The 57,671-nt window shown below is 41.4% G+C and carries 52 protein-coding genes (2 of these 52 running past the window's edge); 36 read left to right on the top strand and 16 right to left on the bottom strand.

Annotated elements, in window-relative coordinates; genetic code table 11:
* Both ASE74_RS04960 and ASE74_RS04955 read left to right on the top strand, forming a co-directional pair.
* Positions 1–54, top strand: partial view of a nitroreductase family protein gene (locus ASE74_RS04960; RefSeq protein ID WP_055905057.1) — the 3' portion only. 666 nt of this gene lie to the left of the window's left edge; the window shows 54 of its 720 coding nt (coding positions 667–720); the start codon falls outside the window, past its left edge; it ends in the stop codon at positions 52–54.
* 64 nt (positions 55–118) lie between these two features.
* Complete coding sequence (locus ASE74_RS04955; protein ID WP_055905054.1) at positions 119–766, top strand: response regulator transcription factor; 648 nt, start codon at positions 119–121, stop codon at positions 764–766.
* Between the two features lie 340 nt (positions 767–1,106).
* Here the strand turns inward: ASE74_RS04955 and ASE74_RS04950 are convergent, their stop codons facing one another.
* Entirely contained in the window at positions 1,107–1,310 is a 204-nt protein-coding gene (locus ASE74_RS04950) for a hypothetical protein (protein ID WP_055905052.1), read from the bottom strand.
* Positions 1,311–1,587: 277 nt separating this feature from the next.
* Here ASE74_RS04950 and ASE74_RS04945 point away from each other — a divergent pair, with 277 nt between their 5' ends.
* The 7 genes from ASE74_RS04945 (at position 1,588) to ASE74_RS04915 (ending at position 9,388) form a co-directional block, all read left to right on the top strand.
* A complete protein-coding gene (locus tag ASE74_RS04945; RefSeq protein ID WP_082458653.1) occupies positions 1,588–3,174 on the top strand; it encodes a GMC family oxidoreductase in 1,587 nt (528 codons plus the stop codon).
* A gap of 201 nt (positions 3,175–3,375) precedes the next feature.
* Complete coding sequence (locus tag ASE74_RS04940) at positions 3,376–4,290, top strand: oxidoreductase (RefSeq protein WP_055905046.1); 915 nt, start codon at positions 3,376–3,378, stop codon at positions 4,288–4,290.
* 232 nt (positions 4,291–4,522) lie between these two features.
* Positions 4,523–5,887 (top strand): aldehyde dehydrogenase, encoded by a 1,365-nt coding sequence (locus tag ASE74_RS04935; protein ID WP_055905155.1) that lies wholly within the window; start codon positions 4,523–4,525, stop codon positions 5,885–5,887.
* A 111-nt stretch (positions 5,888–5,998) separates the two neighbouring features.
* Positions 5,999–6,220 (top strand): hypothetical protein, encoded by a 222-nt coding sequence (locus ASE74_RS04930; RefSeq protein WP_055905043.1) that lies wholly within the window; start codon positions 5,999–6,001, stop codon positions 6,218–6,220.
* Positions 6,221–6,441: 221 nt separating this feature from the next.
* On the top strand, positions 6,442–7,329 hold the full coding sequence (locus tag ASE74_RS04925; RefSeq protein ID WP_200912264.1) for an alpha/beta hydrolase: 888 nt from the start codon (positions 6,442–6,444) through the stop codon (positions 7,327–7,329).
* Positions 7,330–7,811: 482 nt separating this feature from the next.
* Positions 7,812–8,597 carry a hypothetical protein gene (locus ASE74_RS04920; protein WP_055905039.1) on the top strand — a complete coding sequence of 262 codons (786 nt, stop codon included), beginning with the start codon at positions 7,812–7,814 and terminating at the stop codon, positions 8,595–8,597.
* A gap of 26 nt (positions 8,598–8,623) precedes the next feature.
* Positions 8,624–9,388, top strand: a complete 765-nt coding sequence (locus ASE74_RS04915) for a DUF5602 domain-containing protein (protein ID WP_055905037.1) — start codon at positions 8,624–8,626, stop codon at positions 9,386–9,388.
* 174 nt (positions 9,389–9,562) lie between these two features.
* Here ASE74_RS04915 and ASE74_RS04910 read toward each other — a convergent pair whose 3' ends face one another.
* From ASE74_RS04910 to ASE74_RS04860, 11 genes are all read right to left on the bottom strand, one after another.
* Positions 9,563–10,165 carry a response regulator transcription factor gene (locus ASE74_RS04910; protein ID WP_055905034.1) on the bottom strand — a complete coding sequence of 201 codons (603 nt, stop codon included), beginning with the start codon at positions 10,163–10,165 and terminating at the stop codon, positions 9,563–9,565.
* 47 nt (positions 10,166–10,212) lie between these two features.
* Positions 10,213–13,392: a two-component regulator propeller domain-containing protein gene (locus tag ASE74_RS04905; protein ID WP_235526007.1), complete on the bottom strand. Its 3,180-nt coding sequence runs from the start codon at positions 13,390–13,392 to the stop codon at positions 10,213–10,215.
* A 250-nt stretch (positions 13,393–13,642) separates the two neighbouring features.
* On the bottom strand, positions 13,643–14,479 hold the full coding sequence (locus ASE74_RS04900) for an oxidoreductase (protein WP_055905031.1): 837 nt from the start codon (positions 14,477–14,479) through the stop codon (positions 13,643–13,645).
* Between the two features lie 80 nt (positions 14,480–14,559).
* Positions 14,560–15,561, bottom strand: coding sequence for a bestrophin family protein (locus tag ASE74_RS04895; RefSeq protein ID WP_055905028.1), 1,002 nt, complete (start codon positions 15,559–15,561; stop codon positions 14,560–14,562).
* Between the two features lie 104 nt (positions 15,562–15,665).
* A complete protein-coding gene (locus ASE74_RS04890; RefSeq protein WP_055905025.1) occupies positions 15,666–16,478 on the bottom strand; it encodes an SDR family oxidoreductase in 813 nt (270 codons plus the stop codon).
* A gap of 47 nt (positions 16,479–16,525) precedes the next feature.
* Complete coding sequence (locus ASE74_RS04885; protein ID WP_055905022.1) at positions 16,526–16,918, bottom strand: heme-binding protein; 393 nt, start codon at positions 16,916–16,918, stop codon at positions 16,526–16,528.
* A gap of 215 nt (positions 16,919–17,133) precedes the next feature.
* Complete coding sequence (locus ASE74_RS04880) at positions 17,134–18,060, bottom strand: AraC family transcriptional regulator (RefSeq protein WP_055905019.1); 927 nt, start codon at positions 18,058–18,060, stop codon at positions 17,134–17,136.
* 11 nt (positions 18,061–18,071) lie between these two features.
* Positions 18,072–18,770 carry an SDR family oxidoreductase gene (locus tag ASE74_RS04875; protein WP_055905016.1) on the bottom strand — a complete coding sequence of 233 codons (699 nt, stop codon included), beginning with the start codon at positions 18,768–18,770 and terminating at the stop codon, positions 18,072–18,074.
* 188 nt (positions 18,771–18,958) lie between these two features.
* A complete protein-coding gene (locus tag ASE74_RS04870) occupies positions 18,959–19,477 on the bottom strand; it encodes a nuclear transport factor 2 family protein (protein ID WP_235526006.1) in 519 nt (172 codons plus the stop codon).
* 24 nt (positions 19,478–19,501) lie between these two features.
* A complete protein-coding gene (locus tag ASE74_RS04865) occupies positions 19,502–20,041 on the bottom strand; it encodes a VOC family protein (RefSeq protein ID WP_200912263.1) in 540 nt (179 codons plus the stop codon).
* Positions 20,042–20,193: 152 nt separating this feature from the next.
* On the bottom strand, positions 20,194–21,405 hold the full coding sequence (locus ASE74_RS04860) for an MFS transporter (protein ID WP_055905013.1): 1,212 nt from the start codon (positions 21,403–21,405) through the stop codon (positions 20,194–20,196).
* Between the two features lie 194 nt (positions 21,406–21,599).
* On the opposite strand from ASE74_RS04860, the gene ASE74_RS04855 reads away from it, so the two are divergent.
* Positions 21,600–22,460 (top strand): oxidoreductase, encoded by an 861-nt coding sequence (locus tag ASE74_RS04855; protein WP_055905010.1) that lies wholly within the window; start codon positions 21,600–21,602, stop codon positions 22,458–22,460.
* Positions 22,461–22,659: 199 nt separating this feature from the next.
* Here ASE74_RS04855 and ASE74_RS04850 read toward each other — a convergent pair whose 3' ends face one another.
* The gene (locus tag ASE74_RS04850) at positions 22,660–22,995 is read right to left on the bottom strand and encodes a nuclear transport factor 2 family protein (protein WP_055905007.1); all 336 of its coding nucleotides are present in this window, start codon (positions 22,993–22,995) and stop codon (positions 22,660–22,662) included.
* Between the two features lie 265 nt (positions 22,996–23,260).
* Here ASE74_RS04850 and ASE74_RS04840 point away from each other — a divergent pair, with 265 nt between their 5' ends.
* From ASE74_RS04840 to ASE74_RS04810, 7 genes are all read left to right on the top strand, one after another.
* Positions 23,261–24,097, top strand: coding sequence for an oxidoreductase (locus tag ASE74_RS04840; protein ID WP_055905001.1), 837 nt, complete (start codon positions 23,261–23,263; stop codon positions 24,095–24,097).
* A 96-nt stretch (positions 24,098–24,193) separates the two neighbouring features.
* Entirely contained in the window at positions 24,194–25,114 is a 921-nt protein-coding gene (locus tag ASE74_RS04835; protein WP_055904998.1) for a helix-turn-helix domain-containing protein, read from the top strand.
* Positions 25,115–25,268: 154 nt separating this feature from the next.
* On the top strand, positions 25,269–25,913 hold the full coding sequence (locus ASE74_RS04830; protein ID WP_055904995.1) for an SDR family oxidoreductase: 645 nt from the start codon (positions 25,269–25,271) through the stop codon (positions 25,911–25,913).
* A 186-nt stretch (positions 25,914–26,099) separates the two neighbouring features.
* Positions 26,100–26,327: a hypothetical protein gene (locus ASE74_RS04825; protein WP_055904992.1), complete on the top strand. Its 228-nt coding sequence runs from the start codon at positions 26,100–26,102 to the stop codon at positions 26,325–26,327.
* A gap of 72 nt (positions 26,328–26,399) precedes the next feature.
* Positions 26,400–26,999 carry an SDR family NAD(P)-dependent oxidoreductase gene (locus ASE74_RS04820; protein ID WP_055904989.1) on the top strand — a complete coding sequence of 200 codons (600 nt, stop codon included), beginning with the start codon at positions 26,400–26,402 and terminating at the stop codon, positions 26,997–26,999.
* A gap of 127 nt (positions 27,000–27,126) precedes the next feature.
* The gene (locus tag ASE74_RS04815; protein ID WP_055904986.1) at positions 27,127–27,717 is read left to right on the top strand and encodes a Crp/Fnr family transcriptional regulator; all 591 of its coding nucleotides are present in this window, start codon (positions 27,127–27,129) and stop codon (positions 27,715–27,717) included.
* Positions 27,718–27,794: 77 nt separating this feature from the next.
* Entirely contained in the window at positions 27,795–28,259 is a 465-nt protein-coding gene (locus tag ASE74_RS04810) for a peroxiredoxin (RefSeq protein ID WP_055904983.1), read from the top strand.
* 66 nt (positions 28,260–28,325) lie between these two features.
* Here ASE74_RS04810 and ASE74_RS04805 read toward each other — a convergent pair whose 3' ends face one another.
* Positions 28,326–29,258, bottom strand: a complete 933-nt coding sequence (locus ASE74_RS04805) for a transporter (RefSeq protein WP_082458651.1) — start codon at positions 29,256–29,258, stop codon at positions 28,326–28,328.
* 203 nt (positions 29,259–29,461) lie between these two features.
* On the opposite strand from ASE74_RS04805, the gene ASE74_RS04800 reads away from it, so the two are divergent.
* The 12 genes from ASE74_RS04800 to ASE74_RS04745 all read left to right on the top strand — a co-directional run bounded on the left by ASE74_RS04800 (position 29,462) and on the right by ASE74_RS04745 (position 45,887).
* A complete protein-coding gene (locus ASE74_RS04800; RefSeq protein WP_055904977.1) occupies positions 29,462–30,118 on the top strand; it encodes a putative quinol monooxygenase in 657 nt (218 codons plus the stop codon).
* 10 nt (positions 30,119–30,128) lie between these two features.
* Positions 30,129–30,962 carry an oxidoreductase gene (locus ASE74_RS04795; protein ID WP_055904974.1) on the top strand — a complete coding sequence of 278 codons (834 nt, stop codon included), beginning with the start codon at positions 30,129–30,131 and terminating at the stop codon, positions 30,960–30,962.
* A 30-nt stretch (positions 30,963–30,992) separates the two neighbouring features.
* A complete protein-coding gene (locus tag ASE74_RS04790; RefSeq protein ID WP_055904971.1) occupies positions 30,993–31,904 on the top strand; it encodes a type 1 glutamine amidotransferase domain-containing protein in 912 nt (303 codons plus the stop codon).
* A gap of 282 nt (positions 31,905–32,186) precedes the next feature.
* On the top strand, positions 32,187–33,110 hold the full coding sequence (locus ASE74_RS04785; protein ID WP_055904969.1) for an AraC family transcriptional regulator: 924 nt from the start codon (positions 32,187–32,189) through the stop codon (positions 33,108–33,110).
* Positions 33,111–33,399: 289 nt separating this feature from the next.
* A complete protein-coding gene (locus ASE74_RS04780; RefSeq protein ID WP_055904966.1) occupies positions 33,400–35,580 on the top strand; it encodes a sensor histidine kinase in 2,181 nt (726 codons plus the stop codon).
* Between the two features lies 1 nt (position 35,581).
* Positions 35,582–36,967, top strand: coding sequence for a sigma-54 dependent transcriptional regulator (locus ASE74_RS04775; protein ID WP_055904963.1), 1,386 nt, complete (start codon positions 35,582–35,584; stop codon positions 36,965–36,967).
* Between the two features lie 129 nt (positions 36,968–37,096).
* Positions 37,097–37,624, top strand: coding sequence for a GNAT family N-acetyltransferase (locus ASE74_RS04770; protein WP_235526005.1), 528 nt, complete (start codon positions 37,097–37,099; stop codon positions 37,622–37,624).
* A 175-nt stretch (positions 37,625–37,799) separates the two neighbouring features.
* On the top strand, positions 37,800–41,546 hold the full coding sequence (locus ASE74_RS04765; RefSeq protein WP_082458649.1) for a sigma 54-interacting transcriptional regulator: 3,747 nt from the start codon (positions 37,800–37,802) through the stop codon (positions 41,544–41,546).
* Positions 41,547–41,559: 13 nt separating this feature from the next.
* Positions 41,560–42,513, top strand: a complete 954-nt coding sequence (locus tag ASE74_RS04760) for an SMP-30/gluconolactonase/LRE family protein (RefSeq protein ID WP_055904954.1) — start codon at positions 41,560–41,562, stop codon at positions 42,511–42,513.
* A 378-nt stretch (positions 42,514–42,891) separates the two neighbouring features.
* The gene (locus ASE74_RS04755; protein ID WP_055904951.1) at positions 42,892–43,809 is read left to right on the top strand and encodes an AraC family transcriptional regulator; all 918 of its coding nucleotides are present in this window, start codon (positions 42,892–42,894) and stop codon (positions 43,807–43,809) included.
* 105 nt (positions 43,810–43,914) lie between these two features.
* On the top strand, positions 43,915–44,664 hold the full coding sequence (locus ASE74_RS04750; RefSeq protein ID WP_055904949.1) for an SDR family oxidoreductase: 750 nt from the start codon (positions 43,915–43,917) through the stop codon (positions 44,662–44,664).
* A 74-nt stretch (positions 44,665–44,738) separates the two neighbouring features.
* On the top strand, positions 44,739–45,887 hold the full coding sequence (locus ASE74_RS04745) for an L-dopachrome tautomerase-related protein (RefSeq protein WP_157255347.1): 1,149 nt from the start codon (positions 44,739–44,741) through the stop codon (positions 45,885–45,887).
* A gap of 99 nt (positions 45,888–45,986) precedes the next feature.
* Here the strand turns inward: ASE74_RS04745 and ASE74_RS04740 are convergent, their stop codons facing one another.
* Positions 45,987–46,358 (bottom strand): hypothetical protein, encoded by a 372-nt coding sequence (locus ASE74_RS04740; RefSeq protein WP_055904946.1) that lies wholly within the window; start codon positions 46,356–46,358, stop codon positions 45,987–45,989.
* A gap of 410 nt (positions 46,359–46,768) precedes the next feature.
* On the opposite strand from ASE74_RS04740, the gene ASE74_RS04735 reads away from it, so the two are divergent.
* Positions 46,769–48,385 (top strand): Na+/H+ antiporter, encoded by a 1,617-nt coding sequence (locus ASE74_RS04735; protein WP_055904943.1) that lies wholly within the window; start codon positions 46,769–46,771, stop codon positions 48,383–48,385.
* Positions 48,386–48,678: 293 nt separating this feature from the next.
* Entirely contained in the window at positions 48,679–49,854 is a 1,176-nt protein-coding gene (locus tag ASE74_RS04730; RefSeq protein WP_055904939.1) for an MFS transporter, read from the top strand.
* A gap of 108 nt (positions 49,855–49,962) precedes the next feature.
* Here the strand turns inward: ASE74_RS04730 and ASE74_RS04725 are convergent, their stop codons facing one another.
* The gene (locus ASE74_RS04725; protein ID WP_055904936.1) at positions 49,963–50,430 is read right to left on the bottom strand and encodes an Lrp/AsnC family transcriptional regulator; all 468 of its coding nucleotides are present in this window, start codon (positions 50,428–50,430) and stop codon (positions 49,963–49,965) included.
* 289 nt (positions 50,431–50,719) lie between these two features.
* Here ASE74_RS04725 and ASE74_RS04720 point away from each other — a divergent pair, with 289 nt between their 5' ends.
* The 5 genes from ASE74_RS04720 to ASE74_RS04700 form a co-directional block, all read left to right on the top strand.
* Positions 50,720–51,766 carry a hypothetical protein gene (locus ASE74_RS04720; protein WP_055904933.1) on the top strand — a complete coding sequence of 349 codons (1,047 nt, stop codon included), beginning with the start codon at positions 50,720–50,722 and terminating at the stop codon, positions 51,764–51,766.
* 349 nt (positions 51,767–52,115) lie between these two features.
* Positions 52,116–52,388 carry a helix-turn-helix domain-containing protein gene (locus ASE74_RS04715; RefSeq protein WP_055904930.1) on the top strand — a complete coding sequence of 91 codons (273 nt, stop codon included), beginning with the start codon at positions 52,116–52,118 and terminating at the stop codon, positions 52,386–52,388.
* Positions 52,389–53,299: 911 nt separating this feature from the next.
* A complete protein-coding gene (locus ASE74_RS04710) occupies positions 53,300–54,031 on the top strand; it encodes a hypothetical protein (protein ID WP_055904927.1) in 732 nt (243 codons plus the stop codon).
* Positions 54,032–54,085: 54 nt separating this feature from the next.
* Entirely contained in the window at positions 54,086–56,371 is a 2,286-nt protein-coding gene (locus ASE74_RS24320; RefSeq protein WP_082458648.1) for an Rv1355c family protein, read from the top strand.
* Positions 56,372–56,911: 540 nt separating this feature from the next.
* A protein-coding gene (locus ASE74_RS04700; RefSeq protein WP_055904924.1) for a hypothetical protein crosses the window boundary here: on the top strand, positions 56,912–57,671 show its beginning. Its footprint extends 1,070 nt past the window's final position; only the first 760 of its 1,830 coding nucleotides appear in the window; it begins with the start codon at positions 56,912–56,914; its stop codon lies beyond the right edge, outside the window.

The raw sequence follows: 57,671 nt of genomic DNA, 5'->3' as shown, positions 1-57,671 counted from the left end.
CTCGGTGAAGTTTCTGCTTTCTATGATCAGCCTGAGTTGGATGCTGTTCAATAATTTAAGGCTAAATGCCAAGGAGCAGACAGAGTAAAGAAAGTGTAAGGTATATAAAACAGATAACATGAGCATTAGACTAGCCATATTTGATGATAACAAGAATATTCGCGACAGCATTATCAGGCTGCTATCAACGGATCCCATATTCGAAATTGTTGGAAGTTTTGAAAATGCGATGGATTGCGTGGAGCAGGTTCGCATTTCAAGGCCTGATATTGTATTAATGGATATCGAGATGCCCGGTTTGAATGGGATCGAGGCAATTAGAGTCCTGACAATGGAGTTTCCCCTTGTTCAGGTGCTTATTCAAACAGTTTTTGAGGATGATGAGCGCATCTTTGATGCAATTTCCGTTGGAGCATCCGGATATATTCTAAAAAACCGCTTAAATAGTTCGCTGATAGATTCCATCAAAGACCTGCGGGCCGGCGGGGCACCAATGAGTCCCTCAATCGCCCGGAAAGTGCTTACAAGACTACAATATGATTATCGTAACAAGCGCTCGGTGACAAACGAAGAATACAATCTTACTGCAAGAGAAAAAGAAGTGCTCTCTGCAATTGTAAACGGATTGAGCCATAAAATGATTGGTTATGAATTAAATATAAGCTATGAAACAGTAAGAAGCCATATCAAAAAAATTTATGAAAAACTGCATGTCGCATCCCTTACCGAAGTTGTAGCCAAAGCAATTCATCAGAATATCGTTTAACATAGCCACCAATCCTCAATGGACCATTATTAGGTGATGATCAAGCCCCCAGCAATTTTTGCATGGGGGCATACTTGATTTAGCTTTGGCTTCCCTCTGTTCCCAGCGCCCAATATCTCATCGCCCAATTTTAGTGCTAGCAATCATAAACCGCTGCATCGCCTGTTTCGCATTTTCAGATAGAGTTAGGCTTATGCCCGTCATCAGGCGTTCCAACATTCGGTATAAGTTTAGCAAATCCACTAGGATATTGCTACAACTAGCAATCTGTTATTACCTTCGCCCATTGGAGCTATCGCGTGAGGCGTATTTACCGCAGTGAAATAATCGACACCAGGTTTCATACCACAATTTCCATAGAGGTGTAAATGGTGATCTCACCTTCCAGCGTATAGACATGTTCTGAATATTTGGTGTGTTCATGCATGGGAGTTTCCATCCCTCTTTGCATAGTTCCCTCAACCATGTCATATGTTCCGGCAGTCTTTTGCTCATCTGCATGGATACTTAAATGTGCCCCGAAAAGCCAATGGTTTTTGTTCATACTATTTATTTTCTAGTATTACCCAATATGATAGACCAAGCCAATGTCCTGAGAAACGCTTGGATTTACTCCAACCTAGCGGAATTTTCTAGTGTAAAATGTTGGATTACACCGCTATTAAAAGGGATCCAGCATGTTGCTTTTTCCGATTTATAGATGCTGATGAGTCTTGGATTGAAGACTAGACTGCACCTCCGATAGGGGATGGCCTCACCTTTAAAGGTGATTTTTCGGAGCCTGCAGTGCTGCTACTTTTGGTTTTGTAAAAATGAAACCTATGAATAAAGCGCAAGATTTAAAGCAAAGTGCCCCTACAACTCCGGGCAATAAGAAACTCCAAGGAAAGTACGACTACATTATTATTGGTGGCGGCTCCGCAGGCTGTGCCTTAACCAGACGCCTGCTGGATACTACAGATGCGACTATCCTTCTGCTCGAAAGCGCCTCTGATGGGGTGAACATTAGCTCGATAACCGATGCAAGGCTCTGGCCACAAAATATCGGCTCAATAGTGGACTACGATCTGCGATACGAGTCTTCAAAGAATACCGGAAATAATCTATTAAACCTGCCGCGTGGTAAGGTGCTTGGCGGCTCGGGGAGCATCAATGGAATGGTATGGGCCCGAGGTCATCAGGATGATTATAACGGATGGGCAAATATGGGAAACCAAGGATGGGACTTTCAATCAGTGCTGCCTTTCTTCAAAAAAATTGAGGACTGGGAAGATGGTGAGAGTGACTTCCATGGTGCAGGCGGACCAGTAAGGATTGAGCGGACCAACCCTTCACATATCGTGTCGGAGAGATTGATTAATGCCGCCCAATCTTTCGGTATGCCGTTTCTGAAAGATACTAACGGTCGATCACCTGAAGGGGTGGGGCAGATGGTGGCAAATATCAGCGAAGGTAAACGATGCAGTCCTTTTAATGGTTATCTCGAGCCAGTCCTAAACAACGAAAGGCTTACGGTGCTTACTAATGCCAAGGTAAATAAAATAGAAATTACAGGCGACCGCTGCACCGGCGTAGAATTTAACTGGTTCAAAAACAGAATAATAGTCAAGGCAGGGACAGAAGTGGTTCTGTCCGCCGGGGCTATTGAATCACCAAAGTTGCTAATGCTTTCTGGTATCGGTCCCTGGCAAGAGCTTAAGGCACTTGGCATAAGCCCAAAACTCGATCTAAACGGCGTAGGAAAGAACCTGCATGATCATGTGCTTTTGCAAGGGTTGGTTTTTGAAGCCAAGGTTCCGTTAGGAGCGGTGAATAACAATCTTTCGGGCGCTGTGGCCTATTGGAAAAGTAATCTGAAACTTAGCCGCCCCGACCTCATGCTATTAAGCGGGCAAGTCCCGTTTGTATCACAGGCCATTGCTGCAAAAACTACCTTCCCCCTTAACTGCTTTAGTATTGCACCTGCCCTGATACAGGTTAAAAGCCGAGGGATACTGAAACTGAAGTCTTCCAACGCGGATGCTCCACTGCATATTGATGCAAACCTTTTGGGTGAGAAAGCGGACTTTGAGGCACTCGTGAATTCTGTTGAGATTGCACTTGAGCTCGCCTCACAGCCTGAAATGGCTGAGCTGATTAAAAAAATACATGTTAAAGTGAAAAACAAAAAGGAAATCGCAGAATTTATAAAGGACGCAGCAGGCAGCTATGCCCATCCGGTCGGGACCTGCAGCATGGGTACAGATAAAGACGCAGTAGTGAACCCAAAGCTACAAGTTCACGGAATCCGTGGCTTGCGCATTGTAGATGCTTCCATAATGCCGGTTATTCCAGCAGCCAATACCAATGCACCCACACTCATGATTGCTGAATATGCTGCCAAACTCATAGCTGCGCAAGCGCAATAATTAGGTGATCATCACTAACCACATCTAGTTTCACATGAGTTGTATTTACAGGGAACAGCAAATACGCAGGTCAGGCTCCTGGATTCACCAACTGTCTCAACACCAAGCATATCACCGATTTAGGTGATATGCTGTCGTAATCAATCTGCTTAATATTGCACCATAAATTAAGTTAATCCTGATTATAAAAAAAATAGAAATATGTGGTCAACAAAAGATATAACAGATCAATCCGGTAAAACCGTGATCATTACAGGCGCAAACAGTGGTATTGGTTTTGAAACTGCTAAAGCTCTATATGAAAAAGGTGCACATGTAATTCTAGCATGCCGAGATATTACCAAAGCCCAGTCCGCTATTGCCGAAATTGAAAAACAACCTAAATCTGGGAAGCTCGAAGCCGCACAGCTTGATTTGTCAAGCCTATCATCCGTATCCCGCTTTGCTGAGGGTATTAAGGAAAAAGCTATACCTCTTCACCTGCTCATCAATAATGCCGGCATAATGAATCCGCCCCTTTCCTATACGGCCGAAGGTTACGAATCTCAGTATGGAGTAAATTTTTTAGGACACTTTGCGCTGACCGCTCACCTTTACCCCCTGCTCGCTCAGCATGAGAAGTCCCGCATTGTAACGGTGACGAGCCTAGCCTATACTTACGGTGGCATCGATTTCGATAATCTTAAATCCGAAAAATCATATGACCCCTTCCGGGAGTATTGTCAAAGCAAACTTGCAGATCTGTTATTCTCATTAGAATTACAACGCAGAATTTCGACTCAAGGCGACCGAGTCCTATCCGTTGCCGCTCATCCCGGAGTCACCAAAAGTGACCTCTCACGACATATGAGCGCCGAAGAGTTAAATGGTTTTGCAGCGCAATTGGGGCCATCCATGGAGGTTGATCAAGGTGCATTATCGATTTTATACGCATCAGTGTCACCGGATGTAGTTGGAGGTGGATTTTATGGGCCTGACGCAGACGGAGGGTTGAGGGGCTATCCAGCTCCGGCTTCCATAGAAGATGTTGCAACGGATGAGACACTAGCCAGAAAGTTGTGGAAGTCAGCTCAAACGGCCAGTGAATTATACCTTCCTGTGCTGCTTCAAATTTAATTAAATATTTTGCGCATTTGAGCAACAACTTTAGTGGCAAAGAGTCTTTTAGTTTCTCACCAACAATCTGCTAAGGTGGTATCCCCAGGCGTTGGTTAGGGAAAGGCTTAGGGGAATATTCCAAGGTTTTTAAAGGCCGCAAGGCCATAGATTGTCTTTTATGCAAAGCCAAACTTTTCAAAATTTAAATCACCTCACCAAGTGCCTTGGTCAAACTTATTTTTTTTCAAACATGAAAGAGATCTTAGATCTGCAAAAAAGCCTTTTCGATTCCAATATTACCAAGTCCCCGACATTCAGGGTAGCACAGTTGAAGAAGCTCAAGCGTGTTCTCAAGGATCATGAACCTGAACTTCTTAATGCCGTACATAAAGATTTTATGAAAGGACAGTTCAATACCTTTCTTACCGAGTTTTCAGGATTATACCTGGAACTTGATAGTTACATTAAGAATGTGCCAAAATGGTCGAAGTCAGAACGAGCGAAGACAAACCTGTTAAATTTGCCTGCAAAAAGCTACCTCATACCTGAACCGCTCGGGGTTTGCCTGATCATCGGCGCGTGGAATTATCCCGTTAGCTTAAGCCTTGCTCCGGTTCTTGCTGCCATTGCCGCTGGAAATACAGTAATACTCAAGCCCAGTGAAATTACCAATCATACCAGTGCCGTGATTGCGAAGATGATCCGGTCTAATTTTGATCCCTCTTTTTTTGCCGTTGTTCAGGGCGGTGTCCAAGAGACAACCGATCTGCTTGCGCAGCACTATGATAAAATTTTTTTTACCGGAAGTGTTGCTGTTGGAAAGATCGTTTATCAGGCAGCTGCCCGCCACTTAACTCCGGTAACCCTTGAACTTGGCGGGAAAAGCCCTGCAATCGTAGCACCAGATGCTAATCTCAACATCATTGTTAAGAGGTTGGTGTGGGGCAAATTTCTGAATGCCGGTCAAACCTGTATCGCTCCTGATTATGTATATGTTCACAAAAGCATAGAAGATCAGTTTTTAGCACGACTTTCAAAGGAGATTGACCATGCCCAATTTGCACTGGAAAAGGATAACTATGCACAAATCATAACCACCAGCCATTTGGAGCGCCTGATCAGACTTATTGACGAACAAAAACTATTTAAGGGTGGTAGGTATGATATGCCTTCAAGGTTTATGGAGCCTACTGTATTGACAGGTGTCACGCACAGTGATAAAGTAATGGAAGATGAAATATTCGGCCCCATCTTTCCCATTCTTACTTACAACAATATCGAGGAGGTAATCAGTTTTGTAAAATCCCGTCCAAAACCACTTGCATTGTATCTTTTTACAGAAAGCAATTCGCTGAGAAAAAAAGTATTAACTGAAGTATCCTTCGGCGGCGGTGCGGTCAATGAAGTGATACTCCAGTTTGCAAATGAAAATCTGCCCTTTGGAGGTGTAGGACAAAGCGGAATGGGCGCTTACCACGGTGAAGCGGGCTTTCGTTGCTTCAGTCACTATAAAAGCATACTTCAAAAGCCAACCTGGTTTGAACCGACATTGAAATATTACCCCTATAAACGCTGGAAAGAAAGCCTGTTAAAAAACATTCTCCGCTTTTCCTGAAGGGTATGGCGCATGAGCACCGTTTCCGCATGAGTTAGAATCATTCATGGTATCAAATAATGTATTTCCTGTGATCGGTTATAACGCATTACAAGTTGCCACAAATCTGTTATGAAAACAAAAAAAATAGACGGCACATTATTCGTCTCGCAGCCGGCTGAAAATGATGACAGGCAAAATTATCACATACATCCGCCCGGTCACCACCAATGCTCAATTGTTGGGAAAACTGATGAACTTTCCGCAGCTCAAATGCTTCAAATGCTTGAAGAAAATTTAGTGCCGGGCGTCGATCATTTGAATATCTTTTCCTTCTGGATACTTTTTGGCTAAAATTTAAGCATTGGATCCTGACCTAACCAATTATCATGAGGGAGCTTATTGAGGGGGATTCAAGCTTTGTAATTCATAAGGACACCTTTGTTATTGCTTATCCCAGAGCGGCTGGTTTGCAGAACTTTACTAGAGGTTTTCCTTCAAAGCAGAATTAGAACGGAATCTTCCTATACAGGTTTCGAACGTGTTTTCGTGAATCAATATTAAAGAATAAAAAAATGAATTTTAAATTAAAAAAACTGGTTTTCCTTTCCCTTATGGTTATCCTGGGTAATCCGCTAATGAGTGCTATCGCTCAAGTAACCGGGCAGACTGTTACTAAACACTCAAAAACAATAGTATTTGTAACCGGAGCGTTTGTTCACCACACTGTGTGGGATAATTGGAAAACTTATTTTGAAGAATTAGGGTATCAGGTTATCGTGCCCCCGAGTCTTTACAAAAATTCGACTGTGGAACAGCTTCGTCTAGACCCCAACAAGCCCTTATCCGAGGCTTCCCTTGGCCAGGTGATTAATCATTATGAAAAGATCATTCGAGGCTTAGAAGAAAAACCAATCCTTATCGGACACTCTCTGGGTGGGCTGATTGTTCAGAACCTGCTCTCCAAGAACGTAGCTAAAGGCGGTGTAGTTATTCATTCACTACCACCAAGAGGCATAATAACTTTGAAGTATTCGTTTTTAAAGTCGGTGTTCAGACCCCTGGGCTACCTTACAAAAAGGAACAACAATTATATGATGTCCCTGAAGCATTGGAGTTACACCTTTACAAATGGAATGTCTGTCTCTGAGCAGCAGGACTCCTATAACAAATTTGTAATTCCTGAATCAAAAAGGGTTGCCAGGGGTGCGTTAACAAAGGATGCGAAAATTGATTATAAAAAGCCTCATGCACCGCTACTCATCCTCTCGGGCAGCCAAGATCATATTATACCAGCGAGGTTGAATTACAAAAACTATAAAAAATATAAGTCCAAAGAATACATTGTAGATTATAAAGAGATGCCTCTACACAACCATTTTGTGTTGGGGCAGGAAGGCTGGCAAGAGGAAGCTAAATACATCCAAAACTGGATTGAGACCAACCAATCGAAATTCTGGTAGCCGTTCCCGTGTTACCAGATGATATACTGCCCCTGAAATGATCGGCTCAAATGCTCAGCGTGGCCCAATGAACTCTCTCCCGAAATGCCAGCGCGTTGAGCAGTTAACCTTGATCAATGCTTTAACATGATCGAAGGAAAAATATGTATAATGATGGCTTTAAAATAGTGGTCCTATCCTGTGATTATTCTGGTTTTAAGAAGCGAGGTGTTCTTAAGTGATTTATTTTCATAGAAACATACGTATTTTAATAAATTGGGATTGGATTCAGTTGTTGTCAGCTCATGCTGGTATAAATGAAAAGGTTAATTCCTAACACCATTCAATGCCTCTATTGATCGTGTGAGAAATAGGTCTGTTTTGTATTCATTAACGATCTGGTTAGTGGGAATATAGATATTGGTGAGATTCTGCCCATTTTAGGTGATTGTAGTTGTACCAGATCCAAAGCAATTTTGGCCTAAGAAATTACATTAATCAATATGAAAAATTTATTAAAGCAATCGATAGGCCTTGCCCTACTTGCATGGACACTAAGCAGCTGTGACAAAAATGGAGATCAGCAACCCACTTTCGAAAACCGGGATATTGAAGTTACCGCTGCGGCAGGGGATAGCAGCGCAATTATTTCCAAGCTCAATCAATTTCGTAGCCATGCCGGACCTACATTGAATACCGTCCCAGTGGGGGCAGTGAATGGTCGCAGAGAAATTAACTGGGACGGAGTTTCCGACGATTTTATCAGTCCGCGTTTATTCCCGACAAACTTCTTCAATAGTATCGACCCATCAGCCCCAGATGCCCGAAAACGCGGATTGGTTTTTGCACCCAATGATGCGGCATTATTAGTCAGCGACAAAAGTTTTGCGGAAATCGACACAGCCTTCAGAAGGCAATTTGCCCAATTTAGCAAAAACAAGTTATTTAGCCCGAAAGGAACCACCACAAGCGAAATACGCTTTATGGTACCAGGAACCAATACTCCCGCTTACGTGACTTCCTTTGGCCTTATCTTCTCCGACGTTGACAATACAGACGCTACTGTTGTCGCAATCTATGACGGGTCTAAGCTTATCGGTGTAGTCAAAGCCCAGGCTGCAGACAAAAAGTTCTCCTTCATTGGTTTGCATACACACAAGCTGAGAATTACCCGAGTGCGGATCATTTCAGGGAATTCAGTTCTGGCCTCTGGCGTCCGCGATGGCGCATCAAATGACATCGTTGTCATGGACGATTTTATTTATAATGAACCTGTCGCCATAAAATAATTTTTTATCTCTTAAATCAAGTAAACATGTTCAAGACTAATTTTTTAAAAACATTTAGATTGCTTTCTATTGGTTCTGTTTTATTCATTATCGCATCGTGTAGTAAAAACGAAGGTACTAACGAGCAAGTTCCGGCGATAAGTTACGGTGAGTTTGTAGCTGTCGGTAATGGTAAAGCGCGCACATACATATCCAAAAATAGAGATGGTAGCGTTAAACAAGTCGGTTTTACATTCACCGAAGATGCGCTTGATGGGTTGCCTGCTCAAAATGCAGAGTTTTCACTTCCGATGCCCGCAGATAATCAAAGCCTAATCAAGCACATTTCATTTGATTATTCGGTTTTAGGACATGGCCCAGAGCATGTTTACGATGTTCCTCATTTCGATATACATTACTACATGATCACCGAACGCGAAAGAAATGAAATAACCTTGGAGGACCCAAAAATTGATATCTTACCTCCGGCTGCCTCTATACCTAAGAATTATATACCTGGTCCGAATCAGGCTAAAATGGGGAAACACTGGTTTGATACAACATCACATGAATACCATGGAAAAGACTTCACTTCGACCTTTATCTATGGATCTTACAATGGAAAATTTATCTTCATGGAGCCCATGATCGCCATTGATTACCTGAAGCAAAAGCTTAACGTAGATTTACCGGTAGCAAAGCTGGGCACAATTTCAGAAACGGGCTTATATCCACAAACCTATTCCATTTTGTGGGAAAAAGAACGTCGGGAGTATACCATCGCCCTCACTAACCTAGTGCTGCGCCAGTAGAGAATAAAAAGTATTTGAGCAGCGCTGTCCCTCCCAATTGGTGAAACGGTGCTGCTCTTAATTCTTAAAGATCGTTCACTCGTTTATATTTGAGAAAAATTACCTGTAGCGGAAGGTGAATGTATGGCTCCAAGTTTAACGGCCATATTGGTTAAATCCTTTCTTCCTGTAAACTTATCGACTGACCAGGTGAAGTTTATGATAAATTTCCTTGACATGGCTTTTCAATAGCTCAGGACTCGTTTTCAACTTTTCGGCGATGGTTGTAACACTTAGACCAATAAGAAGTTGACCCAGAACTTCGCGGTCTCGATCGCCCAGGTGTTTATCACTCGAAGGATGTTCTTTGACCTGGAGAGGGCGGTGGTATATATTGAGAATTTCACGGGCAACCCAGGACATCATCGTTGCGCCCCCTAAATAGGTTTCCCTGATGGCCTCTCCGACATTTGAGAGCATGTTTTTTAAAACATAACATGTGGCGCCAGCTTTCAATGACGCGAAAATTTTGTCTTCGTCCTCAAAAACGGTCTGAATGATGATGTCTATTTCCGGAAACTCTTTTTTAATTTTTTTCACCGCCTCAATACCGTTAACCTGCGGCATCTCAATATCAATCAAAACAATATCAGGCTGACAGGACAACACCTTCTCCACGCAGTTGACCGCATCGGAAAATGATCCGACAATCTCGAAGTCGGCCTCGATTTTGAGTAACAGGATGATACTGTTCCTGATATTTTTGTTGTCATCGAAAATGGCTATGCGTATGCTCATGGTTTAAACTCGACCCTACTAAGCGGAAAGGTTAATTTAATGGTCTTCTACTTATTTTTAAATACAATTTTAATTGTTGTACCCATTCCTGGATTGCTTTGGTAATTTATTGTGGCATCGAGCTGATCTGCCCGGTTTCTGATATTTAACATTCCGTTGCCGATTATCTGATTTCCTTCTCCTGGCATTTCCATTTTGAACCCCTTTCCATCATCTGCAATTTTCAGTTCTGCAAAACTTCCATGCTGAGAGAGATGCACAGTTAAATTTCTACAACCGGAATGTTTGATTGCATTATTGATAGCCTCTTTTAAAATTAGAAAAAGATTTTTTCTTTGTTGCATACCGATATTGGTGATAGAGAATGCTTCATCGTATTCGAAAACAAAATTGATCCCCTTAGCCCTGCATAGCGGTTCTGCGTAACTCGTGATCCGTTGCAGTAGGCTGGACAGGTTATCGTTTTTTGGATTAATGGCCCATACAATATCACTCATTTCAAGAATCATCTCATTAGCCGTTATCCCGATCGTATCCAGAACCTCGTTCATCTGACTCTGCTGATTCCCCGCTGCATATCGTCTTGCTACTTCACTGTAAACTGAGATTGAGCTTAGCGTGGAACCAATCTGATCATGGAGATCCTGGGCAATACCATTCCGGATCGCCTGCTGTTGAAGAAGGATATTCATCCTATAGCGGTAAATGAAATAAATAATGCCTGCCATTAATAAACATACAGTTGTACAAAACCATCCTGTTAACCAAAATGGAGGGCTTATAATGATGTTGATTACCGATACCTTTCGGGCGTAAGTGCCACGCCAGTTGGTCGCCTTAACCTCAAAGCGGTAAATACCAGCTTTCAAATTTGCATATTCCGCGAAATTTCGCTTACCGGCATTAATCCAACCCTGATCATACCCTTCAAGTTTATAGGCATATTGCAAGTTATCCCCGCTATATTCAGGAGCAGCATATTCAATAGTTATCTGATCCTGAGTGTGGTGGAGCTGAATTGTTTTCGCTTTAAGTAACTCATTGTGAGAGGTATTAAAAATCTTGAAATCTGTAAAGTAAATATTCGGGTTATGGTCAATCCTGGCCACTTGTGATGGGTTGAATGTGATAAAGTAATTTACCCCTGAAGCATAAATAATTCCATCGTCGTCCCTATACATATAACCGGAAAGCCCTCCGGTTTTTTGGAGTCTCGGCATGTCATAACAGCTGTAAACGTTTATTTCAGGGTCATATTTATGCACGTGACCATTACAAAGCATCCAAAGTTTATTCTGAGCATCCACCTGCAGACCTTCGGAAAGATTGCTGGATTCGTTTATATGATAGAATCGCTGCTGCTTGCCGTTGAAATAACTGATGCCCCCACCGTAAGTGCTTACCCACAAATTATTACTTAAATCCTCAATCATATCAAACACATTGTTGCTGCTCAACGAATAGCGATTATTTAGGTCATTGATGTGGTATTTTACATTCCCTGTTTTTTCGCTCCATTCGCCAAGCCCGGCCTTGAAGTTTGCTAACCACACATGCTGTTGCTTTCCTTTATAGATTTTCCGTATCATATTGTCTTTAATATCGTATCTCTTGATAATTTTCTTTACTGAATCCGCTCTTGAGGTCCATTTCTTTTCAACCAGATCATAATAAGTCAAGTAATGTCCATAGGGTGATACGATCAGGACCGGGTGATGATCAATTGTATCCCTGATCACCGAAACGATACGCGAGTTGATCAGCTTTTTCATAACCGGATCTTGAGACGTATTTGCTAAAGTGCTTAATGTGCCTGTATAAAGGTTATATCTGAAGAGTGTGAAGTCGGTGCCGATATAGAATTGTTTATCCATATCCATGAAAAAATAGGTTACAGATAAAGGCTGTCCCAGATAAGTTAACTTTTTATGGCGAATCAGTCCGCTGTGTTTCTCCTTTATATAAAGTCCGTTGCTGGTACCTATTAACAGATCTCCCTTCGCGGTTTTGTAAAAGTCATAGATGGTGACGTCCGAATCATTTTTTTTCAGTACATGCTGTTCAAAAGGGGAGAATAACGGATTATGCATATTCACGCCGTTATCTGTCCCTATCCAAATAATTCCATGACGGTCTTTGAAAACCGTATTCACATGGTCATCACTCAAGCTTCCCGCATTCTGCTTTTCATGCCTTAAGCTTACCAGGCGTTTACTAGCGGGATCAAATAAGATGAGTCCGGTTCTCCGTCCCGCCATCCATATTTTTCCGTCCACGTCTTCGGCAAACGATTGGTATTCATCCATTGCAATATTGGCACTCTTGAACGCCGCGCCATATACGCTTTCCCGCAAACCATTTCCCGCAAGTCTGTAGACTGCCTTATCCCATGACCCAAGCCAGATGCCATCCTTTTTATCTCTGAACATCGCGGTAATACTGGCATGGGGGAGCGGGGCATATAGATCCTCATACCTGTCGTCGGACTTATAGGATAAATCCCTTGTATTTATCTTGAGCAAACCTCCGCCGGCGCGGCCAACCAGTAATGTATCGCTAGTTCCCATAGTTAAGGCGAGCACACATTTGGTCCCCTTCTTTACCGGAGTATCAAATAACCCGGATCGTTTGTTGTACCGCACAGCAAAGGAGCTGTTCGTTCCAAGCCAAAGGTAATTGTATCTGTCCTCGACTATCTTATTGATGCCATTTTCCGGAATACCCCGCGGGTTATGGATATCGTAACTAAATTGTTTAAACTGCTTCCGGGCAGGTAAACGGTAATCATACCTGCTCATCCCGCCATCCTGTGTGGCAATCCAGATTACCCCATCGGAATCTTCATAAAGATCCTTTATGATATTTCCTGAAATTGTCGTCTTATCGTTATGGACATGCCTGAAGTAGGTGATCGACCGACCATCGTAACGGTTAAGGCCATCTTCGGTCCCAAACCATATAAATCCCCGCTTGTCTTCAATTATACAGTTTACTTTTTTATGGGAAAGGCCCTGATCCACATTGATTTTTTTGAAAAAAATATCCAGTGGAACAGTCGCCGCTGCAGAAGAGTTAATCAGTATAAGCAACAGCCAGATGTATCTCATAGCAAAATTTAAATCATTGCTCCAATATCCACCCCCCTGGAAGGTGGCGGTTCGTGCCCAACTGGAGGGCATTCGGAACGCGTCTTTGCGCAGGTAATTCCCTATTTTCTTAACAGTCAAATTGGTGGTTGATAATAATTTATAAAATTAGCGATTTGACTCCGCCGGAAAAGGAATTGCCCGACCCGAAGTGCACACCTAATTTGGGGATTGCGAATGCAATATTTCGTTTAATCTCCCAGGGCTTAAGCAATAATGTCGAAAATTACCATCATCTTTTCAGTAATGGGAATGATTCGAATGGTAGGCATCCAGTGCAACAATTTCTGTGGAAAACAACAGACAGAAATGACCTCGGGTTTACTCCCTTTTACTGAAGGTCCGTTCCGGCGATAACTTCAAGCCACTCTTCAATATTTTTTTCAAAAGCGGCCACCTTATCCCTGAAGCGCTTAATGGCATCTTTCCCCAAAGGAAGGTGGACTGGCGGGTTTTCAGACGAGGCAAGTTTGATAAAGGCATCTGCAAGCTTAGCAGGATCACCAGGCTGGTTATAATTTGCTTTGGTCGCAAATCCACGCATCTTGCCAACGGTGTCTGCATAATCTTCTATTACCTGTTCAGATCTGGTTAAGGAGGACTCATCAAGGAAATTAGTTCTGAAAAAACCTGGAGCCACGACTGTTGCTTTTATGCCCAGAGGCGCCAGCTCCAGCGCAAGACTTTCAGTGATCCCTTCAATCGCAAATTTAGTCGAACCATATAATCCCCATCCGATACTTGCACCAAGACCGCCAAGGGAGGAAATATTAATAATATGACCGGAACCCTGTTTACGCATGAAAGGCAATACCGCCCTGATAACGTTTAGAGTTCCGAAGACATTTACTTCATAATTTCTTTTCACCTCCGCATCCGTTCCTTCCTCAATGGCTGCAAGCAACCCGTACCCGGCATTATTCACCACCACGTCGATCCCCCAAAAATGAGTAATGCCTCTACGAACGGCTTTTTTAACCTTGGCCTCATCTGTAACGTCCATTTCGACAATATACAAGTCCTTATTATCCTTATGTTCTTCCAGACCCTTCGCGTCTTTTCGCACAGTTGCGATCACCTTGTCCCCAGACTCCAATACCTTTTTAGTGATATCCAGGCCAAAACCTCTTGATGCACCGGTTATCAGCCATATTTTTTGCTTTTTCATAATTTCTCTTTTTATTATCTAAAATACCCTCCAAAAAACTCCGGAAATCCTTTAATGCTGTTGATGAACGAATTGTAATTCTACATCAGAATATCATTCACCGGAGTAAGTGGCCGAGGTATGTTCTGCTCACCAATCATTTCTCTTAAATCAATTTCAATCGTTCTTGAAATACTGGTAATGGGGGTGTCATTCGCATTTCCTTCAAATGGATTCTCCGTACTCTCACCTACAGATTCCAGCACCAGAAACATCCATCCAACAATAACGCTTGCCGGAATGGTCAACCATATATACTCCGTTCCCAGTTTGGAGAACTCACTTAAGAATCCAAGCGGTAGCATAAGCGCCAGCAGGTATATGAAATAAAAGCTGATGCTCACGAACTGTCTCGGGTAAGGAAAGTTCTTAATCCGTTCACTTCTTCCCTGCAGATCGTACAAATCCTTCAGCAACCGTTCCAGTTCTACGTATTCATATCCCGAGAGATTGCCCGCCTGATTTAACGCCCGAAGCTGCTCAGATTGTTTCTTTATAAGCTGCGTTGCCCTGTTGCTTTTTGTCAGGATGAAATCCAGCTCCGAGGGGTCTAAAAAGGCTTTAAGCTCTTTTGTTATCTCGCTCTCCCATTCCGGTACGGTGAAATATTTGGAATACTCAACGTAGCTGTTTTTGGTTTTAACATTCTCCCAGCTTCTGGATTCCCGCAACTGAAACCTCAATGCAGTCAGCCATCCCAGATGCCTATAGATTAATTTTTTGTGGATTTCCTGCTCCTGTTCACCACTTGATTTAATAAAACTCGTAACCATTACACCCCAGCTGCGGCTGGAGTTTACAATGCCGCCCCAGATCTGTCTCGCCTCCCAGGCCCGGTTATAGGTTTGGGTGTTACGAAACCCAGCAATGAAAGATGCCGCCGTACCGACCAGGGCCACAGGTACCCAGGGAATTGCAAGCCACTTAAAGTCCAGAAAATAGTAAAGCAGGCATGGAATCGTGCTGACAATAATCATGAAGTAAATAAACCTTCTTGACCATGGAATGAAATGAGAAAGACTGTAATATTTTCCGGTATTCATAATTCAATGCTTTTAGATCTTAATCGTCAATTAGGTGGATTGTTGTAATTTATGGGTAAAAGCAAAGAGACACCTGATAGGTGCCTCCATTACTACTTAACAACCTATATCGTTGCTTCCCATGCATTTTTTTGATTTTCCTTAAGCATGTCCTCGATTGCTTTAGGTACGACATTTCTGAATTTTCCGGTTTCAGACGGTACAATTTCAATCATCGCATCTATCATTTCGTTTGGATCCAGTCTTCCTTCAGGCACACCAAGCATTGCATCAAAGACAGCTTTAAGTTCTGCTTTTTTGGTATAGTTAACTTCATCATTTAACCAGCGGAATGGTGTTTCAGCCATAGTCTCATTATAACCGGTTAAGTATGGACCCGGATTCACGGTTTGAATCTGAATGCCGAACTGTTTCACTTCCTGTTGTAAAGCCTCAGCGATAGACTCAAGCGCATGTTTTGTGGAAACATATATACCGAATCCCGCAGGTGTGAACAATCCGCCCATTGAAGAGGTGAATACAACTTTACCTTTTTTCTTGCCAACGATGAACTGATTGATAAATTTTTGTGCAAGGTTTAATGGTGCGAATACGTTGGTTTCAAAGTTCCTGCGAACCAGGCCCAAAGGAATTTCGAATACCGGACCCGCTTCACCAATACCTGCATTGCTGAACAATACGTCGATGTCCCAAGTTAATGCATAAGCAACATCGTATTCATCAAGGATATCCAGTTTCTCAACCCTTAAATTATCCTGTAAACCCAGGTCAATTGCTTTTTCGCGTAATGGGGTTACTTGTGGTGAAATTTGCACGCCTGCGATTACTTTGTGGCCCAATTTAGCTAATCCTATGGCTACGCCTTCTCCGAAACCAGAGCCTGCTCCGGTAATCAAAATTGTTTTTGTGTTTGACATGATTTTAAAAATTTAAGTTTATATGTGATTTATGATTTTTTGATTTGTTAAATGATGCTGCCTGCAGTTGCAATCTCGAAATCCTGATCCGGACTTCCTCCTGATACGCCAATGTATGCGACAATATTCCCTTCGGCTTTTACCGGCATACCACCCTTAAATCCTACAAGCCCGCCACTGGTTTGAAGCATTCCATAAGTGCCCATCTCAGGAGCTAAAAATTGGCCAACCTGCTCAGAATTCATTCTGAATAACATAGCCGTTTTAGCTTTGCCCGCCGAGATATCGATCGAGCCCAGAAATGCATCATCCATTCTGAAAAATAATTTTTGATGTCCTGCTGTATCCAGTATTGTAATGTTGGCATTCACGCCGATTTCATTTGCCTTGTCAATAGCCTGAGTCAGGGCTTTGAAAGTTTGTGTGTGATTGATTTCCATTTTATTTAAGTTTTTTGTTTTCGTTTTGATATACCAAAGGTCACAAGAAATGGTGCCCTGATCTGTACCAATTTCAAAGGTTATGTTATTAATTTCAAAGATTTGATGGCTTTATCGGCATTAGAATCATATTTATGGCCAGTCAAGGCATCAATTCCTAAATAAAAAATGCGTCTCTTTTAAGAAACGCATTTGAATGTTAAGCAGCATCAGCACTACATGCTTTGGCGGTATATAAGCGGGGTACTTTGTGTATGCTTTTTGAAATAAGTGCTAAAGTTCTGAGGTTCCATAAAACCCAGTCTGTAGGAAATTTCTTTCAAGGGAATAGTGGAATTTCTTAGCAACGATTTCGCCTCGCTAATCGTTTTCTCCGCAATCCAGCAACCAACTGATTTGCCGGTCTGGCTTTTCACAATGTTATTTAAATAATTGGGGTGCAGACATAGCTCATCAGCATAATCCTGAACCCGGTTTGCCCGCTCATGCATGCCTTTACTCAATTCACGGTAATGTTTTTCAAGCATGATCTTGAACTTATTTGTAATTTCGGATGCCCTGGTCAACTGCATCTCGGTGGCAGGTCCCTGCCACCAGAATTCTTTTATCTTTAAAAGAACCGCAACCATCAGGTGTCCGATCAGTTTGTTTTTATATGGAGAGCTGGACGCATAGGCACTTTGTATCTGCAGGTATAAATGTTCAAGCTCACTGAACTGGGCCTGACTTAAAACCTTTGGATTTAAGGATTCACAAAGTAGAAAAGGAAATTCATCGAAAACTTCGGGATGAACATTCTCTTTTAAGAATCCCTCACTCAAGGTCAGATAGTGCAGGCTTTCTACATAATCCAGGCTGAATTGTCTGATATATCCCGGATTGTTGAAATATACAGTTCCCGGAACAACATCAAATGAATTCCCGTCGCAATAGCATTTTCCCAGGGCCTGCTTTGCGAACACAAAAGAAAAAAAGTTTGCTCTATATATCGGTGACCTTTTCAAGGAGTGTAATGGAAAGGATTTGAGATTATAGATGCTGAATTCGCTGTCTGCTCTTAACTGCTCAGGTGATAATCCCAGTTCTGTATAAAAGTCATGCACTTTATTAAAATTCAGCAATTTGGTTATTTTGGTTTCCATGGTCTTAGGTTTTATATGTTTGTAAAAAAATACTGTCCGCTTATTACTGCACTTAAATCACTGGACAGGAATTCAGTCAGGTTTGCCAGATCATCCAGTTCGGTATATCTTTTAAGTAAGGTTTTTTGAACTGAAAAGTGTATGTGCTCAGAACCGGTTTGCTGGTCGAGTTGAAAGATATCCTGATTTAACCCGTAAGGTATAATGGTATTGAATACCGCCTCTTTTTCCCCTATAGATCTGGAGTGCGTCAGAATCGCATCTCGAAGATCCTGTGAAAATTCGCTTGGGGTTCCGGCTTGCAGTATTTGCCGGATTATTGGACTTAGGTAGATGATGTGTCCACGCTCGTTAATCAATGCGGCCGCATTGCTGAAAAGCTCAAGAAGATTTTTGCGATCTGAATCTTTCGGATCTGCTTCATCACTAATTGCCCCGTTAATGATCAGAATATCAATTACCGGATGTGCAATGGTAAGGGTACCGAAAAAATCCCTAATCTTTACCAATGATTTTAGATCGTGTTTTATCTCCACTGCCCGGCTGCCCATAGCTCTAATCGTACTCAATGTTTGGCTGATTTCGCAGCCCGTAGCCTCATGGTGAAGAAGAACTTGTGCGCCCAGCGCACCCAGCCGTTCAGCAACCACTTTACCGACCGGATCGCCGGCGTTTATAACCAGCGCTGTTTTGTGAATTAATGTCTGCATACCAATATGAATTTGTTAATTCAAAGGTGTGGATAAATGCAGGCAGAGGAATTACACATTCCATTGTATGTATTGCAAAAATCATGGATTTGAAGGAAATCCATGATTTTTGCAATATCAAATCCAAAAAAAAAGAGTGAAGTACATTTGTACTTCACTCTCTTAACATGCCTGTTAATTAATGATTACTAATGTCCGGGCAACCTTTTCATAATGTCTCCGAATTCAATTCCATCCAGAAACGCTGTAACGTGAATAATCTTGCCTTCCTTCATCTGCATGAACCAGGCATAGGCGCTTTTATATCCTTTGCCATCTTTTGCGGTAGCGACCCCGTCCCAGTAAGCAATAACCACATCGCCATCCCCATAAATCGCATGCACAGTAGGGACTATTTTTTTTGAAAACCTACGGTTTAACGGATCGATGACCTCATCGATAAATTGTTTTTTGTTTTTGTAGGTTTTAGAATAAGGCGTGCTGCCCGTAATCGTCCATACCATATCATCATGAAGGAGATCAAAGAAATTACCGGTACCTGCCGTCCATCCCGCAAATCCTGACCGGATGGCTTCTTTATTCGCTTGTGTCGTTTCTATACTAGTTTGTGCCATAACGTTGCTTATATTAAATAAAACACCTAAAATGATGCTGATCAAAAATATCCTGTAGATATAATTCAACTTTTTTTCGCTTTGGGTTTCCATAGTTTTTAATTTAAATTGTGACGGTTATTTCTTTACCACTTCGGCAAGCTCGATCATATTTCCCCAAGGGTCTTGGAAGAAAGCAAGTTTTCTGGTGATCGCTTCCAGGTAGAATGGTTCACCAACAATGCTTACGCCACGTTTTTTAAGTTCCTTCAACGTTTGGTCCAGATCATTAACATGCAGGCAAAGATGGTGATATCCTCCATCTTCCAGGCTTTTACCTAAGTCATCATATTTAACTTTGTTTTTAAGTTTTCCTTCCGCAAGGATCTCTATCCAGAAGTCATTGTTGTTTGCCGGCGCCAGATAAGCCAATTTCTCATCCGCATATGGCCACTCGTGAATAATACGGAAATCCAGCTTTTCAGTGTACCACTTCACTGCCGCCTCGTATTCCGGCACCCGTATACCGACATGGTTCCCATGCATACCTGCCAGCGGGCTTTGTGGTTTTAAGGCAGGCATTACAAATCCTGTTTTTGAATCCTGTGCAAACAGGCTCATTGCGGACATTAAAATTAGTGCATAGGCAATAAGGAATAATTTGATGTTCGTTTTCATAATCTTAAGTTTTAAAAGTTTAATAATTTATTTTGCTAACCGCCATGATGTGGCTTTTTATTATTGTTAGTACAAATTTCTTAAACTCTACACCCTCAGTATTAGTAAAATCGCAGGAATCATTATGAATTTCAAAGATAGTACCTCATACTTCAGACTTGCTGCATATCCTTGGATATCAACTGCCTCCGCTGCCTATTGTATATATACCACATCAGCAGAAATGATGGAAGAATTAAAATCAGGTAACTGTAACTTAAATTTGCCTCGTCCTTCGCAGGAATATGGGCAATGATACCATACGTAAAAACGGAAAGAATAATATAAACTGAACCACCAGTAAGTCCACCCGCAATGCCTGCATTTTTTGGGAATCTACTCAGGCAATAGGTGAAGTAATTATTGTAGGTAAAACCTGCGCCAACATGAAGGATAAAAGCAAAGAAAACAAGTGAATAAAGATTGGAGACATAACCCACACTGATAATCATTAGCACGGCAAAGAAAACCTGTAAACCTCCGTTTAGCAGGAGTTTTTTGTAAAAAGGTTTTCCAATAGTAGCCTTACCAATAAAACCGCCGAGCATCCAGGCCATTCCCAATATAAAGGAAGCATTACCGGCAGTGGTCGGACTTAGGCCCAAATGATGTTCAATGATGTATGGTCCGGTCATATTGTAGATCATCACCATTGCATATGCAAAGCAAAGCATCAGTACCCCCAAGGTAAAATCAGTGGTCTTTAACATTTCAACATAAACCTTCACCACTCTTCTAAGCTGAAAACCGGCAGCAATTTTTAAGGTCTCCCCACTATACATCAGCTCCAGGACACAGAAAATAGCGCCATAAACGGCCAAAAAATAGAAGTTAGCATACCATCCAAACAAACTTTCCAGATATCCGCCTAGAAATGGGGCGAGGATGGGCCCCGCAGACCAGATGATGGTAAACAGGCTCAGGTAGTTTTTTAAGCGTGTTCCTTCAAACCTGTCAACAAAAAAAGCCCGCTTTGCAACGACTATAATAGCAACGGTAATGCCATGAATGACCCGCATCACGTAAATAAGATAAATGTTATCCGTTAACGCAATGCACAAGCTTGCCAGCGTAAAGAACACTATTGCCCAGGTCGAAAACTTATATCTCCCATAACTGTCGAGAATGCTTCCAATGAAAATTTGGGATAACCCGTAACTCACTAAAAATAGTGTCAGCGTTAGTTGAACTTCCAAACTCCCTGTATGTAAATCCCGTCCCATGTTAGGAAGTGAAGGAATATAAATATCGGTTGCAAAACCTGGTAAAGGAATTAAAGCAAATGCCAGCCAGGTGGCCAGCCGCTCGTTCTGTTTTTTTAACATATCCGTTATATAAAAAGTGATAATTAATCCGATGTGAAAAGCTCCGAAAATCAATCAGAAAGTGAAATTACTCATTGAAAACCTCATTTAGAGGCTTTGGGAGAGGAATCTTTGAAGTTCATAATGTAATCTTTGAATTTACTATAACCTGCCCCATCAAATGTGAGCAACTTTGAATCATCAAAAAAAAGAATATGAAAACTCAAAAAACATGGATCATCACCGGCGCCTCGAGAGGATTCGGTAATGAAATAACAAAAGCAGTATTGGCAGCAGGTGATAAAGTAGTGGCAACAGTACGATCAAAACCGGAAGTATTGTTTCAACAGTTTAATGCCCATGAAAATCTTTTGGTCGTTACCCTGGATGTAACTAATCAGGATCAGGCAAAATCTGTGGCTAAGCAGGCAACTGAAAGATTCGGTAACATAGATGTGTTGGTAAACAATGCAGGATATGGCATATTGGCTGCAGTTGAAGAGGCAACCGATGAAGAAAGTAAGGCCAATTATGAAGCAAATGTGTTTGGTACCCTAAATCTGATCCGGGCAGTTCTTCCTTACATGCGTGAAAAACGTTCAGGACACATCATCAACGTTTCTTCAGTAGGTGGACTGTTTGGTTACGTGGGCTGGGGTATCTATGGCTCAACTAAGTTTGCAATCGAGGGAATTACAGAATCACTTGCCCAGGAAGTCAAACCGCTTGGCATCCATGCAACAGTTGTTGCGCCAGGATTCTTCCGTACAAACTTTTTAGATGAATCCTCTCTTTCACGTACTGAAAATATTATCGAGGATTATGCAGAAACCGTTGGTGCCATGCGAGATTTCGCTACCCAGGCAAACCATAATCAACCGGGAGATCCTAAAAAATTAGCGGAGGCGTTCCTTCAGCTTGCGGCCGCTGAAAATCCACCTGTACATTTGCTTTTAGGGAATGATACCCTTCAAACCTACCGTGATAAAACTGCGGCAATGGAAAAAGATATTCAGGACTGGCATGCCGTTGTGACCGGTACTGACCACGAAGATGTGAAGTTGGCAAATGCATAAGGCAGGGAATTTGTGAGGGTGATAGAGCGGGGGGCTAGGCTACCCGCTTTTTTTTTGGCCAACTGTTCTCGTCGACTGAACTGGGAATTGGACCTCGAATGATAAGGACTAATTCTGAATGTTGCTTTAAATTATTCATTTGTTAGTTAATAGATGAGGAGTAAAACCATATTTGGTTTTTCCAATCACTATCGTAATGTTAAACCAACTCTGCCCTCGCGAATATTATCTTCTCTCCTTTAAAAACTAAATCAAAGGTTCCCTTCAACTTTCGAGTGGAAAAGGTGCCGGTAAAATCCAAGTCAAGATGGACTTCCTTTTCAGATATTATCTTAATATTCTTTAAATAGGTCTGTGTCTGATATCCAATAAAATATTCTTCAAAGTATGCCCTTATTCCGGCGTGTCCTTTGAAGTCTGATCCTGCTGTCGGATCATCAAGTACCGCATCACTATGGTAAGTATTTAAATAATTTTCTATATCGTATGCATTGCTCACAGCAATCCATTCATTTACAAATTTTTTAATGTCCATTAATTTATGAATTATTTATATGCAAATATCCGGTGCCCGAGACTTGGACAGGTAGCCAAAAAGACGTTTGTTGTAGCCAAAATACCGGTAGTGAGATTTCCCTTCTGGCCTTTTGATTTTGTGCGCAATCACCAAAATAGGGTATTCGAAACAAGAAGCCTTCTGCCTTGGTTTAAATTATCTTTGAAATTCATAAAAGAAGATGTGCTTTTGATAATGGGATTGAAAACCAATAAAGCAAATTTGAAGAATAAATATTGATGTTATGAATAATACCAAAGTATGGTTAATTACCGGCTGTTCTACAGGGCTTGGTCGTGCTCTGGCCTTTGCAGCCTTGGAAGCAGGTTACCGCGTAGGGGTGGCAGCCAGAAAAACCGAAGATGTTATCGATATAATTGACCTATATCCATCCACGGCTCTAGAACTTAAACTTGATGTCACCGAACCGGAACAAGTTGAACACGCCGTTGAAGCGCTCATTCAAAAATTCGGAACCATTGACGTTTTAGTGAATAATGCAGGTTTAGGCTATTTTGGAGCTGTAGAAGAAAGTGATGAAAAAGAGGTTCGATACATGTTTGAAGTGAACTTCTGGGGCACCTCATCCCTAATCAGATCGGTATTACCAGTTATGAGGCACAATCATAGTGGGCACATCATTAATATTTCTTCAATTGGTGGCCTTAAATCCTTTCCTTCACTTGGCTACTATCATGCAACTAAATATGCAGTTGATGGATTTTCAGAAGCCTTAGCAAAGGAAACAGCACCTCTTGGCATAAAAGTAACAATAGTTGCCCCTGGAAATTTGCGAACAGACTGGGCCGGGCGCTCAGCAAAAGATAACGAACTTTCCATTGATGATTATACCCAAACGGCCGGAGCAATCAAATCTTGGGTAAGGGGAATTAGTGGTCAACAGGAGGGAGACCCTGCCAGAGCGGCCCGCGCAATTATAGCAGTTGTGCAAGCCCCTGAACCTCCATTAAGACTTTTATTAGGAGACGATGCCCTTCAGGGCGCCAGGGAAAAACTCCAGGAACTGAAAATTGATTTTGACACCTGGGAAGACACTACAAAAAGCATTTCTTTTAACTAATGTATTTTAGTAGAGCGGGATGTTTCTGATATTCCGTAATTTAGTAGCTACAAGCTACGCGCTGTCTTCAGGGACAACACTTTAAAAACTTTATCAATGAAAACAACTATTGATTCAAAAATTATTGACACCCTCAGAGATCTTCCCGACATGATTCCGGTGCTCCGTGATTCCTATGAGAACTGGACAATCCGCGTCTTCAACCGGGAACAGCATGAATGCCGGAATTACCTTTCGCCAAATCGCCGCGATTTTTACAAAGCCCTTTTAATTACCAAAGGAACCGGTGTATTTACGATGGGTCTCAATACTTACTATATCGAGGAACCCACCTTACTTTTTATACATCCCAATGACATTATTTCCTGGAGGAATCTGTCGGAGGAATCCGGCGGATATTATGTGCTTTTCCGCAAATCCTTCATAAATACTCATCAACAGCTTAAATCCGTTATAGAAAAATTCGGCCTCTTTTCCGAAAAGAATAAAAGCGTTATCCGGTTACAGCAATCCGAATCCAATACCATCAACCGTTTCTTTGAGCAACTGAAAGCTGAAGAGGTGGAAAATGGCGACTATAAAGAAGAGTCAATGCAGGCATATCTGCAGCTGCTGATGATAGAAAGTATGAAAATTGGCCGCTTTCCAAAGCCCGATTCGGTGAGTGAAGATTTCGGGCATATTCATCAGTTCTTCAATTTACTGGAAAGTGAAACTTCTAATATAAATTATAGTTCACCCATTAGAATAAAGACAGCAAAGGAATTTGCATATAACCTGAACGTTCATCCCAACTATCTAAATGAACTGCTCAAAAAGCACACCGGTCAGAATGCCAGTACACACATACGTAACCGCATATTGGAAGAGGCTAAAGTGTTGCTTTTGCAAACCGACTGGAGTCTTCAGGATATTAGTTATAGCATCGGCTTTGCAGAGCAACCTAATTTTAATCTGTTTTTTAAAAAGAACACCGGAACTACCCCTGCAGAATTTCGAAGGAGCTATTCTGCCTAAAAATAATAACTTTTATCAGCCTCTGCGTATAGCAGAGGTTTTTTTGTGTCCGCTGATATCTTTGAAATTCATAATATTAGCTTTGTATTTGCTACAAATCGTTAGCCTGGATTTGAAGAAATTTGATTCATCATTTCATTAATAGAAAAGAAAGATGAAAAAATCAATATTAATAATCGGCGCAGGACCAGGTTTAAGCCAGGGTGTTGCCGAAAAGTTTGGCGACAATGGCTTCAATGTTAGCCTGATCAGCAGAAATGCTTCCAAATTAGGGGAATTAAAAAAATCCCTCTCCGAAAAAGGAATAAATGTAAATTATCTCGCAGCGGATGCAGGTAAATCTTCGGATTTAACCAAGGCAATCACCGCACTTATCACACAATCAGGTGGATTTGATGTTGTCCTGTATAATGCGGCCGTTCTAAAGCAAAAAGACATTCTGGAAGAAAGTACTGAAGAACTGATATCAGATTTTACAGTAAACGTGGCCAATGCCCTGATCGCTTTTCAAGCAACTTACTCCACTCTAAAAGAGCGAAAAGGAGTATTCCTGATTACCGGGGGAGGATTTGGTATTCATCCAAACGCGGATTACGGCTCGCTCTCTATTGGTAAAGCAGCGTTGAGAAGCCTTGCCTATCAGCTGAACGAACGCGTGAAATCCGACGGTATATTTACAGGATTGGTGTCGGTTGCAGGCCTTATCTCCAGCGACAGCGAAACCCATAGTCCCAAAATTCTTGCTGAAGATTTCTACCAGCTTTACACTGAAAGAAAAGTCGTAGAAATTTTCCATTAAGGCAACAAGTTTCGTTTCAAGCAAAGCAGCTCATGAGGCTGCTTTTTTTTGACTATTCAAATAAGAAATCCCGCTTCGCCTTTATAGCAGATATCTGTGAAATTCATAATTTATCCTTTGTCTTTACTAATCTGATAACTGTCAATTTGCAGAACTTTATCCTATCAAAACTTAAATAGTCATGTCATGAAAAACTTAACTAAAATTAATGAAGCAGTGGTAAATCAGAGATTGATGGAACTGGAAGGGAAAGCGGTACAGGATGCAGAACACCACCTATTGGAAGATTTTTTTGAACTGTATGTGAAAGTGCTTGACGAAATGCAGGATGCTCCGGCAGTCGTACCCATTACATTGCATTCGGCACCTAATTTTTCATCTGAAGAAGCATTACTGATCGCTGTAAGCGGTTAACCAAAACCTGCCGCAAATTACTCCTATCGGTGATGATGAATCCGCGGTGTGAGTTTGCTTAAAATATACAAAATGAAAAGACATAGAAAGATATGGCTCGTTATCGGTGGCATCGAAGGACTGGGCCTGGCATCAATAAAGTATATACTATCAAAGGATGCTGTTGTGATCGCCTTGACGCCAGATACTCAATTATTTAGGGAAAGTACAAAATTATCTCATCCCAATTTACACCTGATAGCTTATACCAACACGGAACGTAAAACCCTTTCTGAAGTTCTGACAAATACTTACGAGCAGTTTGGACCGATTGATTACTACATCAATCATCAAAGCGCCCAGGATCTAGCCAGGCAATGGGAAAGCTCGGCATTGAGCCTGGAAGATTTTGAAAATCAGTTCTCACAACAAACCGTCTGGTTGTCCGAAGAGGTATTGGCGATTATGGCTAGATCAATATGGGCGCACATCTTTTTCGTTTCCTTTAAGGAAAAAATCCCCCCGTTTGAACAGATTGCAGATGCGCGTATAAGCGCCATCAAAACTTTCGTTCATGGCCACGAGGAAGACTTGAAAAATTGGAACATTAAGCTTTCAATGATAGATGAAGAAAACTGTATACATAACTTCGAGGCCTGTGATAATGTCTTTAAGCTCCCTTTCGAAAATTAAACCCGCAAATATCAGCTTTCATAAATTCATATAAAATCACCGTTATTGGTGAGTCTACAAAGGGACATAACCCCGTTATATCTACGCCTTATATAGTATTTTAAGAGGTGTTATTCAATTTTAATCGATGAAAAAAATAGAAAAATTAAAACATTTTATCATTGCCTTTTCTGGGATGAGTGAACAGGAATTTGACTTGTCAGCTGATTATTGGCAGATTAAAAGGTACAAAAAAGGGGAGTTTTACAATGAGTACAAAAATGTTTGTAAACACCTGGGATTTGTGCTCTCAGGCGTATTTCGAATATATAAGCTCAATCAAGCCACGCTTTCTGAACAAAACCTGTTTTTTTTCCTCGAAAACCAATTTGTCAGTTCATTCAAAAGTTTTTTGTCCCAGACTTCCTGTGAATATTATACCGAATCGATGACAGAAGCAGAAGTACTTTATATCCATTATGACAATTTACAACGGTTGTATCAAACCAGCCCCGCATGGGACAGATTCGGTCGTTTGCTTGCGGAGTTTGTATTAGGGGCAGTGATGGATAATACTGAGCTTTTATTGTTCCATAAACCTCAGGACCGTTATGCGGCACTGCAGGCCGCACATCCTGAAATATTTCAACTCATACCCCTTTATCACATCGCATCTTTTCTGGGCATAGAGGCTCCTTCGCTTAGCAGAATAAGGCGAAGGCTTCAAAAGATAAAATAATCTGTAATGATTTTAAGATATTAACCCAAGTTAATCACTTATAATCTTAAGCAGGCTAATTTTGTTAAAAAAACAAAATGAAAACACTCAAAGTCGGGGATAAGGTTCCACCATTTACTCTTTTTGACCAGAATAATAATCCATATGATTTTTACGCCCAAGCGCAACATGGTACAACAGTAGTTTATTTCTATCCAAAAGACGAGAGCCCGGTATGCACTATAGAGGCCTGCTCTTTCAGAGACAGCTATGCAGATTTTATGGAAGCAGGTATTAGCGTGATAGGTATAAACTCTGGTTCGGTAGCAGACCATGCAGCATTCGCCAAAGCAAACCGGTTGCCCTTTACCTTACTGAGTGATCCTGGTAATTCAGTCTTGAAACTTTTTGGGGTAAAATCTTTCTTAATGATGTCTGGAAGAGAAACATTTATTATTGACAGGGACGGTACAATTTTGTATTCATACCGGGGATTTTTAGCAGGTGCGAAGCACCCGGAAAAAGTTCTGAATTTCATTAACTCCGCTAAAACAGAGGATTAAGCAGTTCTGATAAAGCACTGCACTGTTCCATTCCTTTCGGTGCTTTATACAGCCTTTCTGTCGAACTTACAGGGGATAGGACAGAACCATTGTTCCCCTGAATCCCTGTGCTCTGCTCTTAGCATCCATTTCCCACATTGCTTTTATCTCCATTGCCAGTCCTTTTTTAAATGAATAACCAACCCCAGGACCTGTTGCAAATACCCTTTCTCTGGTGTCGGAGATACCCAAAGTATCATTGTAATAAAGCTTATCACCTTTGAACTTGTCCTGCCCGAATTGATTTAAGTAGTAGCCCGCGGCTTCAATGACGAGTTGCGGATTAATTTTAAATTCAAATGCGTAATTCAAATTATACGCCACAGCAGGCCTGTTATAGTCCCCAACTTCATTAAATGAAAAGTAAAAGTTATTCTTAATGCTTACTGCGAATATTTTCATAGGAGTGAATGTAAATTCATAGTGCGGAAATATTCTGAATCGATGTCCACCAGGGTTAACATCAAATTGTGCATCGTAAGCACCAGTGGGGATGGTTACATTAATACCAAGGCGGTGCGAGAAAGGTTTGCCCATTAATCGCTTATCATACCACTGAATAAATGGCCCTGCAACCAGATCGGATACAGGATTTGGATTGACTTTTATGACCCTGTCAGGAGTGCTTCCCGGATCGGTCTTAACAGCAGCGAAAAGGACAGTGAAGCCCGGATTTCCATCCGCAATTGTTTTTTTACTGATGTAGGCGATTTGCTGGATTGCAGCAATTGAACTCGTTTGGCTCATGCCAATAATTGGCCGACTGTCGCGGTCCCGGCGGCGGCTGGAATTATAGCTCTGCAGATATTGAATGTAATACCATCCGGGAGGACGGGTTCTGCCCGCCTGCATATTTGTTAAGCCAAGGTTTGCAGAGGATATTGCAGGATCCTGAGCGTAAATATCCAATGTTACCCAAATTGACAACATGGAAGTGAGGAAAAAAAATCGTGAACTCATTTTGAATTTTTTTATAGAAAGCAATTATCATATCTGCCCTATACAAAGTTGATTTTTCATCAAGAAGGTATTTAATGAAAATCAAATTAAAACTTACTTATTTCAACTGCTCCAGGCTTTGATATTCATAACCATTCCTTTGTATTTGATAATGGCAACCCCTCTGAGCTGCAGATATTTGATTTAAATTAAACCAAGAAGAAATGGAAACTCTAAATCAGGATCTAAAAAAAATTATAACCTTGTTTGTAAAGGTTGCAGCAAAACCCGCTAGTGCGGAAATCGCAAAAAAAGCACTTCTCGATGATGTTCATGGTGCATGGACTGAACCAGGCAACTTCAAAATGGAATTGTATTCGGCGTTGGGACAACCCGAGAATTATTATTTATTTGAGCGCTGGGAAAGCCAGGAAGCTTTGGAGGCTCACTTTGCACAGCCATATACCGCTGGCGCTTTTGCCTTACAGGATGGCCATTTAAAGGAGGATATACAGATGAATTATTTAACCGACCTTCTGCCACGACCTCAGGACTTAAAATCTGATGATAGCCGAAAAGCCTTTACCACCCTGATCGTTCCCTTTGAGGTTAAGGCAGGATATGGAAATGAATTCGCAGAACTCTTCAAAGCTTTCGTTTCTTCAGTTCGCAATGAACCCGGAAACGTGGACTTTAACTTTCATCGTGTCGATGGCCAGGAAGATAAATTCGTGCTTTACGAACGCTGGCGTGCTCAGGAATTCCTTGATCAGCATAATCAACTTCAGGCTACTTCTGATTTCGTTGCGCAAGTTGGACCCATGTTAACCGCACCGGTTTATGATTTTGTGCTTTTCTCAAAAGACATCAGTGAATATTAAATATAAGACCATGAAAAATCCAAATACTTTTTTGATCACCGGCGCCTCTCAAGGGCTGGGTCTGATCATCGTTCAACAACTCCTGAATGCCGGGAAGAAGGTTATTGCCACAACCAGAAATGCCGCCACTTTCGACCCTGAAATTAAATCCCACAAAAATCTGGAGGTCATCTCTCTTGATTTAACGGACGAAACATCAGTAGCCGGCATGGTCATGGACTTGAAATCACGTTATGCCAGTATAGATGTGTTGATTAATAATGCAGGCTTTGGCTTTGCAGGGGCAATTGAAGAAGCGCAGCAGGACGAAGTAGCCAGGGTTATCGAGCTTAATCTGCTTGCGACAATTCGCATGACCCGCTTCGTGCTTCCATTGATGAGGGAACGGAAAAAGGGCCACATCATCAACCTCTCTTCAAACGCAGGACTGGTAAGCTCTGCAGGCTTTGGAATTTATAATGCAAGTAAATATGCTGTAGAGGGGTTTTCAGAAGCACTGCTGCTTGAAGTTGGCGGCCTTGGTATTCAGGTTACCCTGATTGAACCCGGTGCTTTCAGAACCAACTTTTTAGCCGCGTCACTTGCAGTATCCAGAATATCAATTGGCGACTACGAACCAACAGCTGGGTTGTTTAAGTCCCGACTCAATGCTAATAACGGCTCACAGCCAGGTGATCCTATCAAAGCTGCACACGCGATCATTGGTATCTCAGAAATGGAAAACCCACCCTTGCGTTTACTGCTGGGGCAAGATGCCTACAACCGGGTTACGGCAAAACTCAAAGCCGTTTCGCTGGAAATTGAAAACATGAAGCAGGTAACCTTGTCAACCGATTATAATTAAACATTTCAAATAGTTCAAAAATATTTAGCCATGAACCCAATATTTAACAAATACCCGAAAGCACTGCTTATGGTCCTTACCATTGCAATTTTATCTGCATGTGGAAATGCACCAGCGCCAAATAGTACTGTTCAAAAAGACGCTCAGTCTATCCCCAAAAAGAAGAATGTCCTTATCGTTTTATCCGCTGAAAATAGCCTGACTTTAAAAGACGGGAAAATCATTCCAACGGGCTTTTTTTTGGATGAGTTTGCTGTACCCGCCCAGGCACTTGCTGCGGCTGGCTATACATTACAGATAGCGACTCCCGAAGGTTCACGTCCGCATTTGGATAAAGTGTCAATTGACAAAAGTTATTTCCAGAATGACAGCCTGAAACTTTTCACGGCCTTAAATTTTGTAAATAGCCTTCCGGAAATAAAAACGCCGTTAAAACTTGCTGATGTTGCCAGCGCCGACCTGTCCAATTACGCTGCTATTTTCATTCCAGGTGGCAGGGCGCCAATGGTTGATCTGATGCAGAATGAGGACTTAGGTAAAATTCTGCGTTACTTCCATACCAATAAAATTACCACAGCCCTGATCTGTCATGGCCCGGTTGCATTGAATGCAGCACTGGCGGACCCAGTGTCTTATCGCCAGGCTATGGTCCAGCAGGACCCAAAGATAATTGCCAGATTTGGTAAAAACTGGATTTATTCAGGTTACCGCATGACCATTTTCTCTAATGCTGAAGAGGACGACGCGCTGAAAGCAAAAAAACAAAAGCTTCCATTCTATGTAGCAGACGCACTAGCCTCCTCAGGAGCTAAATTGCAAAAAGCTCCGGCGTTGTGGGCAGCACACGTAGTTCGCGATCGGGAACTCATAACCGGGCAAAACCCTGCTTCTGACCACGCCTTGGCCGATACCTTGTTGAGGGTATTAGGGGGCATGGAATAATTTCTAAATCAACCATCAGGAAATATTAATCCATCTGCCGGACCCTTCCTGCAGATGGATTAAATAAAGATGATTAACGGCTGATTTCGGTCTTCCCCAGAATACTTCGAAATTCTTTGATATTAATAAATCTTAAAGAGCTTTTGCTAAACTTATTCATCTGAATTTGCAAACCTTTGAATAAATAAACAAATGCGTCTATCGTGCTCAGTTCCCAGTGATTTTAGGCTGCGGTGTGCAATATAAGGCATCCATTATACACAAAAGGCAAGTAATTTTTTCATGGATAACCAGTCAGCAATATTTAAGGATTTAACAGAGACCTTTCAGGCGATGAATTTGCCGGTCAGCCATATGCTACATGAGGGAGAAGGCTTATCAATGAGCAACCTGAAAAATCTTTTTACCACACTGCCTTTTAGTTCAATCGTATTCAGGCCCAACTATTTTACGATGCTGTTTGTCAAGAATGCCCATGCAGATTACACCACAGATGACATTACTTTCAGGATGGAACCGGGAACAGTTTTTTTTACAAACCCAGGCCACTTCAGATCCTTCGTCTGGTATGATATTCAGGATGTATACCTGATTGCTTTCAACGAATCTTTTTTGAAAAGGAATATTCATGGTGATGTGTTTAAGGAGTTTCCATTCCTGGTTTCCGAAACTGTCAATCCAAGAAATCTATCCCCCGAGGACTTTCTGGTTTTTGAACACACCTGCCTGGAAATGTTTAAAGAGTTCAACGGTAATTCAATGTACAAAAAACAAATCCTCGGCAATTTATTAATGATTATCCTCCTTAAAATAAAAGAAGCATTTTGGAAAGACTATAACCCAATTTATGAGGGAAACAAAAGTTCCCAGATTGTTAAAAATTTTAAGATGCTGTTGGAAAATCACTTTAGGGACCTGGTGGAGGGAAGAACGGACTTGCAGCTTCGGGTCACCGATTACGCGGCCCACCAGAATCTGAATGAAAATTACCTGAATACGGTTATCAAAACAAAAACAGGCAAGGCGGTAAAGACCTGGATTATGGAAAAAATGATTTGTGAGGCGCAAAGCTTGCTATTGCATACAACCCTTTCCATTAAAGAAATTTCCTTCAGGCTTGGCTTTATCGAAAGTGCCCATTTTGGAAACTATTTTAAAAAATATACCGCAACCACTCCGCTGGCTTTTCGCCAGGCGAACCAATAACTTCTTGCTGTTTATTTGCTTTATTGACCTATTTTAAAATAGATTCTTTACACAGGCATCCAAACTGCAGTATCCAACGTATTAATCTAAATTTTTTATTAATTTTAGACGTACAATTTGGCTAACAATTTGGCCGGAGAAGGCTTATTTGTGGGGGTTATCAGGAATGCTTAAAGTTTGCGGTGTTAGTAACAGACCCCTACGGTTAATTTCGTGGAGTGTCTTTTTTTGTTTTTCCCTCTGCTCTGGTGTTGCATCAGCCCAATACTACTATCCGCCGCTCCCGAAAATGGCCAAAGCGTTAAACGCAATCTCTGCCGGCTTTAATCGCGCGCCTACAGAGACCAACAAAAATGAACTCGCCTACGCGCTCGCGCAACATAATTTCAATAAGGCGAGCAGATCAAAGTCCAATTTGCAATCCGCCCTGCAAAATGCTTTAACCTCATTATCCCTAAGCCGCAAACTAAACGATACACTTGCTGTTGATCGCGCCCTGTTAGTTTTGGGATATACTTATCTCGCCCAAAGGGAATTTGAAAAAGCGGAAGCTATCGTTTCTAAACTCGATTCCGAGAAAGAGCGTATAAAAATGCTGTTGGCTATCAGTTTTTTTTATTGGTCTTCATCTGCAACAAATGCTGACTTTCAGCATAAATCGTTGAGCTACAGTCAAGCCTCCCTAAAACTTGCACGCAGCTTGAAAGATCCATTATCAGAAACCATATCGCTAAACAACATTGCGGTAGCCCATGGGGACTTGCGTCAAAAAGGTGCGGAAAAAGAACTAATCGGCCTGATAACCCGGTATAATCAGACCGCCAATCCCCATCTGGAATATCCATATTCTTACCTGGCAGAATATTATCGCCAAAATGACCGCTCGGATAAAGCCACAGAATATTCATTGCTGGCGGCTCAGTCATTGGCCAAGAGTAAAAATGATCAAATCGCAGGGGATATTTATTTTTTGCAAACCTGGATCACCTACAACAACGAACAGTTCAATGATGCCCTTGCTTTTGGCTTTCAGGCAATTGAGGCATATAATCGAATGCCGGGGATTATAAATGTCTCTAATCCAGACATCACCCTCTACATTGGCAGGGCCTATCAGAAATTGAATCAGCATAGACAGGCATTGACGTTTTTGCTAAAAAGACAAAAGCAATTTCCCCCAGAAGATATTTCTGAACAAATGGCCTATACCTCCATGATCGGCCACGTATATAGGGGGCTTAAAGAATTTCAAAAAGCGGAGTTATACTTTAAGCAATTCGAGAAGATGAGCAAACAGTATGATCTTGATAAATATGCCGCCCGGGTCAATCTCGGTCAGTTATATCTGGACTGGATGCATTATGATCAGGCTCGACCGTATTTGAACGCGGCATTAAAAGATGAAAAGTTGCTTCTAACAGGCGCACGCCGTCACCTGCATTACATGGCCTTTCTGGCAGATTCTGCAAGTGGGAATTATGAAGGTGCGATGAAGCACATGATTTACCTAAACGGCCAGGCAGAGAGCGACCGTCGTAAAGAGGTTGACCAGGCCCTCAAAAAATGGGAAGTGAGTTATGGCAAACAAAAAAGTGAAGAGCAACTAAAACTCAAAAACCAGAACATTAAGTTATTGTTGCAACGCAATCTCGCCCAGCAGCAAAAAGCTAGGCAAGAAATTCAGATCCGGAACCTAATTGCCGCAGGTTTGGTCTTTGTGCTCATCATACTGTTGCTTCTATATTACCAATACCGACAAAAACAAAAAAGCAATCGGATCATTCTTTTTAAGAGCACGCGCCTGGACGATAAAAATAAGGTCCTCGAAAAGCTGGTCAAAGAGAAAGATTATTTATTGAAAGAAGTCCATCACAGGGTTAAAAATAACCTCCATACCATATTTTGTTTGCTGGAAAGCCAGGCAATCTTTTTAAAGGATGATGCGCTGGTTGCTATAGAGTCCAGCCGGAACAGGATTTTTGCCATGTCCCTGCTTCATCAGAAACTCTATCAATCAGATAATATCAAGCAGGTTGATATGTCACATTATTTTAGCGAGTTTCTAATTTTTTTGCGTCAAAGTTATGCCCTGGAAGCAAAAAGAATTGATGTTTATCAGCAGATTCAGCCTTTGGAGCTTGATGTCACCGTGGCCATTCCACTAGCTTTGATCGTTAATGAAGCAGTGACTAATGCCATAAAGCACGCCTTTGCGGCAGATTCTGGCGGACGAATCGATATCAGCCTTTTTGTAGATCAGCAGCTGGTTACCCTAACGGTAAAAGACAATGGAACAGGCTTTGAACTTGCGGATGGACACAATGATCAATCCTTTGGACTGGAACTGATGAGAGGGCTGTCACAGGATATCAGTGCAAAAATTAGCTTTCAGGTAGAGCATGGAACAACTATAAAAATTACCTTTGCCTTGGAAGAGGAACAAAAAAATCGTGAATTCGGTATTTCGTGAAATGACAAAAAAAATTCTTATCGTTGAAGATCAGTTTATTGAAGCTAACAACCTCAAACTTATCCTGCAAAATGCAGGTTATCAGGTGTTGCCCATTGCCAGGACAGTTCCCGAGGCGATGAGCATAGTTGGTGAAAATCAACCTGATATTGTGCTGTTGGATATTTTCCTTAAAACGCATGAAACCGGAATTGATTTAGCCAGAATACTAAAGCAGAAATCAATTGCATTTATTTTTCTTTCGGCAAATTCCGATCCTGCAACCTTCAAAGAAGCTAAAGAAACCGGCCCTTATGGCTTTCTGGTAAAACCATTTCGTACAGAAGATGTGCTGGCAATGCTTGACATCGCGCAGTATCTGCACAGCCAACACCTAAGTTTAATCAAAACCCTTTCCTTTGCCAGGCCCACAGTAAATTCATTAAGTGAACACCCTGCCACATTATCCATTATTGGCAATACCCCGGAAGTGGCGGAAGTAAAAAAACTGATTGCCATTGCTGCCACTACAGAATTTCCTGTTTTAATTTTAGGGGAAAGCGGTACAGGTAAAGAACTGGTAGCAAAAGCCATTCACCAAAGTTCCAAACATAAGAATGATCCGCTCATTGTCGTAGACTGTGCAGCGCTTCCTGAGCACCTGGTAGAAGCTGAACTGTTTGGGCATGAAAGGGGAAGTTTTACCGGCGCTGTTGAAAAACGGATAGGTAAATTTGATTTGGCTAATGGGGGAACAATCTTTCTTGATGAAATTGGCGAACTTTCCCTTGAAATGCAGGTTAAGTTTCTGCGTGTATTACAGGAGAAAGAAATTAATCCCATTGGCGGGAAAGCCCGAAAAATCAATGTCCGGGTCATGGCCGCCACAAACCGGAATCTTGAAGATCAATTAGCCGCAGGAAAATTTCGCATGGACTTATATTACAGGCTTAATGTCTTCCCAATTGAGCTGCCATCTCTGCGCGAAAGGGCAGAGGACATCCTCACCCTGGCCAAGCACTTTCTCAAAATATTTGCCATTCGGGAAAATAAAGAAATAAAGGGCTTTTCTCCGGAAGTTGCCAGCGCCCTTACCAACTACAACTGGCCGGGCAATATTCGTGAACTTGAAAATCTTGTAGCCAGATCCGTTTTACTTTGTGAGGGAAATGAGATTTCCAATTTCCCATTGCCGCAAAGGAAGGTTTCGCTTCCAAAGCAGGATACAAATCTTAAAACAATAACACAAAATGAGCGGGATCATATCCTGGCAGCCTTAAAGCTTTGTAACTGGAAAATATACGGACGTGGCGGAGCGGCCGAACTTTTGGATATCAATGGCTCAACACTAAAATCCAGAATGAAAAAGCTGGGCATCGAGAAATATTTCAACGATGGAAATTCTTAAGACTGCAAAGTAGTGTTACTCAGTCACGATAGTCACGAAATAACGATTAAATAGAAGATATACCGATATATAGGTGTTTTTTTTAGTTTAAAATTTTCATAACGTATTGATTTTTAGTTATATAAGAAATTGGCACGAATTTTCTATGCATCTGCTAAAGTTAGCGACATGTATATTATTCGACGTGCAACAATAGATGATGTAGAAGCCATCCGCAATATTGCGGAAAAAGCCTGGCTCACAGGCCACTTTAATAGCCGCGAAAGACAGCATGCTTTGCTTACCCTAGAACAGGTTTATTCTGCTGAGGAAATTAAGGTTTTACTCCAAGGCAAGGTTCAGTGTTTTCTGCTTATCGAAGATACCTTACAACCTGTGGGATTTATTTCCTGGTCGGTCGAACCCCTGGCATTTTTTATTCATCAGACTTACTGTTTGCCCAGTACGCAGGGGAAAGGGTATGTTTCTTTGCTGATTAACGAAGTGCTGCGGATTGCAGCACAAGAAGGCAAAAAAATAGTTGATCTTAAGATCAGTTCAACGCAGGTCAATTTTAAATATTATTTTAACCTCGGTTTTGAACTGGTAACCGATGGAATAATAAAACGCTCAGATAAGTCCCCTGCCGAGTTTCTATTCAGACGACACCTCCCTTAAAATCTCCATATCATCTATTGATTTATCGTGAAATTCCGTGCGATATCCTATGAAATCGGGATATTTCGTGATGGATAAAAACGCTTACATTGCCCTGCGATACGATGATAGGCGTTTCATCGATGTGGCATAATTCTTGGCTTGTCGGATTATAACTAAATCCGGTTAGCCACCTATGCCTGTTCCGGTCTTTCCTCAAATGATAACAATTGATCACGATAAGACGTTGCAACAGGATGAGCCTAATATTCAGGTAATTCTGTTGTCTTTAAGCCAGGAGATCGCACTGGTTCAGGAGAAGAAGCATTTGGTAAATATTTTGGAGACAAGACTTAGGAGCTTTCTGGGTTTCGAATCCTCAACGATATTTCTGGTAAACGATGACCTGACAGCTATTTCCGACTTTTTGTACGATAAAACTCCAAATATAAGTACCTGGCCGTTTATTGAGGCAATAAAGCTGGGACGCGTACCGCTCGATGATAGGATTGTAAGGGGAGAAGTTGTGGATTCATCGGCCCAAGTATTGGACCTGGACGAACTGGCTGAGACCAGGGAAACATTTCCTTACCTGAAGGCAGGTAGCACTAGTAGTTTTGCTGAGGTTATTCTTTTCAACCTCAAAAGAGGTCCCGAGGTTATCGGAAACTGGATACTGACATTTGCTTCAAAAAATGATACCGAAAGGCATCAACTGCCCTTATTGCAAATTATCGCCAACATGATAAACTCTGCAGTTTTAAATATTGCGGTTCAGGAGCAACTTTTCAAAGCCCGTAGCCAATACGATACCATCCAGGCCATCAGTGCAGATTTGTCCGCAACCAAACAGCGCACCGATTTATTGAAGATCATCCACCAAAAACTAAAGAACCTCTTTGATTTTAGTCACCATTTTGTTTCGGTCATCAACGATGATGACCTCACTGTCACTTCCTTTCTCAGAGATAGTGAATCCAGGACGAAAAACCATCCCAGTTATAATTCGGTGAATACCACAAAATACACCATCACAGATGGATTTTTCAATAAGGCTGTATTATCTAATGAGCCGGTCGTTTTTGATCTGATGCAAATCAGAAAAAAATCAGGACTGCCGTATTATCTGGAGATTAATTATGAAAGTGGTATCAGGACGATCATTATGACTGCCCTTAAGCTTAGGGAAAAAACAATTGGGATCTGGTCGATCTGTCAGCTTGAAAATCAGCAAATGTCCACCGCTCAGCTGGATTTGATCCGGAGTCTGTCCGTTCAGTTTTCTATAGCCATTGCAAATATTCGTGCAGCGGACCTGATACTGACAAGGGAAACCGAGCAAACCCGTTTGCTTCAGCTCAGCTATGATTTGACCTCAATCAGAAAAAAGGAAAATTTAGCTGAAAAAGTCAGTGAACATTTAAAATATCTGCTAGAATTCGAGGATATGGATATTATGCTCACTTCTGAGGAGGGCTCATACGCCAATTACCTGACGACCAGAGCTGATTTAAAATCCGATACCCAGTCCCTCAATGTTTATGATGTACATGATCCCTGCTATAGCGCAGTGATGGACTCTTCTAGTCCCGTTGTTTTTGAAACTGCCCGGATGGCCCTGGCAGAAGATTGCCCGGATTACCTTAAGCAGGACCTTCAACGCGGAATAACCACAAAGGTAGGGGTTAGCCTGTATGATGATCAGAACAGAATCGGTATGCTGATGATTAATTTTAGGCAGGCCATAAATTATTCAGACCATAACCTGCAACTCATTCAAGGGGTAGCCTATCAGGTATCCAATGCACTGTCCAATGTATTGTCCTACGATAAAATTACGCGGCGCGAAACTGAACGCGATACGCTAATCCAGCTTAGCCGGCACATCGCCGCAGTAAGAACCAATAAGGAATTGCTCGATTTCATCACCCAGGTGATGAAGTCCATCATTGGTTTCAGACATACTTTTATCGCAAAACTTGATGCCACAGGGCATACCGCTACAGGATTTTTATTAGACCCGAATGCCGCCGGACGCAATCATCCTTTGTACCATCAATCATCAACCGGAATTCATGAGGTTAGCGACGGCTACCTGGATGCTGCTTTAGCATCAGAAGAACCGTTAGTGATTGATCTGGATGAGGAATCAAAAAAGGCTTCATTTCCGCTTTATATGAAAGTGAATTATGAAAGCGGCATCAGGCAAATGGTCATCGTCAGATTAACGACTAATAACAAAGCTTTTGGATTCTGGATAGTACTGTTTGATCACAAGAAAAAAATTGCGCCCACAGTGCTACGAATCGTGTCCGGGATTGCAAGCCAGCTTTCAGTTGCAGTTCAAAATATTATCGCAAATACGAATACCGAAGAAAAGGGAGAAGAGAAATCAAGACTTATTGATTTTAGTAATGCCATTACCGCAGTTAAGGATAAATACAGCTTATCCCGGGTCATCTCTACCCAATTTTTGGAGCTTTTTAAAGTGAATGGCTTCATTTTCTTAATGAAGAATCCACAAGATAATGCTTTAACAATTTTTCTATCCGATAAAACTAGCCCGGACAGTTCAGATGCGTCTTCCCCTGCCAACACTGTGGCAGATAGTTTTCTAGATGAGGCGCTGTTGAAATCTGCCCTAGGAGCCTCAGGCCCTGAAGAATTGGATTTTGAATCACTGCATCCTTTGACAAAATCCGTTTTAGCTCTACCGGGCGACAAATTAAATCCTGCGGAGAAGTACTTTCTTGCCCCGGTACGCATTGGTGCTGAATTCACAGGAATCATGCTGGTGAAGACCTCTTCCTATAGCGTAATTAATCACCTAAATGAGTTATTCAATAGTGTTTGTAACCAAATTGCAGTAGTGGTTTCCAACATCATTGCCGGCAGCAGAATTCAACAACAACTTGAAGAAATCAGTGGCTATAAGTCCAGGCTCGAAGAAGAAAAAATCTATCTTCAGGAAGAACTTGAAACGGCTAATAATTATTCAGATATCGTTGGTGAGAGTAGCCAGATGAAAGAGGTATTTAAACTGGTAAGTAAGGTTGCATCATCTGACAGCACCGTTATGATACTAGGCGAGACTGGTACCGGCAAGGAGTTGATCGCTCGAGCCATACACACTAATTCCCCTAGAAGCAATAAACTGATGGTGAAAGTAAATTGCGCAACATTGCCGGCTAACCTGATCGAGTCGGAACTGTTCGGCCATGAAAGAGGTAGTTTCACCGGAGCGGTGGATCGCCGCCTTGGTAAGTTTGAGCTCGCCCATAAAGGCACTTTGTTTCTGGATGAAATCGGGGAGATGCCGCTGGAACTGCAGGTAAAATTACTCAGGGCCCTTCAGGAAAAAGAAATCGAACGCATCGGGGGGAAAGAAACGATTAAGGTCGATGTTAGGATTATTGCAGCTACCAACCGTAATCTCGAAAAGGAAATGGATGAGGGACGCTTCAGAAGTGATCTTTACTACCGGTTAAATATATTTCCGATAGAGTTGCCACCCCTGCGTCAGCGGGTAGAAGACATCCCACTTCTGGCCATGCATTTTATCAATCGGTTCTCTAAAAAGATGGGCAAACAAATTAATAAGCTCAATAACCGCTTGCTCCAGGAACTCAAGCTTTATCACTGGCCGGGAAACATCCGGGAGCTGGAACATCTTATTGAGCGTAGTGTGCTGCTATCCTCGGGAGATACCCTAAAAAATATTGCCATCCCAGTTGCCCGGAATAATAATTTTGATGAGTCGGTGTACATCTACAAAACCCTGGACCAGAATGAACGGGACCATATCCTGATGACGTTAAAAGCCTGCGGAGGGAAGATAAACGGAAAGGCTGGTGCAGCCCACGTGCTCGGCGTTCCCCCGAGCACCTTGAGTTCGAAGATGAAAAGACTGGGCATTACCCGTGAACACATTAACAACAATTAATCTAAAAATACCCATGTCATCATTGCACGATTTTAAATTATCAAAAGCAGATTTCCAAACCTTTGGTCATAGCCTTTCCCGCCCTGAATGTGTATGGTATTCACCTGACGGTATCTGGGTTTCAGATAACCGAGGAGGATTGGCGCAACTGGATGCCAGCGGAACGCCGAGTTTACTGGGTTCGGGAATAGCAGAACCCAATGGATTTTGCCGAATGAAAAATGGCGCTTTTCTGGTTGGCGGATTATCCGACAGAACGCTTCATATGATATCCAAAGATGGTGTAACCATTCCTTTCCTGACTGAAGTTGACGGACGACGCCTGGGCGTTGTTAACCATGCTTGGTGTGATAGCAAAGGCCGGATCTGGATTTCAGTAATGACCGATGGCGATCATTGGTATAGCGCACTGGAGAACAAAGCGCCCGACGGATATATTGTGCTCATTGATGCCAGCGGAGCAAGGATTGTTGCTGAAAATCTGTTTTTAACCAATGAAGTAAAGGTTAGTCCTGATGGAAATTACCTGTATGCCGCTGAATCTTTGGCCAGAAGAATTGTACGTTTTAAAATTAAGGCCAATAACGACCTGGGACCCAAAGAATTTGTCGGGCCCGAAGATCTTGGACCTGGTAATAATCCCGATGGTTTTACATTGGATGCCCAGGGTAATGTATGGGTAGTTCTGGTTGCCAAGAATGGTATTGGTGTGATCACTACCAAAGGAGAGTTCCTGGAAATATTTACCGATATAAATATTGAAGGCTTAGCGGGCTGGGTGACTGGCTGCGAAAATTTCACAGCAACCGCTGAACATCTTGGCAATTGCGCCGGAGATTTCCTAAAGTTACCAACCAGCCTTGCTTTTGGTGGAAAGGACTTGAAAACGGTATATGTCGGATCATTACTGTCCCCGCATTTACACACCTTCCGTGCACCGGTTTCCGGTAATCAAAACCCTTGGTAAAGGGTTCTATATGTATTGGTATAATCAAATTTCTTATCCGTTCCCCGCAGGCTGATGATGGTCATGTGGGGTGGTTGAGATAGCTTGATCAGATAACTAATGCAGCACAATTATGCTTTATGCTATTGTTATTGACTCAAACCTCGCATCACAATCTTTAGAACTAAATCAGACATCAACGATATATCGGTACAGCTGAATTTGTATCGAAATATCATGGTAAAAAACTAAATAAAAAAAATGTAAAGCGCTGATAATAAGTGTTTTAAAAACTGGCACAAGATTTTCTTATGGCATAATCGTATTCTTTTATTGCTGAAGTTTTTCGGTTAAAACGGGTGGTAGATGAAAAGGCAAATAATTAAATGATTTAGGATTATGAACACAGGATTAAACAATTCCCTTATCGGAATCATTCACGATCTCTCGGATGTCAATAAATCAGGAACCAATCCTGTCTATTGGAATTTTAAAACCTGCTCGGTAAAAGGCTCCTTCGCAGGTAATTCCCTAATGCCCAACCGCCGTGAGTTTTACAAGATCATGCTCATCACAAAGGGCAGCGGGGTGATGACAATTGGATTCAGAACATTTTACATTCAGCAGCCTACCTTAATATTCGCCCATCCCAATGATATCATTTCCTGGAAAGACTTATCTGAGCAGCTGGAGGCAAAATACATTCTTTTTAAAAAACCATTTTTGCTCGATAATCTCCATTTCAAGGACCTGCTCGATAAATACGGGTTGTTTCAAAACAAGGATAAAAATATTATCAGCCTAAAAGATCACGACTTGCCTGTAGTAAGACAATATTTTGATAACATAACTGAGCAGGAGCATGCTTATGGCTGCTATAGGCAGGAAACCATACAGGTGATGCTACAAATGCTCATTGTTGAAAGTATGAAGATTGGACACTATCCCGAGCCAAATCACATTGGCGCGGACCACCTGCATATTCATAATTTCTTTTCCCTGTTGGAAAAAGAGACTTCCAATATCAATTATCTGGCGCCAATAAGAATTAGAACGGCGAAAGAATTTGCACAAAACCTGGATATGCACCCCAACTATCTTAATGCGGTACTCAAAAAACACACCGGGCAAAATGTAAGCGCGCACATCCGTGACCGCATTCTCGAAGAATCCAAAACCCTCCTGCTGTACACCTCATGGTCATTGCAGAATATTTCCTATTGCCTGGGATTTGCAGAGCAACCTAATTTTACAATTTTCTTTAAAAGGAATACAGGAGTAACGCCCGCTTTTTTCAGAAGGAATTTTATCAAGTAAGTGTTACGTGTCGCTTGTATGTAGGCTTGAAATTCATAATTAAATCTTTGCAACTCATAAAGATTATAATTCCAATGAGCTGAACTTTGAGTTAATAAAATAGATATGATGAATATACAAACTAAAGTTGCACTCGTTACCGGTGCATCAAGTGGAATTGGTGAGGCCACCGCCAGATTATTAGCAAAAGAAGGTGTTAAAGTCGGTCTTGCAGCCCGAAGGACGGACAGGCTTCATCAGCTTAAAACAGAAATTGAGCAATCAGGCGGTCAGGCCCTGGTCCTTGAAATGGATATTACCAATCAGCAGAGTGTCCAGGAAGGCGTCGACCAGCTTGCCAAAGCATTTGGAACAATAGACTTTTTGATCAATAATGCTGGGGTTATGCCACTTTCAGAGGTAGAAAAACTTAGGGTGGAAGAGTGGCATCAAATGGTTGATGTCAACTTCAAGGGGGTATTGAACGCTACCGCATCCGCCCTGCCATACATGATCTTGCAGCACTCCGGACACATCGTAAACATTTCTTCCTATGCCGGGAAAAAAGTTGCCAAAGGTCTGGCCGTGTATTCGGCGACGAAATTTGCGGTCTCCGCTTTTACAGAGGGGCTAAGGATGGAGTTGGGGCCTAAGTATAATATCCGCACAACCGTAATCCAGCCCGGAGCAGTAGAAACTGAGCTCTTTGGCCTAATTCAGGATCAGGAATTTAAAGCCGAAATCCTCAGCAGCAGATCCGGAGTGTCTTTTATGCATCCGGAAGAAATTGCCCAAACCATACTGTTCGCATTAAAAGCGCCAGCAAGAGTCAACATCGCAGAATTATTTGCAGTTCCGGTTGATGAAGCCTGGTAAGTGTCTCCAAAAACAAAGCAGTACTGCTTTGTAAGTATATTTTCTAATTACCAAAAGATAATGTTATTTAAGTCATGATGATCAATTCCAAGTTTCCGTCTTTAACTGTAAGCTTTATTTACCTATTGAGCATTGTATGCAGCGCTTGCAACCTGGCAGATTCAAAAAAGCCGGAAAGAGCCAAGATCACTTCTGAAGAAGAGTCCAGAGGCTTTGAGAATGTTTATGCCGACAGTACCTACCGTTTGACGGGAGTGGCGGTAAGTGCAATGCAGCGTATTTTTGTCAATTTTCCCAATTGGGCACCGCCTTATCGATATGCGGTTATAGAAAGTCTGCCTGACGGGACAAAGAAGCCCTACCCGGATGAGCAGTGGAACAGTTTTAAACTGGGGGAAGAGGGCGGTAATAAATTTGTATGTGTCCAGGCCGTATATGCAGATGATAAGGACTGCTTATGGGTTGTTGATGCAGCTGGTATAGGTCTGGGTAAAGTATACCGCAATAGTAATAAGATCGTTAAGATAAACCTGAAAAATAACCAGGTGGAAAGAATTTACAGGTTTGATTCGAGTGTTGCAGGAGCTGATAGTTACCTTAATGATATTCGCGTTGATAATGCGGCAGGCTATGCCTACATCACCAGCTCAAGCAACGGTGCGATCATTATTTTGAACATCAAAACAGGCAACTCGAGGTCGGTCCTTACCGGATCTTCTTATACAATGTCAGATAAAGGCTATGCGTTCAAGATAAATGGGCAGGAATGGGTAAATGAAAAAGGTCCCGTGAAAATAAATGCCGATGGAATTGCCCTGAGTCCTGATATGCGATGGCTTTATTTCAAACCCCTTACTGATAGAAAACTTTATAGAATTAAAACGGCTCTACTCCGGGATTTCCAAACCCCACTTGCAAAGGTAAATGAAAGCGTGGAGGAACTTGGAACTTTTGTAACAACAGACGGCATGGAATTCGATGACAAAGGAAACCTGTATTTGGGTGATCTGGAATCCTCCCGGCTTATGAGGATTGACACCGACATGAAGATGAGCGAAGTGGTGCAGGATTCCACAAAGTTGATTTGGCCGGACAGTTACAGTTTCAGAGATGGTTATTTGTATATTTCCTGCTCGCAGATCCAATATGGCCCGTTTTTTAACGCTGGCAAAGATATGCCAAGGCTGCCATATAGAGTTATCCGGATAAAGGTTACCGGATAATTTGGGTAAGGTTAATCAAATGAGATATGTTTAATATGCTATCCGCCAATGCAAGAACCGTTGAATGGAAACTTGCCATGTTATACGGGCTTTTTTCACTTATCCCTGATAGAGTTTCAGGTGGTGAAGATTTTGGCAAACCGAGCAGTAAACAGCTACTTTTGCTATCCCCAAATAGTAAATGTAGGATTTAATCTCGAACGTTCCTGAAGTTCCTGGAAGTGGTAAATCAAACATAACTTCGATTCGGATCTCGCCAGGTAATCTGGATCGCACCAGATAAGCAGCAAAATGCGCAATGCGCAGCTGTCCATCAACGCTGAAGGATTCAGTTTCCGAGAATTCATCCATATAGTCAATCGAGCGCACATGGGCTGAAACCAGATTTTCACCCTTAACCGTATTATTACATGAAGAACATTGATAATTCATATTGGTATCTTCTTTGAATAGCTTAGAGCTTCCTTGCATTAAATCTTTAATAAGACAACTTGGGTATTAAAAATTCGCAGACAAGAATGACTTAACAAAGTTGCTGATAATCATACCTTCAATTGATGTCTATTTCAAAGAATCTTTTATGAATTCCAAAGCATGAAAGCCGGCAAGTGTGTATTCAACCTAGCTATGAGAATTATACTATACGCGGATCTAAAACTAAATATTGCCAGAAAATTTGGATTCACGTTAAACCAACAATCATTTCTACAAACAAATCTTTGATTTTCATAAAACTTACTTTGCAATTCGTTCAGCAAGAAGAATTGTGAATGGCGAAGTTTGCATCTTACAGCGACTACAGGCTGATGGGATCAGATTCTAATTGAAGTATATAAATCAATTTGTTTTATTCACCCGGCTGCCAACTTAATAATAGTATTATGCATCAACTGATTATCCAATACGCTATTTTACTCCTAGTTATTCTTTCTGTTGTGATGCTGGCCAGAAAAATAAAAGTGGCTTACCCAATCCTATTGGTTATTTCAGGACTGCTGCTCAGTACATTCGCGTTATTTAACGATATAGAGATTGAGCCGGAACTCATCTTCCTGATCTTTCTTCCTCCATTACTCTATGAAGCCGCTTGGAATATATCGTGGAAGGACCTCTGGAAATGGCGAAGGGTCATTGGGAGTTTTGCTTTTATTATTGTACTGCTAACCTCAACTGTTGTAGCGATTGTATCCAGTGTGCTTATTCCGGGCTTTACACTCTCGCTTGGCTTTCTCCTTGGCGGCATCATCTCGCCGCCTGATGCGGTGTCCGCATCGGCGATAATCAAAAATGTCAGTGTGCCAAAAAGACTTTCCATACTATTGGAAGGGGAAAGCTTACTCAACGATGCTTCCAGCCTGATTGTATTCCGATTTGCACTCGCTGCAGTTATGACGGGAACATTTGTTTTCACCCAGGCAGCTGGTGATTTTTTTATTGTGATCATAATGGGAATCCTCACAGGTCTCATTATTGCCATCTGTTTCTATTTCATTCATAAATATCTCCCGACAACAACCAATATAGACATCATTCTCACGTTACTCTCACCCTATGTGATGTACATAGTTGCTGAAGAATTTCACTTTTCAGGTGTGCTTTCTGTCGTTAGCGGTGGCTTATTCCTATCAGTAAGGAGAGACAATTTTCTTTCTCACCGTAGCAGGCTACAGGGCATAAATGTTTGGGAGGCTGTAGCTTTCGTGCTCAATGGATTCGTATTCCTGCTTATTGGGCTTGAACTTCCTGTAGTCATCAAAGGCCTGGGGCAGGGTGGTCTGGTTTTAGCAATCGGCTACAGCGCCGTAATTTCGCTTGTGCTTATCCTCACCCGTTTAGGTTGCGCCTTTGGGGCAGTATACTTTACCAGATTCATCAGCCGCTATATCAAAACCGCTGATGCTAATCCCTCCTGGAAGATATCCTTACTTTTTGGCTGGTCGGGGATGAGGGGCGTGGTTTCTCTGGCTGCCGCCCTTTCAATTCCGTTAACCCTGCAGTCAGGAGATTTATTTCCCCAAAGAAATCTTATTCTGTTTATTACTTTTAGTGTTATAGTAGTCACACTTTTACTTCAGGGTATCACTTTACCAGCACTTGTAAAATGGGTCAATATCACCGAAACGGATTATATGTTAACTCCAGCAAACCAGATCAACGTTATGAAGCAAAGACTTGCCCAACTTTCACTCAATATCCTCAACGAGCAATATCCTGAACTGCATAGCGCCAATGGTCTGGTGAAAGCCATTAGAATTCGCATGGATTCAGAACTTGCATTGTTATCCGGACAGGGGGACAACATGGATCCCATTACCGATCAGTCGCTTTACCGGGATTATGTAGCTGTACATCATGAATTAATTGCAGCCCAGAGACGCTTGCTTAAAAAGCTCCGAAACAATGAACAGTTTGACGAGGGCCTACTGCGCAACCAGCTGGATCTTTTAGACCTGGAAGAGGAACGCCTCCAGCGTCAATTCAGTCAAAGAGAAGAATAGGAATATCACAAAATAAGATTATCGTTAATTACCGTTGGTTGTCACAAAGCAATCATTCCACCAGTACAAAAGATAAACTTTCAAAATATCAGTAAGTCTTTGAAATTCATAACAAGCCCTTTGATCCGCATACGATAGTGGATGTAAATTAATCGAATTTTGAATCACAAAAAGGGTAAAACGATATTGTATCGCTAAGCATTAAAGCACTCTTTTGAATTTTGATCATATCCGGTTGATACACCTTGAAGGCATTTATATCCGGATTAACATAAAGACTAAAATCTCCTATTATGAAAAGAATTGCATATGCTTGTTGCATCGGAGTTATCGGTATTATCACTGCCGAGTTTGGGGTAATTGGATTTCTTCCCCAGGTGGCGGCGCATTATAAAATTAATATCAATACCGCCGGATTACTGCTGAGTGTATTTTCAATTGCTATTGCCTTCGGCGGGCCGTTCACGACCTTACTATCATCCGGCTTCAACCGGAAAAGTGTGATGCTTGGCAGTCTGGGCCTTTACCTGATTAACGGTATTCTTTCCGCTCTGGTTCCGCCGTTTTGGTTGCTTTTGATAGCTCGCGCTTTACCCGCCCTGCTCCATGCCGTTTACTACTCCGCTGCAATAGTGGTTGTGATGAGTACGGCAAAAGAAGAGGATCACCATAAAATGATGGCCATTGCCCTAAGCGGAATTAGTATTGCTACAATTACAACGATACCATTATCAAGTTATCTAGCCAGTACTTTTTCATTTCAATATTCTTTCCTTATGCAAACCATCATCACCGCAATCGGACTAGTCAGCGTTTATTTTGTGGTTCCCTCTATGCCGGTGAGCAAAAAAGTCAATTATCTCAACCAGATTTCCATTCTTAAAAAACCTGTAATTTGGCTAAGCTTACTAGTGACTTTCTTAATGTTTGCGGCCGAGTTCTCCATGTATGGATATTTTGCTGATTATCTGCTAAAGGTCAAGCACATGAGCCCGAAAGGAATAAGCTATTTGTTGTTGCTGTTTGGCGCAACAGGGCTGGCCGGTAACTGGATTGCAGGGAAAATAATGAGCACCAGCATTTCTTTAACCAGTATACTCTTTCTGGTCGGTTGCAACATCGTTGTTCCACTGGGGTTATACCTGACCGGATATAGCACTTTAACGGTATCGATCATGGTCGGGTTATGGGGAATTCTTTACGCGCCGGGTTTTTTAATTGCAACCTCGGCTATCAGCGCTGAAGCTCCGCAAGCTCTGGAATTCGCAAACGGTATGGTAAACTCCTTTGCTAATTTTGGCGTAACCGCTGGAACGCTTTTAGCGGGTTATACTATTCTTCACAAAGGCATTAATCAGATTCCATGGTTAGCCGTAACCTTTGGTACCCTTGCCGTAGTTCTTGTTTTTGCGAAATTACTTACAGCAAGACAAGCGCTAAAAATACAAGTAAACACAGCAGGAGCATAACCTGTTGCATAGTATCCCTCGATATCAATTGGTCAGATGATATTTCTTGTCTCAGGTTACTTCGAACTGTGGCTTTATGCTTCAGAAATAAGCTTCGCTTATGACTTTTTACACCACATAGGCGGTTTCTCTTTTGCTTTGAGATAAAACCATAAAGCTCTGAATCTTGCCGACCAGCGGATTAGTAGCTATGGTTTCCCTTAGAAAATCATTGTAGGCAATCATATCAGTGGTCACTATCTTTAACATAAAATCAAAATTGCCGGTCACATGGTAACATTCCATTACCTGTGGATATCGGGCCATCTCACGTTTGAAAATATCGATTGAATCTTGCCCATGGTTATTTAATTCAACGAGCGGAAAAGCAATGAATATATCTCTGATTTTTTGAACGTTAATCAGTACGACGCTTTTTTCAATATACCCTTCGGTCTTGAGGTTTTTAATGCGTTCAACAATATTGGACTTGCTTCTTCTGAGTTTTCCTGATAGTTCTTTGTAAGTGAGATCCCCGTCCCTTTGAAGCAGATTCAAAATACCACTGTCGGTTTCGTCTAATGCATATGCTGACATAATTATCTGGTTTAATTTGGTTGGCCGAAGATATTCAAAAATCAGGATTTTTCGAAGTTAAAAACTCATGGGTTTGATTGTAATTAATTGATAGTGTATTATTTACAATTACTTCTTTCATTCCAGTCAGCCACGAGAAATTAAATTTTTATTTGGTATTATCTTTCCTAAAGCAGCAAAATATAATTAGGTGTCCCTATGCTTAAAAAGTATTTTAGACCTTTTTTTTATTGCCGTTTCCATTACGCCGTTGTCGTGTTGAAATTTGCCCTGCAACCAGCAGAATAATATGGAAGAGCGGAATCAAAATAATTCTTATCCAGGCTATGATAAACTTACAAAAATAACTGTAGGAAATTCCACCCATTACAGGAACTTGTATAAAGTAGCTGACCCGAGATTACAATTAAAAATAGAAAACGTACGGGCTTTGCTCCGCGAATTATTGCAAATCCCACCTGATTATCATGTGTTGCTATTAAATAGCGGAAACATAGAGCATTCAAGTATTTTTTGCATGCTTAATTTTTCCAAAGAAATAAGGGGGGGATTTCTGGATACCGGGAGCCGTTCCTCTGCAGCAATTATTTCGGCAAGAAAGTATTTGGATGTGGAGATAATCGGTTCCTCCAGAGAATCATCCTATTCATACATCCCTCAATGCGACTGGCTACCGCAGAATATTTCATTTTTGCACCTAACCTCGACCAATGATTTACAGGGGAACAGCGTTTCAAAATTCCCAAAGGTTTCAGTGCCTCTATTTTGTGACCGGTCAGCTGATTTATTTAGTACTAGAATTCCTTTTGATCTTTTTGACCTGGTGTATGCGCAAGGAGAGGGCGGTATAATACCGGAACATTTATCCCTGATATGCGTCCGGGATTCAATTCTAGCGAAATCCTCATGCCCAATTTTTACTGAACCTTTTTTAACAAATAGATTAAACCAGGCCGTTGACCTAAGCTTTAAGGATATGTTTATATTTCATCATTGGCTTACCGATTTTAAATCAAATGGCGGTTTGGAAGCTAATGTCTCTCGCTTATGCACCCTATCTTCGACGCTGTACAGGGAAATAGAGCGAAACACAAAGTTGCGTGCTACAGTTAATCCGAAAGACCGCTCAGTGCATGCCGTTAGATTCTTTGTTGCAAACCCTGAAGATGAATTTATTTTTATCCTGCAACTGGATAAGGAAAACATAAACATTGTTGATCGCCTGCCCCAAGGTGATTTTTTAGTTGATTTAACAAAGTATGAAGAGGAAGGAATCTTTCAACTCATTAATACTATGCAGTGTTTCGAGCACCATTCGGCCCATGAAAGAAAATAACTTAATGTGAATATGGACTCCAGAGAAATTCTAGCATTGCTTTTACTCTCCCTTTATATGCTTTCCTATGTTTTAAATCGAATCGTGTTGAAGGGACAAAAGCAAGAGCGAGAACAAGATGGCGACAGTAAATGGATTTGATCCTATCAAAATTAATTCAAGAAATTTTATAAAAGAAGTTTAATAGTTTAGTTAATGATAAAATCGGTCGGTGGATGCCGGCCGGTTTAATAAATCCAAAAGGCAATCTGAGATCAGTATAGTAAAATTTGTTTCAGTTCGGAGTTACCAACCCCAGGCCGGACCACTAAATCATTCAATGACCAACATTCAAAACTATTGAAATAAAATGAATATAGACCTAATTACGAAAGAAGACCTGAAGGAGTTTAAAACTTCCCTTATTGCTGAGCTAAAAGAAATACTTAAGCCAGAACTGAAAGAACATAAAAAGTGGTTAAGAAGCGCTGAGGTAAGAGAAATTCTCCATATCTCACCTGGGACACTGCAAAACTTGAGAATCAACGGTACCCTAGCCTTCACAAAGGTCGGAAGTATTTTTTATTACGCCCTTAGCGATATCCAAAGCTTACTACACAAGGGAGGAAAAGGTGGAAGGTAGTATCAATCAACTCAATCAATTTTTGATATTTGCAAATAAAAGTAGCTTTTCCCCGTGTTACATAAGCCTTTACCTGGCTATCGTCGTAACTGGCTGGAAGGAAAATGATCTTGAAAACATCAAAGTTTCAAGAAGGAAATTGATGGGTTTGGCATCAATCAAATCAATCGCCACTTACCACAAATGCATAAGTAATTTGGTGTCACTAGGCATTATTAAATACGCACCTTCTTACCATCCCAGAATAGGAAGTGAAATTTCGATTTTGGATATATCATTTTGAGTAACAACAGTATTCATTGCTGCACAAGAGTTTTGTATCTTCTTTTTTTATTCTGGCACCCTTTAAGCTTCATCTCAGGTATGCTTGCTAAATCACCTTTTAGCTTTATTTACTTTTTGTCAGGGTTTAGGAGGATTCGAAACTCACCGGTGATAAATTGATAAATGATGTCAGCCATGAGTAAATTCGGTTTTCCGTTTCGCCACCCATTCTCTCCCGAACTTGCTCAGTATATAATATACTTGTTGAAAATGTTGATTCTTTACCGCGTTTGGCTCGCTTGATGCATAAATTCTGCCTAGCTTAAATCTCACATTTTAGATTAGATGCAGTTTATCTTGGTGGGTTACGATTATGAACTTTTAGCAAAAAGCCAATATCGATTCTTCAAAGGTTTCTTTCCACCCTGCATCTTTTGTCAATATCACCAAGTTTGGGGATGGATGCATCAATAGTTAATCGACAGTTTTGTTGTACACATTGCCCGCTGATTGCAGATGATAATATTTTATAAATGTGTATCAGCACTGTATCATACCCTGAATGTGACGGCATGGCCGGGAATTTTTAATAAAAATGATTTGATGTTAATTGTAAATATTAATAAGGCATTTAATTGCATATCAAGATGAGCCCGACATCAAAGCTGGGACAAAAGTTCATTATCAGGGCATTCCGGGCTCCGGATGATCCAAAAGCATGTAAACTTTTTGCAATGGGCCATGAGCACTTACTTAGAAGTGTTGGTGTCGAGAAGATTTCCTCATCAGGGTTTGAGTGGGCTGATAATCTTGCGGTGTTTGTTATTGTAATCGAATCTTCTGATCGTACAAGGGTGTATGGCGGACTGAGAGTTCATATTGCTGACAAGGTCACGCAGTTGCCTATTGAAAAAGCAGTAGGGGATGCTGACCCAACACTTGGCGCATCGATTGCTCTTCACAACCGGGCGAGCATAGGGGAAATCTGCGGCTTATGGAATTCACTTGAGGCGGCGCGGTACGGAGTCGGGAGTAATTTGCTCGCCCGCGCAGTAGTCGCAATTTCAACTCGCCTGAATCTAACCCGGCTAATTGTACTCACCGCACCATATGTGATAAATATGGTTGAGGATCTGGGTTTCATCATCAACAGAACTTTCGGCAGGAATGGGGAATTTATTTATCCCAGACCGGATATGATAGCCACGCTTTTGATTAATGATGATCTGGATAGCCTAGCCAGTGCGCGGGAGGAAGAAAGGGAAGCGGTTGTTGAATTACGGAACAACCCCGAAATAAAAATTGTAGAAAACATTCGGGGAAAAAATGTCGAATTGCAATATAAACTTTCCATTGAAAATGGTCAATTTGTAAGCTGATCTCCATGCCGCCTCTAATATTATTCACCATTTAATTCAAGCAATTTTTGAGCTATGGAAGGGAAGTCAAATAGTACAATTGCACACCTAGACGACACTGTTTTTTTGCCCACATCTTTCAAGTTAACTGAAGAGGAGGATAGATTGAACTTTGATTTACTGTTGAAAAGCGGAATGATTCTGTTTACCCATGACGAAATTTATGGACAGTTAAAGGAACTCATTAAAGTTGAACAACCACAAAAAAAGCTAGAGCCAAAGGATTATGAATTATTGATTTCTGAACGGTTAGCAGGAACTGATGTTGCAAGTTATGGTGTCTGGTTTTTCTACCCCTGGAACAGGCGTCTGATCCACTTGCTGGATGAGGAGGAATTTATAGCTGTCAGAACCAGCCGGAACCAGCATAAGATAACAAAGGCAGAACAGGATATACTAAAAAATAAGACGATAGGAATAGCAGGCCTGTCAGTCGGTCATTCCATTGCAATCACAATTGCGATGGAAAGGGCTTGCGGAAGGTTACGCCTCGCGGATTTTGATGTCGCAGAACTAAGCAACCTGAACAGGATTCATACCGGAATCCACAATCTGGGGTTAGAAAAGACGATACTATTGGCACGAGAAATTGCCGAGATAGATCCATATATCAAAATAGCCCTTTTTTCAAAAGGTCTCTCATCAGCTAACATGGACAGTTTTTTTCTTGACGATGGAAAGCTTGACCTATTTGTTGAAGTTTGTGATTCGATAGATATTAAGTTACTGAGCAGATTAACCGCAAGAAAATATCAGATTCCTGTTGTGATGGATACAAATGACAGGGGAATGCTTGATGTTGAGCGATTTGATAAGGATCGTGATCTGCCTCTGTTGCACGGACTAATTGGGGAGATTGATCCGGACACCTTTAGGGATTTGCCTTTCGAAAAAAAACTGCCCGTAATATTGGGAATGGTTGGAATAGAAACGATATCGGCAAGATTGAAGGCCTCAATGATAGAAATCGGTCAATCTATTACAACTTGGCCACAATTAGCCTCCTCTGTTATGCTCGGCGGGGCATTGACAACGGATGTATGCCGGAGGATACTGCTGGGCCAATTTAACGATTCAGGAAGATATTATGTTGATTTTGAAGAACTGATTAAAGATGCTGATTTCTCCAAGACTTCTTTAACTGAAAATTATGATCCTCCTCCAGAATTAGATAGAGGGGAAATGTTTGGTATGATCGATAAGCTGCATCTCACAAGCATACCGGAAAAAATCACGGAAGAAGAAATAAAACTTATATTGGAAGCCGCAATCCTTGCGCCTTCAGGAGGAAATTCGCAGCCCTGGAAATTTGTTTATACCCTCAATCGTCTCTTCATATTCGTTGACGCTCATTTTTCGCATTCACTGATTGATTTCAATAACTTTGGATCCTATTTAAGCCTTGGCGCGGTTATCGAAAATATTGCAATAAAATCTGCAGCACTCAGTTTGGAGATAGGCACTGTATACTTTCCGCTCCATGGCGACAAGCGGATGGCCGGACTCATAAGCTTCACGCGTGTAAAGGATAAACCTAACCTGGCGAGTCTGGAGAGAGGTATTTACCTAAGACAAACGAGCAGGACGATTGTGAAAAGTCCTCCATTATCGCCCGATCATTTCACCTATTTGAAACAATCTATCAGCCAATATCATGGAGCACATTTGGATTTTGTTGACGACCGGGAACAAATTATGGCCCTCGGTGAAATACTTGCTCATGCTGAAAAGTTGAGGGTTCTTCACCCTAGAGGTCATTTCGATACATTTGTTAACGAACTTCGATGGACGCAGGAAGAAAACGAATTAAAAAGAGATGGTCTGGATATCCGCACATTAGGAATTTCCGAGAGCGAAGCTTTAATGTTAAAAATAGCGGCAGATGCGAATGCAATTTCTGTACTGAGGAATATCGGCGGTGGAAATGCCTTCGAAAAAATGGTAATTGAGTCAGTGAAAAATTCATCGGCGCTCGGTATAATCTATATGCCGGAACTCTCGGAACTTGATTGTGTGCTTGCGGGTCGGGCGGTGGAAAGACTCTGGATTGAAGCAAACCTTTTAAATCTTTCGTTTCAACCGATTACACAATTGACTTTTCTTTTGGCCCGACTTAAACTGAATAGCACTGATGTGGACCCTGAATTTTCATCGAGTTTGCAGAAATTAAAAGCCAGTTTCGATCACGTCCTTCCTCGGACAAATGATGGCCAAGCTATATTTATATTTAAGATAGGACATCAAGGAAAGTACGAAGTGCGCTCTTTACGCAAGCCGTTGGGTTTTTTTCTAAAAGAATAGTTTCAAAATCTAATTGCTAACTGATTAGCTTATAAAGCTAGTTCAAATCGTTTCTCGGATATATGGAAATGCTCTTTGTAGAAATGCTGGATCTTCTATTCTAATGTTATTCGCTTGCATATCTAATATTACATCCTTAATGAGACTGATTACCTGTTGGATTTCATAAATGGCCAGCCCGCGTATTCATTCAATTGATGTAAATTCAGCACTTTATCAAGAGAATGGTATATCAATTGGTTGCTGATGATGATACAATTTTCCGAAAATTTATACCTCCAGACATTAATCTATGCTTTCATACATCCAAAGAGTTGCTTACTGACTTCAGTCGTTGTCTACACCACATTAATGCCCTTGTAACTGATCAGTTCCAGTTCCCTGCTTATGTTTAATCTCATTTTGCTTTTATCATGTTCTCGTTCTTGTACAATTCATCATCAGGGGTATTTGATGTTCAATAAATCTTATTAAATTTAACTGTTTGCTAGTCAATGATTTTGGTTGGTAAATTTATTAATGCCTCAATTTATTTTCTGTATGTCTGAATCACCTGTAATTGTTTATGATCATCAAGCTGAAATTACCAGCAATTTTTTAATTGAATCGTTAAAGACGCTTTCTTCTTCTTCTCATATTCAGTTACAAAATGGTTCGGTTATTAAAAATATAACGCCTTATCCTCGGGCTAACCTACTTAAAACGAAAAAAAATTATCTTGTTGTTAAGAATGTGAAAGTTAATTTGCTTGAATCTGAGCGTTTACTCAAAATTAATGGCTTGCACCATCCTGATGTTGGGTTAATTTTTATTGATTGTCAGCTTCCTTCTTTGTTTATTCATGGTTCTGCTTTTGGAGGTATTGTGCTGTATAATTCCAGTATTAATGGTAGTCTTACTATTGATCTAAGTAATCTTGGGGATTTTCTTCTGGATAATTGTAGTACGGTTAATATTAAGTTTACCGCCACAATTTTAGCTCAGGTTCGCCTTGGAAATGTGCTTACTAAAAATCTGGAATTTACGGGTTGTTCGGTGCAGGATTTTACCCTTGATAAAACATCTACGGGTTATTTAAGACTTTCTGATTCTTCTTTGGGTTGGTGGAGTTCTAATAATGCGGAGCATGGTTATGTTTTTTTATCTTCTGGTTGTCAGGTTGGTTTTTTGGAATTTAAAAATAGTTCTGCTTTAGCACTTGAAGCTTCAGATATTACTACTTCTCTTACTTTATCGAATGCTCAGATTCCTTTTGTTGAGCTTAATAATTGTGTTTTATCGGCTCTTGAAATTAATACGG

The sequence above is a fragment of the Pedobacter sp. Leaf216 genome, from assembly GCF_001421515.1.
Taxonomy (GTDB): Bacteria; Bacteroidota; Bacteroidia; order Sphingobacteriales; family Sphingobacteriaceae; genus Pedobacter.
This window is presented reverse-complemented; position numbering and strand designations above follow the sequence as displayed.

What these genes read in the sequence shown, in the direction of transcription:
- ASE74_RS04955 (WP_055905054.1), top strand. Translation starts at nt 119, where the DNA reads ATGAGCATTAGACTAGCCATATTTGATGATAACAAGAATATTCGCGAC.
- ASE74_RS04950 (WP_055905052.1), bottom strand. Translation starts at nt 1,310, where the DNA reads ATGAACAAAAACCATTGGCTTTTCGGGGCACATTTAAGTATCCATGCA.
- ASE74_RS04945 (WP_082458653.1), top strand. Translation starts at nt 1,588, where the DNA reads ATGAATAAAGCGCAAGATTTAAAGCAAAGTGCCCCTACAACTCCGGGC.
- ASE74_RS04940 (WP_055905046.1), top strand. Translation starts at nt 3,376, where the DNA reads ATGTGGTCAACAAAAGATATAACAGATCAATCCGGTAAAACCGTGATC.
- ASE74_RS04935 (WP_055905155.1), top strand. Translation starts at nt 4,523, where the DNA reads ATGAAAGAGATCTTAGATCTGCAAAAAAGCCTTTTCGATTCCAATATT.
- ASE74_RS04930 (WP_055905043.1), top strand. Translation starts at nt 5,999, where the DNA reads ATGAAAACAAAAAAAATAGACGGCACATTATTCGTCTCGCAGCCGGCT.
- ASE74_RS04925 (WP_200912264.1), top strand. Translation starts at nt 6,442, where the DNA reads ATGAATTTTAAATTAAAAAAACTGGTTTTCCTTTCCCTTATGGTTATC.
- ASE74_RS04920 (WP_055905039.1), top strand. Translation starts at nt 7,812, where the DNA reads ATGAAAAATTTATTAAAGCAATCGATAGGCCTTGCCCTACTTGCATGG.
- ASE74_RS04915 (WP_055905037.1), top strand. Translation starts at nt 8,624, where the DNA reads ATGTTCAAGACTAATTTTTTAAAAACATTTAGATTGCTTTCTATTGGT.
- ASE74_RS04910 (WP_055905034.1), bottom strand. Translation starts at nt 10,165, where the DNA reads ATGAGCATACGCATAGCCATTTTCGATGACAACAAAAATATCAGGAAC.
- ASE74_RS04900 (WP_055905031.1), bottom strand. Translation starts at nt 14,479, where the DNA reads ATGAAAAAGCAAAAAATATGGCTGATAACCGGTGCATCAAGAGGTTTT.
- ASE74_RS04895 (WP_055905028.1), bottom strand. Translation starts at nt 15,561, where the DNA reads ATGAATACCGGAAAATATTACAGTCTTTCTCATTTCATTCCATGGTCA.
- ASE74_RS04890 (WP_055905025.1), bottom strand. Translation starts at nt 16,478, where the DNA reads ATGTCAAACACAAAAACAATTTTGATTACCGGAGCAGGCTCTGGTTTC.
- ASE74_RS04885 (WP_055905022.1), bottom strand. Translation starts at nt 16,918, where the DNA reads ATGGAAATCAATCACACACAAACTTTCAAAGCCCTGACTCAGGCTATT.
- ASE74_RS04880 (WP_055905019.1), bottom strand. Translation starts at nt 18,060, where the DNA reads ATGGAAACCAAAATAACCAAATTGCTGAATTTTAATAAAGTGCATGAC.
- ASE74_RS04875 (WP_055905016.1), bottom strand. Translation starts at nt 18,770, where the DNA reads ATGCAGACATTAATTCACAAAACAGCGCTGGTTATAAACGCCGGCGAT.
- ASE74_RS04870 (WP_235526006.1), bottom strand. Translation starts at nt 19,477, where the DNA reads ATGGAAACCCAAAGCGAAAAAAAGTTGAATTATATCTACAGGATATTT.
- ASE74_RS04865 (WP_200912263.1), bottom strand. Translation starts at nt 20,041, where the DNA reads ATGAAAACGAACATCAAATTATTCCTTATTGCCTATGCACTAATTTTA.
- ASE74_RS04860 (WP_055905013.1), bottom strand. Translation starts at nt 21,405, where the DNA reads ATGTTAAAAAAACAGAACGAGCGGCTGGCCACCTGGCTGGCATTTGCT.
- ASE74_RS04855 (WP_055905010.1), top strand. Translation starts at nt 21,600, where the DNA reads ATGAAAACTCAAAAAACATGGATCATCACCGGCGCCTCGAGAGGATTC.
- ASE74_RS04850 (WP_055905007.1), bottom strand. Translation starts at nt 22,995, where the DNA reads ATGGACATTAAAAAATTTGTAAATGAATGGATTGCTGTGAGCAATGCA.
- ASE74_RS04840 (WP_055905001.1), top strand. Translation starts at nt 23,261, where the DNA reads ATGAATAATACCAAAGTATGGTTAATTACCGGCTGTTCTACAGGGCTT.
- ASE74_RS04835 (WP_055904998.1), top strand. Translation starts at nt 24,194, where the DNA reads ATGAAAACAACTATTGATTCAAAAATTATTGACACCCTCAGAGATCTT.
- ASE74_RS04830 (WP_055904995.1), top strand. Translation starts at nt 25,269, where the DNA reads ATGAAAAAATCAATATTAATAATCGGCGCAGGACCAGGTTTAAGCCAG.
- ASE74_RS04825 (WP_055904992.1), top strand. Translation starts at nt 26,100, where the DNA reads ATGAAAAACTTAACTAAAATTAATGAAGCAGTGGTAAATCAGAGATTG.
- ASE74_RS04820 (WP_055904989.1), top strand. Translation starts at nt 26,400, where the DNA reads ATGAAAAGACATAGAAAGATATGGCTCGTTATCGGTGGCATCGAAGGA.
- ASE74_RS04815 (WP_055904986.1), top strand. Translation starts at nt 27,127, where the DNA reads ATGAAAAAAATAGAAAAATTAAAACATTTTATCATTGCCTTTTCTGGG.
- ASE74_RS04810 (WP_055904983.1), top strand. Translation starts at nt 27,795, where the DNA reads ATGAAAACACTCAAAGTCGGGGATAAGGTTCCACCATTTACTCTTTTT.
- ASE74_RS04805 (WP_082458651.1), bottom strand. Translation starts at nt 29,258, where the DNA reads ATGAGTTCACGATTTTTTTTCCTCACTTCCATGTTGTCAATTTGGGTA.
- ASE74_RS04800 (WP_055904977.1), top strand. Translation starts at nt 29,462, where the DNA reads ATGGAAACTCTAAATCAGGATCTAAAAAAAATTATAACCTTGTTTGTA.
- ASE74_RS04795 (WP_055904974.1), top strand. Translation starts at nt 30,129, where the DNA reads ATGAAAAATCCAAATACTTTTTTGATCACCGGCGCCTCTCAAGGGCTG.
- ASE74_RS04790 (WP_055904971.1), top strand. Translation starts at nt 30,993, where the DNA reads ATGAACCCAATATTTAACAAATACCCGAAAGCACTGCTTATGGTCCTT.
- ASE74_RS04785 (WP_055904969.1), top strand. Translation starts at nt 32,187, where the DNA reads ATGGATAACCAGTCAGCAATATTTAAGGATTTAACAGAGACCTTTCAG.
- ASE74_RS04780 (WP_055904966.1), top strand. Translation starts at nt 33,400, where the DNA reads ATGGCCAAAGCGTTAAACGCAATCTCTGCCGGCTTTAATCGCGCGCCT.
- ASE74_RS04775 (WP_055904963.1), top strand. Translation starts at nt 35,582, where the DNA reads ATGACAAAAAAAATTCTTATCGTTGAAGATCAGTTTATTGAAGCTAAC.
- ASE74_RS04765 (WP_082458649.1), top strand. Translation starts at nt 37,800, where the DNA reads ATGCCTGTTCCGGTCTTTCCTCAAATGATAACAATTGATCACGATAAG.
- ASE74_RS04760 (WP_055904954.1), top strand. Translation starts at nt 41,560, where the DNA reads ATGTCATCATTGCACGATTTTAAATTATCAAAAGCAGATTTCCAAACC.
- ASE74_RS04755 (WP_055904951.1), top strand. Translation starts at nt 42,892, where the DNA reads ATGAACACAGGATTAAACAATTCCCTTATCGGAATCATTCACGATCTC.
- ASE74_RS04750 (WP_055904949.1), top strand. Translation starts at nt 43,915, where the DNA reads ATGATGAATATACAAACTAAAGTTGCACTCGTTACCGGTGCATCAAGT.
- ASE74_RS04745 (WP_157255347.1), top strand. Translation starts at nt 44,739, where the DNA reads ATGATGATCAATTCCAAGTTTCCGTCTTTAACTGTAAGCTTTATTTAC.
- ASE74_RS04740 (WP_055904946.1), bottom strand. Translation starts at nt 46,358, where the DNA reads ATGCAAGGAAGCTCTAAGCTATTCAAAGAAGATACCAATATGAATTAT.
- ASE74_RS04735 (WP_055904943.1), top strand. Translation starts at nt 46,769, where the DNA reads ATGCATCAACTGATTATCCAATACGCTATTTTACTCCTAGTTATTCTT.
- ASE74_RS04730 (WP_055904939.1), top strand. Translation starts at nt 48,679, where the DNA reads ATGAAAAGAATTGCATATGCTTGTTGCATCGGAGTTATCGGTATTATC.
- ASE74_RS04725 (WP_055904936.1), bottom strand. Translation starts at nt 50,430, where the DNA reads ATGTCAGCATATGCATTAGACGAAACCGACAGTGGTATTTTGAATCTG.
- ASE74_RS04720 (WP_055904933.1), top strand. Translation starts at nt 50,720, where the DNA reads ATGGAAGAGCGGAATCAAAATAATTCTTATCCAGGCTATGATAAACTT.
- ASE74_RS04715 (WP_055904930.1), top strand. Translation starts at nt 52,116, where the DNA reads ATGAATATAGACCTAATTACGAAAGAAGACCTGAAGGAGTTTAAAACT.
- ASE74_RS04710 (WP_055904927.1), top strand. Translation starts at nt 53,300, where the DNA reads ATGAGCCCGACATCAAAGCTGGGACAAAAGTTCATTATCAGGGCATTC.
- ASE74_RS24320 (WP_082458648.1), top strand. Translation starts at nt 54,086, where the DNA reads ATGGAAGGGAAGTCAAATAGTACAATTGCACACCTAGACGACACTGTT.